Here is a 57,671-nt window from a genome sequence, read left to right on the forward strand (position 1 = left end):
CGACAAGAAAGACATCGGCTCTGCTGACGCTAAAGGCGACAAAAAAGATATCGGCTCAGCTGACTAAGCACTCGAATTATTACTCGAATTGAAAGGATAAAAAGAATTACAGAATACAATAACAACACACTCTACATAACAACACACGATCATGAAAAAATCAATCATAGCAGCAGCATTAGTTTTTGCAACCATCTTCTCTTCTTCAGCAGCAACTTTCGGCGATAAAAAAGACATTGGTTCAGCAGATTTCCGTGGTGATAAAAAAGATATCGGTTCAGCTGATGCAAAAGGCGACAAGAAAGACATCGGCTCTGCAGATGCTAAAGGCGACAAAAAAGATATCGGCTCAGCTGACTAAGGACTCGAATTGAAAGTATAAAAGAATTTATAATACCAACTCAATATAAAATCCGATCATGAAAAAGATCATTATTTGCGCGGCCATATTACTTACCTCCGGAATCACTGCCTGGTCGTTCAATAGAAAAGAAAACGGCGGCGTAAAAGCGCGTGAAGAAGCCATTGAAAAAACACACTTTTCTACCAGAAGCATAAATACTCCTATCTCTGATATTGCTACTGCCGACTAAACGGGCTTTTATAATATATATAACACTCTAACCTACACCTTACAGACATTCTATTTAAAACAACCATAGCCTCGCTTATTACAACATAGTTGCTTTATATTTGCCGCAAACACTTTTACCATGCAGCAAATAAAGAACTATATAGAGCAAAACAAGCAACGCATGCTTGATGAACTGCTCAACCTGCTGCGCTTTCCGTCAATAAGCGCCGACCCGAAATACAAAGACGATGTTATAAAAACAGCTGATTTTGTAGCTCAAAAACTGCGTGACGCCGGTGCCGACAATGTTGAAGTTTGCCCTACCGCCGGATATCCTATTGTTTACGGTGAAAAAATTATTAACCCGGCTAAGCCAACCGTTTTGGTTTACGGTCATTACGATGTACAGCCACCCGATCCGCTGGAACTTTGGCACACTCCTCCCTTTGAACCATCAATACGCGACAACAAGATATTTGCCCGTGGCGCCTGCGACGATAAGGGCCAGTTTTACATGCATGTAAAGGCTTTTGAGCTGATGATGCAAACCCACACTTTGCCCTGCAATATCAAATTTATGATAGAGGGTGAAGAAGAGGTTGGGTCAGACAACCTTGGCCACTTTGTACAAGCCAATAAGGAACGCCTGAAAGCCGACGTAGTACTGATTTCAGACACGGCCATGATCAGCATGGAGCATCCTTCACTGGAAACAGGGCTTCGCGGCCTCTCGTACCTGGAAGTTGAAGTGACCGGGCCTAACCGCGATTTGCATTCGGGCGTATATGGCGGAGCTGTAGCCAACCCGGCTACCATACTGGCTAAAATGATAGCTTCATTACACGATGAGAACAACCGCATTACCATTCCGGGTTTTTATGATGACGTACTAAACCTGACACAGGACGAACGTGACGCTATTAACAGCGCGCCTTATGATGAGGCCGAATACAAGGCCGACTTGGGTGTTGACGAGCTTTGGGGTGAAAAAGGTTATTCGACATTTGAGCGTACCGGCACCCGCCCTACTCTTGAGGTGAACGGCATTTGGGGCGGCTACATCGGCGAAGGCGCCAAAACCGTGTTGCCGTCAAAAGCTAACGCGAAAATTTCAATGCGCCTGGTACCCAACCAAAGCTCCGATAAAATAACCAAACTATTTGCCGATCACTTTACAAGCATTGCTCCGCCATACGTTAAAGTAAAGGTAAACGCACTACATGGCGGCGAACCGGTGGTTACACCTACCGACAGCATTGCTTACCAGGCAGCACAAAAGGCCATTGCCGAATCATTCGGCAAAGAACCTATACCAACCCGTGGTGGCGGCAGTATACCTATCGTTGCATTGTTTGAAGCTGAATTGGGTATAAAAACCGTACTAATGGGCTTTGGGCTCGACAGTGACAACCTGCACTCGCCAAATGAGAAATACGATATATATAATTACTATAAAGGCATTGAAACCATACCGCTGTTCTATAAATATTTTGATGAACTGAGTAAGTAGATTCAGAGAGTACACCTGATCTCTGATTTTCATCTTGAGGGACGAAGGATTTGCCGTCTATAGATGCTTCGTTCCTCAGCATGACAAATGATAAGGTTCACCAAACATTGCTGCCGCTTACGTGTGAGATACTGAAAGAACTTCAGCATGACAGTTCATTTAACTAACCACCCACTTTTCACACTTTTCTAAATATGTCTCGTCTGCATCGGCGCCAATGCCGGGTGTGTCGGGGATGTCGAGGTAATATCCATTATAAGTAACACCGCCTATGCATGGGTCGGCGAGGTGGCCAAGCATGCAGGTATCCATGTCATAAAAATTAATGTTAGGGCTGGCATACACAAAATGCAGCTTGGCGCTTAAGGCTATGCGACTTTCCAGCATACCACCCATCATGCAGGGTATGCTTCGCTCGGCAGCAGTATCGTGTATTTGCTTCGCTTCCAATATTCCGCCCGATTTTGAGAATTTTATGTTGATGTAATGGCACGAGCCGCTTTCTATCTGTATCCGGGCATCGTGGTGATTATATACGCTTTCATCGGCCATAATTTTTACCGGCGATAGTTGCATCAGTTCGGGCAGGCGGTCGTTATACCAGGTGCGCATGGGCTGTTCGCAGAACTCAATATTATATAGAGCCAGGTTTTGCAGAGCATACACTGCATCATCAAAACTCCAGCCCTGGTTGGCGTCAACGCGTATCTTCATATCAGCGCCTACCGCCTGCCTTATCTGCTTTATGCGTTCAACATCAGTAGCAGCATCTTTACCAAGCTTTACCTTTAATATGGTAGCACCTGAGCTTTTGAAACCGATAGCTTTTTGGGCCATTTCTTCGGGTGTGCTGATGCCGATGGTAATATCTGTTTCCACAACACGCCTTTTTCCACCTAAAAATTGATAAAGCGGCAGCCCTGCATTTTTTGCGGCAATATCATACAAAGCCATATCAAATGCACTTTTTATAGTGGTGTTTCCGGCGGTAAAGCTATGCAGCTGCTGCATACGGGCAGGAATATTAAGCGGATCTTCACCTATCCATAACCGGGCGAATTCGCGCGCCATTACCAGGCAGGTATCCTGCGTTTCACCAACAATCATAGGGAAGGCCGAGCATTCTCCCACACCATAAAAGCCGGCGTTGGTATGCACACGGATTAAAACATTTTGCGCATGATCCATAGTACCGGTAGCAATACTGAACGGTTCCATAGGTATGCTAAAGCGGTAGATGTCTAATTTGGTAATTTTTAATAGCATACTTATTTACAGGTTGATGGTGCTACTGCCAAGTTAATGTAATAACATTTGAACTCAAAGCAAAGTTATTTGCACATTAACACAATTGGCGTATATTTGCGTTACTACAACAAGAATTAACAAAAACTTGTCACTACAATCGCCTACACTGTTTAATGCAGACACAAGGTTAAATTAGAATTTTCATTACAAACATTACATGGCATTACAAAATCCGCCTGCTTCGTTTGATTATAACTCAACGAGAAATAAACTGATATTATCTGAATACGGCCGCAACGTACAAAACATGGTGAAGTACATTTGCAACCTGCCAAGCAAGGAAGAACGCAACCGCTACGCGCAGGTTGTGATTGACCTGATGGGCTTTTTGAACCCTCACCTGCGTGATGTGGCCGATTTTAAACATAAGCTTTGGGATCACTTGCACATCATTTCCGATTACAAAATTGATGTTGATTCACCGTACCCAAAACCATCGCCCGAGTCGATACACCTTAAACCCGAGCCGTTGAATTATCCTAATCAGCGTATCAGGTACAAGCACTATGGCAAAACCATTGAGCTGATGATTGAGAAGGCAAAAGCAATTGAAGAGCCAGAGCGTAAGCGCCACATGGTGCAAGCCATAGCCAACTTTATGAAGATGGCGTATGTACAGTGGAATAAGGATTCGGTGTCTGACGAAAGCATTATCTCTGATTTGTACGCTATGTCAAGAGGTGAGCTGAAGCTTGATGAGAACATCAACCTTAACAAGGTAGAGTACCGTGCCGCACCAACCAATAATCAAAATAACCGCGGTCGTAACAACAACAATAATCAAAATAACCGTGGCGGTGGCGGACGTCCATCCAATAATAACCAGCGTAACAACCAAAACAACCGTGGCCGCAACAATGGCGGGCAAAGGAAATTTTAGTATTTACTTTACCTTACTGAATTTTATTTAACATATTTTCGGGATGATAATTCATATGTTATTATCCCGTTTTTGTTATACAACCACTTAACTAATGAAAAACGCATTTGAGATACGCGGCGGCAAACCGCTAAAGGGAGAAATTATACCACAGGGTGCAAAAAATGAGTCGCTGCAAGTAATTTCGGCTGTATTGCTTACCGGCGAAAAGGTAACCATAAGCAACATTCCTGACATTGTTGATGTAAACAAACTGATTGAACTATTAGGCGATATGGGCGTTGAAATTGAACGCACAGCGCCTGATACTTATACTTTCCAGGCAAAAAATATCGACCTTAACTTCTTCCAGTCGGAAGCTTTTAAATCAAAAGGCGGTAGTTTACGAGGTTCTATCATGATAGTTGGTCCGCTGCTGGCGCGTTTCGGAAAGGCAGCCATCCCAAAACCGGGTGGCGATAAAATTGGCCGCCGCAGGCTGGATACGCACTTTATTGGTTTTGAAAAACTTGGCGCCAAATTCAACTATGACTCAACCGACGAATTTTTCAATGTAGACGCGTCGAACCTGCAGGGCACTTATATTTTGCTTGACGAGGCATCTGTAACCGGTACTGCTAACGTGGTAATGGCGGCTGTTTTGGCCAAAGGCACTACTACCATCTACAATGCGGCCTGTGAGCCATACCTGCAGCAGCTTTGCAAAATGTTGAACCGCATGGGTGCTAAGATAAGTGGTATTGGTTCGAACCTGCTTACCATTGAAGGCGTTACCGAACTGCACGGCACTGAACACCGCATGCTGCCTGATATGATTGAGATTGGCTCGTTCATTGGCTTAGCTGCCATGACGGGTTCTGAGATCACCATAAAAGATGTGCAATACAAAGAACTGGGTATGATTCCTGAGGTATTTAAACGCCTGGGCATTAAGCTGGAGCTTCGGGGCGACGATATCTTTATCCCGGCACAAGATCACTACGAAATTGACACCTTTATTGACGGGTCGATATTAACCATTGCCGATGCACCATGGCCGGGTTTTACCCCCGACCTGCTAAGCATTGTGCTGGTAGTAGCCATACAGGCAAAAGGATCGGTACTGATACATCAAAAGATGTTTGAAAGCCGCCTGTTCTTTGTAGATAAATTGCTTGAAATGGGCGCCAACATTATCCTGTGCGATCCGCATCGTGCTACCGTTATCGGTTTAGATAAACGCATACAGCTGCGCGGTATCAGCATGACTTCTCCTGATATTCGTGCCGGTGTATCATTGCTTATAGCTGCGCTATCAGCCAAAGGTAAATCTACTATCTATAATATCGAGCAGATTGAACGCGGTTATCAGCACATCGACGACAGGCTGCGCGCACTTGGTGCTGATATTGTAAGGATATGATAAGTTAGTTGATTGGATGAGTGGTTGATTAGATGACTAAGGTTAAAACAAAAGCTAATGTCATTTCGATCGTAGGGAGAAATCTTCTGAAGGCAGTTAATTGGCTTGCATGTAGCAGAAGATTTCTCCTCGTACCTTGTCGAAATGAGATACCGGGATAACAAAGACAAACCATTCATCCAATCAACCACACAAACATATAAACTAATTTACTACCTTTAGCCAAACCTGATTATCTGCATGCTTTACAGAAATAAACGCTCTGCATACAGCAACTTTATTTTGATTTTTGTGGCGGTAAAGGTGCTTATAAACCTTTTGGCCATATCTAACTTTGGCTTTCACCGCGACGAACTGCTGCACCTTACCCTGGGCGATCACCTCGACTGGGGCTATAAAGAAGTGCCGCCGCTTATCGGTTTTCTGGCAAAAATATCGCTATCCGCTTTCGGTGATTCTGTTTTCGCTTCGCGGATATTAACTACTATAGCAAGCGGCATTATCATCTGGCTTACCGGACAAATTACACTTGAGCTGGGCGGTAAAAAATTTGCTATTGCGCTGGCTTGTTTGGCAATGATATTCTCACCAGCGTTTGCCGCAAGCGGGTATCTGTTCCAGCCCGTAGTGTTCGATCAGCTTTGGTGGGTGCTCACTGTGTGGCTGATTATACGCTATGTTAATACAACATCGGTTGTTTACCTGTACGCTACAGGAGTGGTTGTAGGCCTGGGAATGCTTACTAAATATACCATGGCGTTTTTCACAATATCGCTGTTGGTAGGAATATTAATCAGCAAACAACGCAAGATACTTTTTAATAAGCATGTTATTGGTGCTGTTTTAGTGGCGTTTGTGCTTTTTCTGCCTAACCTGTTATGGCAGTGGCGCAATAACTTCCCGGTTATTCATCACATGAACGAACTTAAAGCTACCCAGCTTGATTACATTCATCCTGTTGAGTTTATTATGCAGCAGGTGTTGGTGCACGGCATAGCTGTGTTTGTATGGCTGGCCGGCTTTATTTTCCTGCTGTTTTCATTCAGCCTGAGAAAGTTCCAGTTTTTGGCAGTAGCTTATGTTCTTATCTTCATTTTCTTATTGCAGATGAATGGTAAAAATTACTATCTGTTTGGCGCCTACCCTATGCTGTTCGCTGCAGGCGGATACGCTTTCCAGCGGATGCTAAAAACTGCGGGTAATGGTTTACGTGTTGCTACGGTTACCCTTTTTACCCTGCCTAACCTGCTGATGTTACCGCTGGTTTTGCCGGTATTGCCCATTAACCAGACACTCGAAGCCTTTAAGTTTGCTAAAAAGAATTTAACATTTTTAAGCTTTGCCACCCGCTGGGAAGATCAGCAGCAGCATCCTACAACGCAAGATTATGGCGACATGTTCGGCTGGGATGAAATGGCATCGCTGGCTGCAAAAGCTTACCACGAACTTCCGGCGGAAGCCAAAAAACACACCCGTTTGTTTGCCGAAAATTACGGTCAGGCAGGGGCATTGCATCTGTTAGGCAAGCGGTATAACCTACCTGAGGTAGTTTCTTTGAGCAGTAGCTTTTCCTTATGGGCACCACAACAAATCTTTTCGCGCTACCTGATTTATGTAGCAGAAAGTGAAGATGACGTTAAGGAACTGCTGCCCTACATAAAGAGCTATAAACTTGTAGGCACTGTACAAAATCCGCTGGCACGTGAACGAGGTACAGGCGTTTACCTGCTGATGGACCCGCAACCGTCGCTTAATCAACGTTATCAAAAAGACCTGGCCCAAACACGCGCGCAATGAATACACGTGGACTGCAAACTATCATCTTTCTTGTCATCTCCAACACGTTCATGACTTTTGCATGGTACGGACATTTGAAGTTCAAAGAATTTTCCTGGGGGAAGAACCTCGGCCTATTCGCCATCATTCTTATCAGCTGGGGATTAGCGTTTTTTGAATACCTTTTCCAGGTACCGGCAAACCGTTTAGGCTTTAAAAATGAAGGCGGCCCTTTCAATCTTGTTCAGCTGAAAACAATCCAGGAAGCTATCACGCTTATCATCTTCATGCTGTTTACAACCATTTTCTTTAAAACTGAAAAACTTGCCTGGAACCATTTGGTTGGTTTTTGCCTGATAGTACTGGCAGTTTTTGTGATATTTAAAAAGTGGTAACATGTTTAAACCTATCACTTTATTTATTACGGTTCTGCTTATCGCTTTAGCCGGTAATAATAGTCTGGCTCAAACTAACAAGAACATTTTAGGCGATTGGAAAGAAGTAAAACGGATAACCAAATCCGGCGCTAAAGTGCCCGATGGCAGAATGGGTTTCTCTTTTTATACGAATAATACGTTTATCAATAAGCAAGGCTTTTTTCGCCATGATGCTAAAAGTAACGTCTTTTTAGGGAACACTGCCAAATATGTAATTACGGGTAATAGCCTGAAGGTATACAGTCCGGAAAAGAAAGCAGCTGATATTCTTAAAATTTATAAATTATCAAAAGACAGCCTGATTATCGGCATAGATGAAGAAAAGATCATTTTTGCACGATACAAGAGTTATGTTAATCAATCGCCGGAGTTTGACAGGATCGTACTATCAACAACTGGCTGCTATGGGGAATGTCCTTCAATGAAGATCAGCATTGATAAAACGGGCTTATTATTATTTCAAGGTGACTCGTACACCACGAAAATTGGTGTGTATCAATCATCGATATCTAAAGCGCTCTATAAAAAACTGCAGGACAGCTTCCGTGTAATCGACTTTAAAACGTTAAAGTCAAAATATTCCGCCAATTGGACAGACGACGAAACCATATCCGTATCATTTATTAAAAACGGACATATCTATAAAACTGTGAATGATTATGGAGGAGTGGCTCCGGCCGAATTTACATGGGCTTATCCAGCTTTACGATACTTGTACCAGAAAGTTAATCTAAAAAAAGTTCAATATCATACGCTTTTAGGAGGCTACATAAGCAGACGTATAAAAAAGGGGAATAAAATATTAGATATCAGCAAATCTGAAGTGTATCTGCTTAATGAATACCTGCGCAAAGGAAAAATTATACTGGGTAAAGTAACCGACGGCTACTTCATTGATATCTACAATGCCGACGGAAAAGTAGTCAAAAAAGTTATAACTGATGGCAGATATTACTCTTTTATCAGGAATGGTAAAGTCGTCACTATCGACATTGGTTTCGAATTTGTCAGGGACGTAGAAAAGTTTCACCAATGGCGAAAGGTAATCGAAAACGACCGACATCAATTGCTTGCCTCTCCTTTGTGATGCGATACCGCCTGAATTCAATTACCTAAACGCACGATACCTACGCCGATATTGCGTTTATGATATCATATTGCGTAATAATCTCAGGGTTGCCATTTTCATCTGTCACCAGCACGGCAATGTTCTCCTTGTTGATCATTGACGAAATTTTGTCAATCGATGTGTTTAAATCAACATACGGGAACGGCGCGGTGGTGATGTTTTGTACCGGTTGTGATTTCAGGGCGGGGTTTTCCAGTAACGCGTCAAGTATATCGCTTTCGGTTATTTTGCCTATAATGCTCCCTTGCTGGGTAACCGGTATCTGCGAGATATTCATGCTTTTGATGGTATTTATCGCTTCGATAACGGTTTTTTCACTATCGATGGTAATTATTTCAGCGCTTTCTTTTTTAGCGATAATATCACGTGCGGTAAGCTTATCGTCCTTAAGGAAACCGTGATCGCGCAACCAATCTTCATTGTACATTTTACCCATGTAACGTGAGCCATGGTCGGGGAAGATCACTACAACCACATCACCTTCTTTAAACCTGTCTTTCATTTGCAGCAAGCCGGCCACAGCTGCACCTGTAGAGTTTCCTGCGAAAATGCCTTCTTTACGGGCAATCTCGCGGGTCATTAAAGCAGCATCTTTATCAGTTACTTTTTCAAAGTAGTCTATTAGGTTAAAATCTACGTTCTGCGGAAGAAAGTCTTCGCCGATACCTTCGGTGATGTATGGATAGATCTCGTTCTTATCAAAAATACCGGTTTCTTTGTATTTCTTGAATACCGAGCCATACGTATCAATACCTAAAACCTGTATGTTCGGGTTCTTTTCTTTCAAATACCTTGCAGAGCCTGAAATAGTACCGCCGGTACCTACACCGCACACAAGATGCGTGATCTTCCCTTCGGTTTGCTCCCATATCTCCGGGCCGGTTTGCTCATAGTTTGCCTGTGAGTTCGACAGGTTATCATACTGATTTGGTTTCCATGAGTTGGGAACTTCTTTTTCCAAACGGGAAGAAACCGAGTAATATGAACGCGGATCCTCCGGATCAACGTTGGTTGGGCAAACAACTACCTCGGCGCCAAAAGCACGCAGGGCGTCAAACTTCTCTTTCGATTGCTTATCGGTACTGGCAAAAATACATTTATACCCTTTTATTACAGCGGCTATAGCCAAGCCCATACCGGTATTGCCCGAAGTGCCTTCAATAATGGTACCGCCCGGTTTAAGCTTACCGCTTTTCTCGGCATCCTCTATCATTTTAAGCGCCATACGGTCCTTAATTGAGTTACCCGGATTGGTCGTCTCAATTTTTGCCAGTACCGTTGCCGGTATATCTTTTGCCACTTTGTTAAGCTTAACAAGCGGCGTATTGCCTATAGTTTCGAGAATGTTGTTATACCACATACGTTCAGGGAATATTTTGTATAGCTACGCTATAGATTTAATCAAATTTGTTACCGGTAAAAATAGCTTTCTGCCTTAAATAAATCAGTATTTTAATTCAAAAAGCTAATGACATCCCCTGTTAAAATATCAGGTGCTTTACGGTAAGGCCTTTATTGATCAGTTGTTTTAACGATTCGATGCCTATTTTCAAATGCGTTTCTACATAACCCTCGGTGACTTTTGAGTCGCTTTCGGTAGTTTTTACGCCTTCGGGTATCATTGGTTGATCAGATACTAACAGCAGTGCCCCGGTTGGTATCTTGTTGGCAAAGCCGGTGGTAAAGATGGTAGCTGTTTCCATATCTATTGCCATGGCCCGCAGTTTTTTAAGGTATTGCTTAAACTCTTTGTCGTGCTCCCACACCCGGCGGTTGGTGGTATAGCAAGTGCCTGTACGGTAATCAAGCGAAAAATCACGTATGGTGGTTGATATTGCCTTTTGCAGCGCGAAAGCCGGCAGCGCGGGCACCTCTGGTGGCAGGTAATCGTTTGATGTACCCTCCCCCCTAATGGCCGCAATGGGCAATATCAGGTCGCCTACGTTTGTCGTTTTTTTCAATCCGCCGCATTTCCCCAAAAAAACCACGGCTTTTGGTTTAATGGCCGTAAGCAGGTCCATCACCGTAGCCGCAACGGGGCTACCCATACCAAAGTTTATAATAGTAATGTTATCGGCCGTTACGCTTTGCATAGGCTTATCTAAACCCATAACAGGTGCGTCATTATTCCATTGTGAAAACAGCTGTATGTATTTTGAAAAATTAGTCAGGATTATGTATTCGCCAAACTGGTTAAGCGGCCGGCCAGTATAACGCGGCAGCCAGTTATCAACTATGGCTTCTTTGGTTTTTAAGCCTTTTCTGATAGGGGTTTGTACCTCTTTAACCTTTTTTGCCTTCTCTACTATTTCTTCGTCTTTTTTAATGGTTATTTCCTCATTCATATCTTTCTCCTTTCTATTTATTGAGTTATGTTGATGGCAATCGGTTTGTTGAATTGTCATTTCGACGAGGTGCGAGGAGAAATCTTTTTCTACATGCATTCACGCATAACCCGCTTTTAAAAGATTTCTCCCTACCGTTGAAATGACATGGGTGTTTAACTACTTAACCAAATCAACTTAATCAACTACTTACTAATTTCACCACCCCTTTTATACAGCAAACCCCGGCATTTTGGGCCGGGGCGCTTTGTTATTTAATAAAGATAGCTTTATGCTATGTTGTTTTTGTTAAGCTACCTTTAATTTTTTAAGGTCCGATTTTTCAAACTTCTCGCGGGCGTACTCTAGCGTTACATTCAATTCTTTCACATCTTTTTTCGATGGGAACTCAAACATAGCGTCTATCATTATCGCTTCGCATATCGAGCGCAGGCCCCTGGCTCCTAACTTAAATTCCATTGCCTTGTCAACAATAAAATCAAGCACTTCATCATCAAACTCAAGCTTAACACCTTCGTAGTCAAACAGCTTTTTGTACTGTTTAAGCAGCGAGTTTTTAGGCTCGGTAAGTATGTTGTGAAGGGCATCCCTGTCAAGCGGGTTAAGGTATGTAAGCACCGGCAAACGGCCAATCAGCTCAGGTATCAAACCAAACGACTTCAAATCCTGCGGAGTAATGTACCTGTATAAGTTTTTCAGATCAACCTCTGCATCATCGCGTTTCATTTTATAGCCAACGGTTTGCGTACGCAGCCTGTTAGCTATTTTACGCTCGATACCGTCAAATGCTCCGCCACATATAAACAAGATGTTGCTGGTATTAACGGTGATCATCTTCTGATCAGGGTGCTTGCGGCCACCCTGAGGCGGTACATTCACCATGGTACCTTCTAAAATTTTAAGCAAGGCTTGCTGTACACCTTCGCCGCTAACATCGCGGGTGATGGATGCATTATCGCTTTTGCGGGCAATCTTGTCCACCTCGTCAATGTAAACTATTCCACGCTCGGCAGCAGCTACATCATAATCGGCAGCCTGCAACAGGCGGGTAAGTATGCTTTCCACGTCTTCACCCACATAACCGGCTTCAGTAAGTACGGTGGCATCGCAAATACAAAACGGCACGTTGAGTACCTTACCCAGCGTTTTAGCCAACAAAGTTTTACCTGTGCCGGTTTCGCCTACCATAATGATATTTGATTTCTCTATCTCTATCTCGTCTTTATCCACACGCTGGTTAAGGCGTTTGTAGTGGTTATATACGGCTACCGACAGGATTTTCTTAGCGTCGTCCTGACCGATGATATACTGATCGAGATGTGTTTTTATTTCATTAGGCTTTAATACCGATGGCGCCGATGGTGATGATTTCACCTTACGTACCTTCAGCTCTTCGGCGAGTATTTCGTTAGCCTGGTTAACGCACTTATCACAAATATGCGCGTCCAAACCCGCTATCAGCATCAGGCTATCCTGCTTTCCTGCCCCGCAAAACGAACACCTGATCTCCTTGCTGTTTTTCGTCATTGTTTCTGCTTAAATTAATTAACTAAAATAGTCAATAATTCCTTTATCTACAAACGGCATAGCCCGCTTGTTTACTTTATGTTATTATTTTTTTGGATTAGTACCGCGCAATACTTCGTCAATCATACCAAACTCTTTGGCTTCGTCGGCAATCATCCAGTGGTCACGGTCAGACGCTTCCCAAACTTTCTCGTATGAGGCTCCGCTATGATCAGCAATTATCTGGTACAATTCTTTTTTCAGTTTGGTAATCTCATGGTAAGTGATCTCGATATCCGATTGCTGACCTTGCGCACCACCTGATGGCTGGTGAATCATCACCCTTGAATGCGGCAACGCTGCCCTTTTACCTGCTGTACCTGCGCACAGTAACACGGCGCCCATTGATGCGGCCATACCTGTACAAATTGTAGCTACGTCGTTTGATATAAACTGCATAGTGTCATAAATACCCAAGCCCGCATATACTGAACCACCCGGAGAATTGATATAGATCTGGATGTCGCGTTTGGCGTCTGCCGATTGAAGGAACAGCAGCTGCGCCTGGATAATGTTGGCAATACTGTCATAAATAGCGTCGCCAAGGAAAATGATACGGTCCATCATCAAACGTGAGAACACGTCCATTTGCGCTACGTTAAGCTGACGCTCTTCTATGATGTAGGGTGTCATACCGGTAGGTACGTTCATACCCGGTACGCCTGCGATAAATTTATCTACATGAAGGCTGTTAATACGGTGGTGTTTAACAGCATATTTTCTGAATTCGTTTTTATCTGGAATACTGCTCATTTGTTGTTGTATGTTATAAATGTAAAACGGTTAAATATATACTTTTTTGTTGAATGCTTATTTGGAGATAAAGTTTAATAAAAGTCAAAATAGATAGGAAGTAATGTACTCACGATTGTCATGCTGAGGAACGAAGCATCTATCGGCAAACAGATCCTTCACTACGTTCAGGATGGCAATTTTTCAAACGGTCATGCTGAACTTGTTTCAGCATCCCACATGCTAAGCGATCGGACTGTTCTGAGAGATCCCGAAACAAGTTCGGGATGACGTTGATAACAGCATGTGTAAAGATTGCATCGTTTCTCGTAATGACGCTTTATTAATGGATCATTTGCTATAAAACACCAAAAGCAACCTTTTGAGTTGCTTTTGGTGAATAATATGTGGGTTAACCTTACAGCTTCGCGAACTCGCTGCGGGTAATTTCCTTGTTATCTAAGGTAACTACGCTTTTTATGTAGTCGAACACTTTTAACGCTTTTACCTCTTCAAAAATGCGGTTAGCATTCTCTTTGTTTTGCAGGTATTGTACGGTGTACTGGCCAAGCTGTTCCTCTGTCAAAGGTTGCGGGCTGTACATCCTGAACTGCGCGTCAAGGCGTTGTTTTGCTACCGAAAATACTTCGTCGTATTTTATTTCGATGTTGTTATCCTTAATGATCTTGTTTTCGATCAAAGTCCATTTAAGGTTTTTTGCAAAATCGCCGTAACCACCTTCAAGTTCTTCGTTGCTCAATTTTTCGTTGGTGGCTTTTAACCAGCGTTTCAAAAACTCGTCAGGAAGGGCGAAATCAACTTTGCTTAAAGCATAGTTGTATATTTCATCCTGAAGTTTGCGCTCGGCATCCTGTTGCAGCATGCTTTCCTGCTCTTCGGTAATTTTTGCTTTAAACTCCTCTTCGGTAGTTACGGTACCTTCACCAAATAATTTGTCAAAGAACTCCTGGTTCAGGTCGCTTTCCTCTAAACGGTTAACATTCTTAACTGTCAGGCGGAAGTTCGATTTAAGGTCGGCAGCAGTTTCCTCATCAATTTTTAACAGGCCTGCAACTTTAGCCGCGTCGTTTCCGAAAGCTTTCTGGATATCCAGTACTACTGTATCATCTTTTTTCAAACCGATAAGCGAAGCTTTGATCGCCTCGTCGCTTATCTGCTCTAAACGTACTGATGTAGTTTCGTTAATACCTTCATCAAAAACACTACCATCCGGCGAAAGCTGCTCTAATTGCGCGTAAAGCACGTCACCATCTGCCGATAAGTCAGGGTTTGTCATTTTGCCATAGGCACGACGGATATTTTTTACACGTTCAGCAAGGGTTTCTTCATCTACGCTGATCACGTATTGAGTAAGTTTATCCTGCGAGGTGAAGTCAAGATTAAACTGAGGCGCTAAACCTACTTCGTAGTTAAATTCGAAGTTGTCGTTAAAATCCCAGTTGTATTCTTTTTTATCATCAACTTTAGGCAACGGCTGACCTAAAACTTCCAGTTTTTGCTCGTCGATATAGTTGTTCAGGCTATCAGACAACAGGTTGTTTATTTCATCAACCAGGATGCTTTTGCCGTACATTTTTTTGATGTGGCCGGCGGGTACCATACCGGGGCGGAAACCCGGAAGCTTCGCTTTTTTTGCATGGTCTTTTATAGCTTTATCAACACGCGGCTGATAATCTTCAGGATTGATGTTTATAGTTAAAACGGCGTTCAGGTTGTCAACTTGTTCCTGTGTGATGTTCATCTTCTTTATAGCTGATATTTAGTTAAACACACAGGGCATGGCAGTTGCCATGCCCTGATTTTGAGGCGCAAAAGTACGAATATTTTTGGTTAATACTATGTTAATGTTTCACCTGCTGAAATTTTACCACAGGGTTGCTTATCGGTTTAATGGTGCGTAGGTAGGCATATACGGCTGCAAGGTCGCTTTCTTTCATGTTACCGTATTTCCACCACGGCATAATGGTTTGATATTCGTTGGGCTTAACAGATTGCGGCTGCATATTACCCTCGGCATACTGCCTGAAACGGTTTACAAACTGCTCCTTTGTCCATGAACCTATGCCGGTATCTTTATCAGGCGTAATGTTTGCCGATTTTAAAACACCGCCCGGTAATTGGAAGGTTCTGCCGCCGGCGAATTCAAGACCGGCAATGCGGGTTCCTTTATCTTCCTGGCTGTGGCAATCTATACATGATGCGGTTTGCACCAGGTACTGTCCGTATTTCAGCGTATCACTTTCGGGCGGACGTTTGCCTAAAGTGGCTTTTTGCGGCATGGTGTTCACTATCAGGTTAAGCGGAAAATCAAGCTTATGCGCAGGGTAAGTTTTTCCTTTAGGCTGAAGTGTGCGGATGTAAGCAATAATAGCATAAATATCCTCGCGATCCATTTTTGAATAAGCCTGCCATGGCATTATTGGGAATATGGCCGAACCATCTTTTTTAACGCCTGTGGTAATGGCCCTGAACAGTTCGCCATCGGTGTATTTTTTTATACCTGTAGGCGTAATGTTAGGCACATATATTTCACCGGGCAAACCTATGCGGCTGTCAAACACTTCGCCTCCTACGCCAAGCTGGTTACTGTCAATTGGACCGGCAAATTTGCTCCAGTCGCGGGTGCTATGGCAATCTATACAAACAGCTACGCTATGTGCCAGATACTTTCCGCGGGCTAAACGTTCGGGAGTTAATTCTACTTTGATGTTTTCAGGTTCGCCTACATCAGGCAGTGCGAAGCTTACATACGAGGCCGCCGAGATAGCGACCACTACTACGAGGATAACAATAATGGCTATCCATTTTAAAAACTTTTTCATTGTGCGGTTTGGTTAATGTAACTAACTACTTTAGTCGGTTACGTGCGTCAGGGTGTAAATGCTACACCCTGACGCAATTTATTGCAGGTTATTCAACCTTTTTTATTTCAGACGAACCTGATTCATGATTCGTTACATTTTTAGGATTGCCTTTGTATTCAATTGACGAGCCGCCGCTGGTGTTTACGTTAAGCGAGTTAAGCACATTTATCTTACAGTCTGACGCGCCGGAGGTTTCAATAGAGTAATCGCCTACTACAAAATTAAAAGCATCAATATTGCCGCTTCCGCTTAACTCGACACGATGCGAGCCTGCCTGTCCTTTTAACCTTAGTTCGGTAGCGCCGCTACCTTCGGTACGTACATTGGCGGCGTTCAGGTCAAGGTCGGCTTTGCTTGAACCGGAAAAATCAAGGTCAAGGTCTTTCACATTAAGCCTTCCGTCTGAATACAGTTCAATAGCGCCCGAAGCGTCGATACCTTCAAGGTTACGTACGCCTATAACCAGCTGTGCCTGCTGTGTTGAACAAAGACTCTTTTTTGTTTTTATTGAAAGCACACCTCCGCTTACCGAGGTTTTCACCAGGTTTTGCAGGTTATCGTCAATGGTAACGGCTACGGTTTGTGAGCTATCCTGCTTTAATATGATCTTATATCCTCCGCCTACATCAATCTTTGTAAAATCGTCTACCTTACGTGTATCGGTAACTACTTTACCCGAGCCTTCTTTACAGGCCATATTGCATGATGAAAAAATAGTTGCTGTTAAACCTGCGATAGCTAAAATAATGTAAGTGGTGGTTTTCATATCAGTGTATTTAGTTTGAAGTTTATGACGTTGATCAGTTAATTGAAGTTACACATTTTAAAAAGAAAAGCCATCATGTTTAAAACGACGGCTTTCCCAGGATATATGATAGACTTTTGCAAAAGTGAGTGAATTATAATACAGCCAGTTCGTTACTGCTTACTTTATAACCATCGTTGCTGCGTACTACGCGGGCAGTGTTAAAAGCTACCAGGTTGCCATAGTTAACGCTGGTTGAACGGCCGTAGTTAAGCGCATATTCGTTAACGTTACCGGTAAGGTCGGCTTTGGCGTTGTCAGCTACAGTTATGTTAGCGCTGTATGAGTTAATATCCAGTTTCGCGGCAGCTGTGTTGTGCAATTCAACGTCAAGCTGGATAGCTGAAAGCTTACCAAAGCTTTTAACGGTTGAGTTGTCATATGCTGCAATTGCACGAACGTCTTTTGCGGTTACCCATACTACCAGTTTTTTATTGGTGTATGATGCGATGCGCAGTACGCCGTTTTTGTTTTGTACCATTGCGTTTTCTGCATAGTAACGGTTGTAAACTTTAACCTGATCGGCGCTGCCGTCAGATACATACAGCTCAACGTTACCGCGAACCTCTATTTTAGTAATGTTGCTTACATCGGTTAACACGGTAGCGGCGCTGTCGTTGTTATCATCGGCTTTAACGGTATTTACTGTACCTAAACCTAATGTTAACATTGTTGCAAGGGTGATTATTGTAGTTTTCATGATTGTTATATTTTTGATTGTGATTGTGTTATTTAATATTTCTTTGTTTTTAATTACACCAATAAGACGGCGGTACAATAGCAAACGTTACAGCGGATTAGCTTCAATTAGGCATATTGGGTGTAATCCTCGGTGAACTACCGTTTTTTATCGGCGAAATACCATAGTGTAAAAACTACACTTTTCACATTTAAATCAAAAAAGCCACATTTTTGCACAGAAATGCACATTATTTATTATGCATACATAAGAGTTGCAACGTTTATTTTGGAGGAAAAAATTTTATCAAATAATTAGTTAGCCCTTTGAGTGGATGGCTTCATAAACGTAGTACTACATCATCCCAAACTTGTTTCGGGATCTCACTAAGTAAGGTTTTGAATTGCAGATGAGATGCCGAAACAAGTTCGGCATGACCGGTAATTAAGTCTCTTTCAGTGGAGAGGGATTTGGGGTGAGATTAATGATGAGATCTTTTACGCCCCGCTCACAATGACTAAATAGATTACTTCGTTTATCAGCAAACAATGGCTTTTTACAAATAATACCGCTCCCCATCCCCTTTTATCCTGCCCGAATCAAGCAACTGACGGATGGCGTTTATCTTTTGCTTGTCGTTGCCTTTTTGCAGAGACGATATCAGTTCATCCAGACTCATGGTATTGCCGCTTAGCGCCTGCATAATGTCGTTTGTAATAACATCCATAATGTCTTTCCTGTCTTCATTACGACGCTCTTCAAGGCATACATCACAGATACCGCATTTACGGGCATTATCTTCGTCAAAGTAAGCAAGCAGCATCTGGCTGCGGCATTTCTGGTGGGTGGCATACGCAAGCACCGCTTCTACCTTGGTGCGGTAAATAGTTCGACGCTCATCGATATATGCTTTATTGATATATAGTTCACTTGCCTGCAGACGTGGTTTCAGGTAGGTAACCTGCGGCTGATCGGTTTGCTGCAGGTAGCTGATAATCTTGTAATCCTGTAATTGTTTTAGGCCTTCAATCACCTGCTGCACGCTCATGCCTGTACGACGTGCCAGTTCAAATTCTTTTACACGGACATAATTATCAAATGCCCCGCCATACGATCGTAGCAGCGTTTTAATAAAGGCATCCCACCCGGGGTTAGCCACCTGGAAACCGTACAATTCTTCATTCAGCACCTCAAACCTGAAACGCGACGGCAGGAAAACACTCTCATTGAACGAGAGATATTCATCCTGTTCTAAAAATTTAAGCGCGTTTAGCGTTTTAAATATGTCGAGCTTAAAGCGGTCGGCAAAGCTGCTGATGTCAAAATCAAAACTTAAACCTGCCCCGGCGCCATAAGCCACCTGAAACTGGTTAGCCAGATGATGATACACCTGTTTTATCTCATCAACTGTTGGAAAACTGCTTGTAAGTTTACGCTCCTGCCGGGCACGGTCGGCCGGACTGTACAGCAACACGCCATACGCCTTTTGCCCGTCGCGCCCTGCCCTGCCCGCTTCCTGGTAATAAGCTTCCAGGCTTTCGGGTATATCTTTATGTATTACGAAACGCACATCAGGCTTATCTATGCCCATGCCAAAGGCGCTGGTTGCTACTATTACCTGCGTACGGCCCTGTTTCCACTCGTCCTGCCTTACCGTACGCTCGTCCATAGTTAAACCGGCGTGATAATTAGCCGCGCTGATACCATTCTGCTGATAAAACCGCGCAATTTCAACCGTCTCTTTACGGCTGCGTACATACACAATGCCGCTGCCTTTAACGCCGTTGGCAACGCTCAGCAGCTTGCGGAACTTATCTTCGGTATGCTGCACTACATAGCTTAGATTACGGCGCTCAAAACTTTGCTGGAATAGCTTTGACCCGGGTTTAAATTGCAGCTTTTGCTGGATATCGTCCTTTACATCGGCGGTAGCCGTAGCGGTAAGCGCCAGTACAGGTACTTTCGGGTGAATGGCCCTTATGTCGGCAACATGCAGATACGGTGGCCGGAAATCATATCCCCACTGCGAGATACAGTGCGCCTCGTCAACCGCTATCATATTCACTTTCATGTAAGCGATACGCTCACGCACCAGTTCGCTCAGCAGTCGCTCGGGCGACAGGTAGAGGAACTTCACCGGGCCGTAGATACAGTTATCCAGCGCGATATCGATTTCCCGCTTGCCCATACCCGACACAATAGCCACCGCCTCTATGCCCTTTTCCCTCAGGTTCTCTACCTGGTCTTTCATTAACGCGATAAGCGGCGAAATTACAATACAGATACCTTCCATGGCAATGGCAGGCACCTGGAAACATACTGACTTACCGCCACCGGTAGGCAGCAATGCCAGCGTATCATTACCGGCAAGTACCGAATTAATTATATCTTCCTGTAAAGGACGAAAGGTATCGTGTTTCCAGTAATGCTGTAGTATACGGTGGATTGTCATTTAAATGTGGCAATTGCAAAACTGCTAAAGTGCATCAATATAATTAAATTCGCCGCTGTAATCGTTTCAAGCATGAAAAAAGTTTACCTGTTCATTATATCTCTTCTTTCCACAGCCCCTGTATTCGCGCAAAAATGGAACATTGAAAACATTGTAGGTCAACCTAAAAAGGTAAGTATTACTACCGACGAAGGTACCTGGATGAATCTTGATGTTAGTCCCGACGGGAAAACCATTGTTTTCGACCTACTGGGCGATATTTACAGCCTGCCTGTTGAGGGCGGCCGCGCCACCATACTGGCCGGCGGACGTGCCTGGGAAGTGCAGCCACGTTTTAGCCCCGATGGGAAATACATCTCCTACACCAGTGATAAGGATGGCGGCGACAACATCTGGATAATGAACAGTAATGGTGATAATAAGCATGCTATCACTAAAGAAAATTTCAGGTTATTGAACAACGCCTCATGGTCGCCTGATGGGGAGTACCTTGTTGCCCGTAAGCATTTTACCGCCCGCCGTTCGCTTGGCGCGGGCGAAATGTGGCTTTACTATAAAACCGGCGGCGATGGTATTCAGCTTACCAAACGTAAAAACGACCAGCAGGATGCCGGTGAACCAATCTTTTCGCCCGATGGCAAGTATGTTTACTGGAGCGAGGATGTAACGCCCGGCCCTTACTTTGAATACAACAAAGACCCATACGCGGGCATTTACGCCATAAAACGGCTGAACCGCACAACCGGCGATATTGAAACCGTAACCGATGGCGGTGGTGGTGCATGCCGACCGCAGATATCACCTGACGGCAAGCTGCTGGCTTTCGTAAAACGTATCAGGCTGAAGAGCGTGCTATACCTGCATAACCTGGAAACAGGCGAAGAATGGCCTGTGTATGACGGCTTGTCGCACGATCAGCAGGAAACATGGGCCATCTTCGGCGTATACCCGAATTTCGGCTGGACTCCCGACAGCAAGAACATTATTTTTTATGCCAAAGGCGGAATATGGAAACTGGATATAAACAGCCTGAACGCAACAGAAATTCCTTTTGAAGTAAACTCGCAGCAATTGATTGCAGAATCATTGCACTTTAATCAGCGCGTGTTCCAGGATGAGTTTACTGCGAAAATGATCCGTCAGCTTACCACCTCGCCTGATGGCAAGCGAGTGGCCTTTAATGCAGCCGGATACATTTATATAAAAGACCTGCCCAACGGCAAACCCGAACGCATAACTACCACACCCGACTTTGAATACGAACCGAACTTCAGTCCGGACGGGCGTTACCTGGTATATGTTAACTGGACCGACGAACTTAAAGGATCAGTAAACAAAATAGACCTTGCAACCAAGCAGGTAACAAGGCTTACGGTTGATAAGGGTTTTTACTATTCGCCAAAGTTTTCAAACAAAGGCGACCAGATAGTTTATCGAAAAGGCGTTGGTAACCAAAACGCAGGCTTTGCTTTTGGCGTTAACCCTGGTATTTATACCATATCTGCAAATGGCGACACACCGAGGATGGTGATTGACAATGGTATCCGCCCGCAGTTTTCGACAGATGATAGTAAGATATTTTATCAAAGCAGCGAAGGCGATAAAAAAGCTCTTAAAGTTGTCGATTTGAGCGGCGCTAATCAGCATACGCTTTATACGTCTACCTATGCTACGCAATTTGCGCCAAGTCCTGATGGCAAGTGGATGGCCTTTACAGAACTGTATAACTGCTACATCACCCCGATGACCATGAGCGGCGGGGCGCAGGATCTGTCGGCAAGCAACAAGGCACTGCCCCTAAACAAACTTACCCGCGACGCGGGCACCTACCTGCATTGGAGCAAAGACAGCCAGAACCTGATGTGGACGCTTGGCCCCAAATACTATGTGCGCAACATTAAAGCCGCTTTTCCATACGCTGATGGCGTTCCGGATAAAACACCGGTTGTTGATACCAACGCTACTGCCGATATCGGTCTGCGCCTTAAAACTGATGCACCGCAAGGCAAAATAGCTTTTACCAACGCGCGTATTATTTCTATGAAGGGTGAGGAAGTGATTGAAAAAGGTACTGTCGTTGTTATCAACAACAAGATATATAACGTGGGCAAGTCGACTGATGTACAAGTTCCTGAGGATGCTAAGGTGTATGATCTGGCAGGAAAAACTATTATACCCGGATTAGTTGATGTGCATGCGCATTTAGGCGTTAGTCCGGATGGTATTTCACCGCAGCAGGACTGGAATTACTACGCCAACCTTGCTTATGGTGTAACCACCGCGCACGATCCGTCAAGCAATACCGAAATGGTATTCAGCCAAAGCGAAATGCTGAAGGCCGGCAATATGGTTGGTCCGAGGGTGTATTCAACCGGAACAATTTTGTATGGCGCCGATGGCGATTTTAAAGCGGTGATCAACAGTATTGACGATGCGCGTTCGAGCCTCCGCAGGTTGAAGGCGGTTGGTGCCTTCTCAGTAAAAAGCTACAACCAGCCACGCCGCGAACAACGTCAGCAGATAATTGAAGCCGCCCGCGAACTGGGTATGGAAGTAGTACCCGAAGGTGGATCAACCTATTTCACCAATATGAACATGCTGCTTGACGGACACACCGGAATTGAGCATAACATTCCCGTATGGCCCGTTTACAAGGATGTAAAAGCACTTTGGAACGCTACCAAAGTTGGCTATACCCCTACGCTGATTGTTTCATACGGTACACAATTTGGCGAGAACTACTGGTATGACCGCACTGAGGTGTGGAAGAACGACCGGCTGATGAGCTTAACGCCGCCTTCTATTATCGATTCCCGATCACGCAGGCGCACAACTTCTGAGTATGGCGATTATGGCCATATTGAGGTATCAAAAGCGGTAAAATACATAGCCGATGGCGGCACGCGCGTAAACATGGGTTCGCACGGGCAGATACAGGGCATTGGTGCGCACTGGGAAATGTGGATGCTTGCACAAGGCGGAATGTCTCCGCTGCAGGTACTTCGCTGCGCCACGCTTAACGGAGCGAATTACCTGGGTATGGATAAAGAGATAGGTTCGCTTGAACCAGGTAAACTGGCCGACCTTGTTGTATTAGACGATAACCCGCTGGAAGATATCCGCAATACCGCAAGTGTGCGTTATGTGATGGTAAATGGTCGTTTGTATGATGCCGAATCAATGAACGAAATAGGCAACCGTGAAAAGCCTCGTCTGCGTTTCTGGTGGCAAATGACACGCGGTGGCGATATGCTGAACCTGCCGGTAAACACTACTGAAACGTATCAGTACACTACACAGGATTGTGATTAGGTTGTTGAAGGTGTAAGGTTATCTACAGACAACTTTATTTGTCATGCTGAGGTACGAAGCATCTATCAGCGAACAGATCCTTCGCTACGCTCAGGATGACGAAAAAGAATTACCAACTCAGCCACTCATAAAATGCCGGGAACGACGTGCGCCACTGCTTTTCATTATGCCGCTCGCCTTTCAAAACAACAACCGGCGACTGTGCAGCCGTTTTGCTTTTTGGTTTGATGATATCATAGATCTTCTGCATGTCGGATGTCATGGTGCTGCCTTCCTGATCGCCGCAGGTAAAATAAAAGGCTGATGTTTTGTTAAGAGACGTTTGCTGCGCGTATTGAAATATTTCAGGATTTATCCAGAATGCAGGCGAGAACACACCTGCCTTGCCGAATATTTCAGGATGTTTTAGTATTGCGTAAAATGAAATCAGTCCGCCCATTGAGCTGCCCGCTATGGCGGTATGCCTGGCATCCTTTTTAGTGCGATAGTGTGCATCGATATAAGGCTTCAGGGTGTTTACTAAAAATTCAATGTACTTATCTCCCTGCGCTTCCTTTGCATATTTGGACGGATACGGACTATACTCGGCCAAGCGTTCATTGCCGCCATTATCAATACCCACTACAATACATTGCTTTTTAACAGGCAGTTTGTCCAGCGTTTCGTCAACACTCCATTCGCCAAAGTTACCGGTAGCCTCGTCAAAAAGATTTTGTCCGTCGTTCATGTAAAGCACAGGATATTTTTTTTCCGATGTTTCATAGTCAGCCGGCAGGTAAATCCATATCCGGCGCTGCCTGCCAAGTTGCGGCATATCAAACTTTTCGCTAATGATATGCACGTTGGCGCTGGCAGTGCGTTTAACTTCTTGTGCAGGTGCGTAATCCTGCCAGGCTGCTACGTTTAAAACAATGGTAGTGTCGTGCACGATGTTATATTCGCGGTTGACTATAGCCTTTCCTGTCGAATCGCACTCAACCTTGTCCCAATTTCCGCGCGTCACTTTGAAACTAATCTTCCCTGCAAGCATATTTTTAATCAATACCGGCCCACTGCTACTACCTTGCATCTTCCAGGCATTATCGGCAGGATTCCATCCGTTAAAGTCCCCGGCCAAATACATCGCAGGCTTATCTTTTACAGCGTGATAGCTATCTATCTTAAAAACCACTTTTACTTGGGCGATAGTGGCTATACAATAAAAAGCAAAAAGATATGTAAGTATTGTTCTTTTCATAAAATCGGTTTAAAACGAAAAAGCCGGGTGCAAAACACCCGGCTTAATTTATAAAAAAGAATTTGTTATCGTTTGTCCAAATCCACGTAACTGCGTGGTGTTTCGCCAGTGTATATCTGGCGCGGACGGCCGATAGGTTCTTTGTTTTCTTTCATTTCTTTCCACTGTGCAATCCATCCCGGTAAACGGCCTAATGCAAACAGTACTGTGAACATATCTGTCGGGAAACCCAGTGCGCGGTAGATAATGCCTGAATAGAAATCCACATTCGGATAAAGCTTGCGCTGAACGAAGTAAGGATCTTTCAAAGCAACTTCCTCAAGTTGTTTGGCTATTTCAAGTACCTCATCATTAATACCCAGTTTCTCTAAAATATCGTCGCAAGCTTTTTTTATGATCTTAGCACGCGGATCAAAGTTCTTGTACACGCGGTGACCAAAGCCCATTAATCGGAACGGATCGTTCTTGTCTTTAGCTTTGGCTATCCATTTGTCGGTATCGCCACCATCCTGCTGTATTTTTTCAAGCATCTCGATAACCGCCTGGTTAGCGCCACCATGCAGCGGGCCCCAAAGTGCAGCTATACCTGCCGAAACTGAGGCATACAGGTTTGAATCAGAAGAACCAACGATACGCACTGTTGATGTTGAGCAGTTTTGCTCGTGATCAGCATGCAGTATCAGCAACTTGTTCATGGCACTAACAATAACCGGGTCTATATCCACATCTTCGGTGCGTTGCCCGAAGGTCATGTGCAGGTAGTTGGTTACGTAATCAAACTTGTTTTTAGGATAGATATACGGGTGACCCAGCGAGCGTTTGTATATCCATGATACCAGCGTTGGCATTTTAGCCAGCGTTTTTATAATGCTGAGGTTGATCTCCTCAGGTGTTTGGTTTGTTTTAAGTGATTCAGGATAAAAAGCCGACAACGCGCAAACCGACGATGACAGCTGCCCCATAGGGTGCGAACGCTGCGGAAATCCGTCGAAAAACTTCTTCATATCCTCGTGCACCAGCGTGTGGTGGCTCAGTTCATACTGAAAGTCTTCAAGCTGTTGTGCTGTAGGCAATTCACCGTAAATAAGCAGGTAAGCTACTTCTATAAAGGTTGATTTTTCGGCAAGCTCTTCAATTGAATAGCCGCGGTACCGTAAAATACCTTGTTCGCCATCTAAAAAAGTAATAGCGCTTTTGGTGGCGCCGGTGTTTTTGTAGCCAATATCAAGGGTTACATGGCCGCTTTCATCGCGTAGTTTAGAAATATCAATAGCCTTCTCTCCTTCGGTGCCTGTAATCACCGGAAGATCATATGTTTTATCGCCTATAGTCAGTTTAGCTGTGTCGGACATATAAATAGTGTATTGCAGCAAATGTAAATAAATCTGCGTATTATTATCGCCTTAATGGCATTGTATTATAATTTTTATCTAAATTGTGATATTGTAATTATGATGAGTGCCGATACCTGTTATTAACTGACAACGACCCCTGAACTGCCTGGCATGCACATAAAGAACAGACTTACAGCACTGCTTTATAACGATGGCAGCGTTTACCGCCTGCTGCTTATCGCCATGTGCGCCGCCGGCCCGGTACTCCATTATCTTTGTGCCGATAATTTGTTTGATCCATTCTATCTGCGTGCCGCCAACAGCATATTATGCCTGATAACGCTGGCGCTGTCTTTCATACCAAATCGCCTTTATTATCGCGTTAGCTTATACCTAACCATGATTGCGATGATTGCTACCAACAACGGCATTCTTTTGAGCGAAAACAACTTTGCAAGGGTTTATATGTTCAGCTCGCTTATCATATTTATGGGGCTGGCATTATTGTGCAAAAGGCGAAGGGAGTTTGCAGGTCTTATCATACTCAACACAGCGGCTGTTTTTATAGCTTATTTTTACTCGCCTGATCCGCAAATTGGCATTGTAACATTTACTTTATTACAGCTTGCTTTTGCAACTATCTGCTGCGTTGCATACGTTATCCGCCGCAATTTGCATTATAAATTTAAAAAAGCGGTTAACCGCCTTACCCAGCTTAATCAAAGCCTTGTACAAAATCAGCAGAAACTTCGTGAAAGCCGTAACCAGTTACATGCGCTTATTAACTCGATAAACGATATTGTTTTTGAAGTAGACGAGCAAAAGAACATCCTCAACGTATGGTTTAATGAGCAATTACCCCTTCACTTTAACCCACGCGACCTGCTGATGCGACCTTTGGATGAGATTATCGGCTACGAAAAGGCGCTTCCCTTTGGCAATGCAGTCGACTATGTATTGCAGCACAAAAAAGGCACATCACTTGAGTTTCGTTCGGTGTTTGGGTACGACAAGTGGTTTATGGCTAAACTAATGCCTGTAATTGACAGGGAAGGTAATTACACGTCGCGTATTTCAGTAGCTATCACCGATATTTCCGGTCAGAAAAAATATGAACAAGCCTTAAAAGATAACGAGGCTCTGTTACTTGAAGCGCATGCCATAGCCAAATTGGGTAACTGGTGGTTTGATAATGAAACTAAGCAAAATTACTGGTCGGGCAACCTGTTCAAGCTGCTTGAAATGCATCATATGCCCGACAATGCCGACAAGTTTAGTGTTTATATAAACCTGGTACATCCTGATGATCTGGAAAGCGCTAAAGCCTTTTTTGCCGACATTGTTACCAGTAGCATAAAAACATTTGAGCATAAGATTATAACCCCAAAAGGCAATCTGAAATACATGAAAGTTGTGCGGGGCGATATTGTGTATGATGAGCGTGGCAATTTCAAAAGAATATCAGGCGTAATACAGGACATTACCGAGATTAGGCTTTCCGAAAAATCGGCCAAGGTAAACCGTGCTGAACTGATAGAGGCGCAAACCATTGCCAAAATAGGTAACTGGAGCATCAACGCTAATAGGGTGGCCACATGGTCAGACGAGGTGAATAATATTTACGAATCGCGCAGAGCAGTCAATGCTTCCCGTTACTATGCAAGAGCGATTTTAAAACACGTTCATCCTGATGACAAGTACATTGTTAAAAAACTTTTGAAAAGCCCGGCAAGCGCTACTGATACCTCTTATGAATACCGCATTATCACCCCATCGGGCAAGGTTAAACACCTTAGTATTATAGTAGGGAAGCTTTTACTGCGCGATGGTAACCTGCGCAAGATAATAGGCACTATACAGGATATAACCGAACGGAAAAATGCTGAGATAGAATTCAAACGCAGTGAAAATAAATACCGTTTGGTGCTTGAAACGGTAAAACTGGCTGCCGTTACTGTTGACAGCAGCGGCGCAGTTATTTTTTGCAACCGGTTTTTGGCCGACCTTTTAGGACATGAACAGCACGAAATAATTGGCCGTAACTGGATAGATAGTTTTATTCCTGATAATTTACGTGAACATCTGAAAAGCTGGATAGCTACAAGTAATGCGAAAGCGCACTTTATTAACCCGGTAATTTGCCGCGATGGCGAACAACGCATTATCAGTTGGCAAAACACAGTTACCTATAACGAATTAGGAGATATAAAAGAAATTACAGCCATTGGTGAAGATATCACAGATCAGCAAAAGGCAACACAGGAGCTTATATCTGCCAAAGAGGACGCCGAGCGTTCATCAAAATTCAAGTCGGAGTTCCTCTCAACTATGAGCCATGAGATCCGTACTCCAATGAACGCTGTTATCGGCGCCACCAACCTGCTTTTAACTGATAGCCCTAAACCGGAGCAGTTGGAATATCTCAATACGTTAAAATTTTCGGGCGAAAACCTGCTGGCCATTATCAACGACATACTTGACTATAATAAAATAGAAGCCGGCAAATTAGAGCTTAACCGCGCACCGGTAAACCTGCAACAATTAACGCAAAGGATCTGGCAGTCGTTTACGTTAAGAGCGAAGGAAAAAGGTATCGACCTGAAACTTATTGCTGATAGTACTTTACCCGAGTATATACTTGCCGACCAGGGCCGTTTAAGCCAGATACTGAACAATCTGATTAGCAATGCTGTAAAATTCACGCATATTGGCGGTGTGTTTATCAATATTGATAAAGCTGCAGAAACTGACACTCATGTTGATATAGCCTTTAGTGTTACAGATACCGGCATAGGTATAGCTCCTGAAAACTTAAATGTTATTTTCGACCCGTTCATCCAGGAAACACAAACCTCAGGCGATTACGGCGGTACCGGCCTCGGACTTGCTATAACCAAACGTTTGATCGAACTGCATCAAAGCACTATAAGGGTAAGCAGTGAGGTAAATAAAGGCACCCGCTTTACGTTTACTATCCAATTTGAGCTGCCGGGTAAACATGAAAAAACACCTGAATCTATACAAATAGCGAATAATATATCTCAGGACTTAAAGGGCATGCGTGTACTGGTAGTTGATGATAACCGCATGAACCTGCTGATTGCCTCAAAGTTTTTGAAAAAATGGCACGCCCAGGTTGACGAAGCCCTAAACGGAAAACTGGCGGTTGATATGGCCGAGAATACCAATTACGACCTCATTATTATGGACCTGCAAATGCCTGTAATGGATGGTTTTGAAGCTACCCGTATCATCAAAAAAATACATCCGAATATCCCGGTAATAGCTTTAACCGCCGACGCCATGCCCGAAACCTTTAACAAGGCGTTTGAGGCCGGTATTGCCGATTTTCTGACCAAACCGTTTTTACCCGAAACCTTGTTTGAGAAGGTGTCAAAACACCGGGAAAGAATGGGTCAGCAGCAATAAGAATTATTGGATAACTTCTTTAACCGTGCCGCACTCCAGCATGGCATCACCGTAGTAAGGGTTTTTGATCTCTTTTATTTCAGATAGCCAGTAGCCGCCTTTGCCGTCGTTAGCCATAGGACAATAGCTAACATAGGTGGTTTGCCCGGTTTTTATACCTTTTGCAAGTGGAATAATGTCTTTGCTAAGGGTTAAAAACGCTTTGCGCTGATCTTCAATACTGCCCGCCGAAGCTATTTCACGGGCCATGCTTGCCGCTTCAGCGCATCCCTTTACTTCTATCAGTTCATCTTCAAGGGCGGCAGCGGCTTTTTTACCGGCTTCAGCATCCGATTTTACAAGTTCGTTCTTTAGAGCGATGTATGAGGAAAGTACCTTGTTTACATTTTGGCTGTCGGGCACGGTGGCGTCGGCTTGTTGCGTGGTATCGCTAACTTTGCTATCCTGTTTTTTTGCCTCATTGTTACAGGCCGATGCCATAAACATTGCCATGCAGGCAGCGGTAATAAATATCTTTCTCATAATTGCACTTGTATTAGTTTGACCGTATGGCATCAACCGGGTTAAGCCTTGCTGCAAACCAAGCCGGTATTATACCCGAAATTACACCAATTAACGCTGATGAAACAACGCCAATCAGGATATTGTTTAAGCCGAGCACTATCTCAACATCGGCAATGCCTTTAATAGCCAGAGTGCACAAGTATACAAAAAACAATCCCAATATGCCTCCCAGCACGCAAAGTACAATGGCCTCTATCAAAAACTGTATCAGTATAAAATAATTTTTAGCGCCAAGCGATTTCTGAATGCCGATGATATTGGTACGTTCTTTCACAGACACGAACATGATGTTAGCGATACCAAACCCGCCTACCAGTATGGAAAATATACCAATAAAAAATCCGGCTGCGTTAATAACCGTAAACAGTTGATCGAGTTGATTAGTCACCAGGGTGGTTTTGTTAAGCGAGAAGTTATCCTCCTGGCCCGGGCGCAAACGTCGTATCGAACGCATTAGTCCGCGCAGTTCGCTTTCAACTTCTGCCTCGCTGATGCCCGGCTTACCTTTTACTACAATTTGCTGTTGGTAACGCTCGCCTTTTATATCCACAATATTGCGCACAAAGTTTAATGGCAGCAGTATCTGCTTGTCTGACGATATATCGAGCAAATCCTCGCCCTCTTTAGCAAACACTCCTACCACCATAACATTACGGCCCATTATTTTTATGCGCTTGCCAACGGCATCCCCCGCAGGGAATAAGTGATCAGCAATGTCATACCCAATAACAGCCACCGGCGCGCCCGTGCGCGATTCAACGTCGGTAAAATATCGTCCGTCGGCATACTCGTAATTCCAGGTTTGGGCATGCTCGTGCGAAACCGCGTATAACACAACACCATCAATAGTGTTGCTTTGGTATTTTACCTTACGCCTGTCAACAAACATTTCAAACGAAATAGCAGCAGCGGTTTGGCTGCGTTCCTGCAACAATTTCTGCTCACGTATTGCCGGTATAGGGCGCTGGTAATATTTCCACCACGGGTAGTCATCAGAGAAAAGCCATGGCCATTTTTGTATGTATATACTATTGTTACCCAGCTTATCAACACTTTTTTGCAGATTGCCCCTGAAGGTATCAACAGCCGAAAAAACAAGTATAATGGTGAATATACCAATGGTTACGCCAAGCAATGAAAGCAGTGTGCGCAGCTTGTTTTGTATAATGGCATCGTAAGCGAACAGGAAGCTTTCGCGAAGTAGTTTTAAAAAGATCATACGCTGTGATTACTTTTTTTAGACACCGGCATACTGTTTTGGTTACACATTATAAAAAATTAATATGACAAGGGCAAACACAAACCCGCTGTAAAAGTGTTAAATAATACTAATAATTTTTCATACATTTGCGCCCTAAAAATCCCATATAAAAAAATATGAAATTATCGCAGTTTAAATTCAATTTGCCCGAATCGTTAATCGCACACACTCCTTCTGAAACAAGGGATGAGTCGCGCTTAATGGTACTGCACCGCGATACCGGCAAAATTGAGCATAAAATATTCAAAAATATACTCGATTATTTCGACGATAAGGATGTAATGATCCTGAATAACACCAAAGTATTCCCGGCGCGTTTGTATGGCAATAAAGAAAAAACCGGCGCCACCATTGAGGTTTTCCTGTTAAGGGAACTCAATAAAGAACTTCGCCTGTGGGACGTTTTGGTTGACCCGGCACGTAAAATACGCGTTGGCAATAAACTATATTTTGGTGATGATGATCTGCTGATTGCCGAAGTGGTTGACAACACTACCTCACGTGGCCGTACCATTCGTTTCTTGTTCGACGGTACCGACGAGGAATTCCGCCGCAATGTTGAGATATTGGGTGAAACCCCGCTTCCAAAATACATTAAGCGCAAAGCTACCGCCGAAGATAAAGAACGCTACCAAACCATTTTTGCAAAACACGAGGGCGCAGTGGCTGCTCCTACCGCTGGTTTGCACTTTAGCCGCGAGCTGATGAAACGCCTTGAACTTAAAGGTGTAGAGTTTGCTGAGGTAACGCTGCACGTTGGTTTAGGTACTTTCCGCCCGGTTGAGGTTGAAGACCTTACCAAACATAAAATGGATTCGGAGCAATTCATCATCGAGCAAAAACAAGCTGACATTGTTAACCGTGGCATTGAGCGTAAAAGCCGCATTTGCGCGGTAGGCACAACAAGTATGCGTACTATCGAGTCGGCAGTATCAGCTAATAAAACACTGAAAGCCGCTAACGACTGGACCAGCAAGTTCATCTTCCCGCCGTATGATTTCAGCATCGCTAACTCAATGGTAACCAATTTCCACACCCCTGAGTCGACCCTGCTGATGATGATATGCGCATTTGGCGGTTACGAACATGTAATGAACGCCTATGAAGTAGCCGTAAAAGAAAAATACCGTTTCTATAGCTACGGCGACGCCATGCTGATCATCTAAGTTTTTTAGATTTAAGATATTTAATAAGAGATGTAAGATTACTTGCATCTCTTTTTTTGTTTAACAAATATTATCAAAAAGCCGTCATTGCTGTAAAGATTAGCTAATTCGGTAACAGAATTAGTTAACCTTTACAGCAATGACGCGACAGTTAATATGTATATTCTCCAACATATTTCTCATCTTTAACCTGTATTGCAACAGTAGTATATGTCTCAAATCTTAAATCTAACATCTCAAATCTCAGCTAAAGCCATAATAGTTGCCGGAGGCACGGGCACGCGTATGCAGTCGCCTTTGTTAAAGCAATTCATATTGCTTAACGGCCGGCCGCTATTGTTTTATACTATTGAAACTTTTTATGGTTCGGCATATTCACCGGAGATCATACTTGTATTACACCCAGATTTTCATGATTACTGGCGAAATCTGTGTAAAGAATATTCTTTCAAGATACCTCACAAACTTGTTGAAGGTGGCAACAGCCGCTTTCAATCGGTAAAAAACGGCCTTGACACCATTGCTGATACCGAAGCCATTATAGCCGTGCACGACGCTGTCAGACCTCTCACCGGTAAAAAAATAATTGATGAAGCTTATACTTATGCTGCAGAAAATGGCAATGCTGTTGTAGCTGTACAAAGCCGTGATTCGGTAAGGCAGTTAAAGGATGACATTTCAACCGCCTTGGTAAGAAGTGAGATTTACCTGGTGCAAACGCCGCAAACGTTTAAAGCTTCTCAACTGCATGAGGCGTACCGTCAGCCATTTAGCGACGACTTTACTGATGATGCCAGTGTAGTTGAAAGGGCCGGCTTTAACATTAATCTTATTGAAGGAAGTTACACCAATCTTAAAATTACTTATCCTGAAGATATTGCAATAGCCGAACTTCTATTAAACAAAAAGCCATCCGCATAGCAGATGGCTTTTGTGTTTCGTAAGTAAATTTACGCTCGTCTTATTACGCCTAACAGCAAAGCTATAATGGCAATTACTAATAAAACGTGAATCAGATTTCCTGCATGGTTAAAGAAAAATCCGAATATCCATCCTATAACAAGGATGACAGCGATGATGTACAATAAACCTCTCATGTTGCAAAGTTTTAGTTGTTGAATGTTTCTGATAATACAACTAAAATCATTCCAAAAGGTTCTGTCGTTTTGAAAAAGAAATATTACAATAAAGATTTACTGCAATATAAGTATGGCTTAATATTCGTCCTCGTTAAAAAAGAAATCGTCTTTTGTAGGGTAATCAGGCCATATTTCTTCAATATTTTCATACGGCTCGCCATCATCTTCCAATGCCTGCAGGTTTTCAATTACTTCAACGGGTGCTCCCGAACGTATTGCGTAATCAATTAACTCATCTTTAGTTGCCGGCCATGGTGCATCTTCAAGGTGCGATGCTAATTCGAGTGTCCAATACATATTTTAAACTGATTTAATCGTTGATTTTAAAGTTTCGCAAAAGTATAATATTTAAAAGCGGAATATCAATATTTTTTTTCACATTTTCACAAGCGTGGCAGCCACTCATTTTCTGGTATTTGCCCATCAGCAGCCAGCTTCCGCGCCAGCATAAACAGGTAATCGCTTAGGCGGTTTAAATAAATGATAACTTTTTCGTCAACCATACTTTCTTCGGCCAGATGAACAACTATCCGTTCGGCCCGGCGGCAAACGCAGCGTGCCACATGGCAATATGAAATAGCGGTACTTCCGCCGGGTAAAATAAAATGCTTCAGTTCGGGAAGGTAGCTGTTCATGGCATCCATTTCACTTTCCAATAACTCAATATCTGCCGTATGAAGGTCGGGAATCACCATTTTCGACTTTTCCGGATCAGCAGCAAGTGATGCCCCTATTGTGAACAGCCTGTCCTGTATATGTTTTAGTATGTCGCGATAGGCCGCGGCCTCAGGCTGATCGCGTATCAGGCCGATGTATGAGTTCAGTTCGTCAACAGTACCATAACTTTCAATACGCAAATGGTATTTAGGCACGCGCGTACCGCCTATTAACGAGGTATAACCCTTATCGCCTGTTTTTGTATATATCTTCATTTTACGATGCAATTAAACAAATAACAAACTGTTATTATATAACCTTTACGTAATTATTTACATTTAGCACAACTTAGCAATTGTTTATGAAACCGGCAATGCTCTCAATTAAGTTAACCATTACCGCCCTTACTGCTGTTATGCTGGCTGCTTTAAGCTGTGGCAATACACAAAAAGCCAATAACAATGTATCGGGTAAACCTGCCTTTGCTGCCCTAAAAAGCATATTAAGCGAAGCAAAATACAACGAGCTTTTTCCGCAACGCGATACTTTTTATAGTTATAGCGCTTTTATACAGGCTGCACAGGAGCTCGGCAGTATCAAAATCAAGATCACCAAACGTGCTTACCAGGCGCTGCAAATGGTGCGGATAGATAAAACAACCGGTAAGCAAACGGTTATCCGTCAGGATGAAGGTTTTAATGAAGACTGGGCGCGCTCAAAGCCCGACAGTATTTATCATATCGATTTCGGTAAGTTTTGTACCGAAAAGGATATTCAAACCAATAAAAAAGAACTGGCGGCATTTTTTGCACAGGTTGCCCATGAAACCCGTCTTGGTCAAAATGGTAAGTATAACGACGGGCTGATGCTTCGGCGGGAAAAAACTGAAGAAGCTTATGTTTACCCGAATGAGGAATACCCGGCAGTTGCAGGCAAAAAATATTACGGACGTGGTCCCTTACAGCTAAGCTGGAACGGCAATTATGGTTATGCATCGCATTGTATTTTCGGCAATAAAGATGTGCTGCTTAATAAACCCGAACTGATAGAGCAAAACGCGGTAATTGCCTTTAAAACGGCTATTTATTTCTGGATGACGCCGCAGTCGCCCAAACCATCGGCACATGATGCCATTACAGGCGACTGGCAGCCTACGGCTGATGATAAAGCAAAAGGCCGTGTACCCGGCTTTGGCAATACAATAAACATCATAAACGGCGCCCTTGAGTGCGGCAAAGGCGACGATAACCCCAACATGCTCGACCGCATTGGCTTTTACAGACACTTTTTAGCCATGCTTGGCGCCAAGGATGATAATTGCGCCTGCTCGTGCGGAAAGATGGTGGCATATGCTTATTGATAAGCAGCTATTAATTAAAATTATTCGAAGGATGCTGGGCTTTTACTTTTAGTACATTCCCCAAGCCACCAGCGCTGCAACAAGCGTATTCAAAAAGTTAATCAAATTGTTGCCGATATAATGCTTACGCTCAAACGCAGCACCGAAAACCGAATCGGCCAGATTGCCTGTAGTACCCGCGATAGTGATAAGGATAAACACACCGACATGCCATCCAAACCCAATGGCATAAATAGCGGCAGCAATGGCACTGCCCGCAGTGCCTATCAGCGTTCCTTCAAGGCTGATAACACCGTCAAGCCCGGGTTGATCACGTTTAATTGTGAGGATATTGAAGAACCGCCGCCCGTAAACCATTCCCAGTTCTGATGATAGCGTATCACCCATGGCGGCGGCCAGCGAAGCAGCTATCATCACACTTAACAGCGTTTCATATTTAGGATACAGAAACAAGCTGAGCAACCCGAAAATGGCTGGCACACCGCTGTTAGCCAGCACCTGAGCGGCGGTACGCCTTCCTTCATGCTTTTCATCAGCGTTAAGTTTGCGTTTGATATCTTTTTTGAAGGATGTAGCCGCCGAACCTATTACAAAGAATGCAGCCATAATAGAAATGCCCGCATAGCCTGCACCGATGTAAACCAGAAAACCTGTTACGCCGCCCGTGAGTGCGGCAGGTATAGTAAGCTTACTGGCCATAACAGCGCCAAGCATCCCTGCTATCAGTATTATGAAAATAAGGTAATGGGACATAGCAATGGCCTCAAAGATAATTGATTTGATACCTTTGCAGTTACATGAATGATATTTTAGGCCAGGCTATTTACAACTATCAGCATAATGAAAGAAAACACAAACTTTGGATACACAACCGGTATGGCGCCAAAGAAGAGATGCCTGTGAAAACCTATTTCAGGGATGAAGATAACATGCCCGACCTGGAATGGCTGGCGCTAAACGAATGTCGTGGTAAAGTGCTTGACATTGGCGCAGGCGCCGGAAGCCATGCGCTTATTTTGCAGGAAAGAGGCTTTGACGTTACCGCCCTTGAAATATCACCACTTGCTGCGAAAGTAATGCAAGAGCGTGGCGTAAGTAACATTATTGAAACTGATATTTTTAAATACAATTCGCAACAGTATGACACCTTGCTGCTGTTAATGAACGGTATTGGCCTCACCGGATCTTTACGAAACCTGCGCGCCTTTTTACGCCATGCAAAAACGTTGCTCAACAAAGGCGGCCAATTGCTGTTCGACTCGTCTGACGTGACATACCTGTATGAAGATGGTCTTCCCAAAGACAGGTATCATGGCGAAATATGGTATGAATACGAATATCAGCGCCAAAAAAGCGGCTGGTTTAGCTGGCTATATATTGATAAGCAAACGCTGCTAAAAATTGCCGGTGAAGAAGGCTGGACAACCGAAGTATTGCTTGAAGATGAGCTTGGGCAATATTTGGTGCGGCTGATGCAAGTTAATTCATTGTAGCTTCTTCACTTTCATTTTGTGCTGTATCAGTTTCAGGATTCTCATATCTATAATTAGTAAGTGGATAAGGTATAATAAAAGTTTCTTTCACCCTCACCGACCTCGTAAAATATAGCAGCCATATACTCCCTATTATAATGCTTTTAATTAAGGCGGTTAATGCGGTTGATGAAATTGCATCATTATGTAAACCGGAAATAAATATATAATCGGCAAGATTTATTACTACTACGACAATAAAGTACCCTTTAATATAGGATGGCAAAATATCCCGGCGGGTTAACAGCATAACCAGGCAAAATATGGAATAACTGAAAATAAGTACGTTTGCCAGTACCTCATAAACCAATGTTACTTTATACCTAGCATCGTACGCGGTAGCTGCATAATTATTCCAGGTACTTAGTTTAAAGTAATCTTCGTTTAGCAAGTGGTAAACAGTAATAACAGGTGTTAATATCAATCCTAAAGCAATTAAAATAAGCCAGCCGCCAATAGGTGTAAAGTGCATTCCCCATTCTAATATAATACCCGGAGTTTCACGGGTATATATTTTTAATGCTATAACTGCTAATATCAGCATAAAAAGCAATGCCCCTACTATCATCCATATATTGGCCTCGGCTGATACTGGAACTCCATCCGGTGTATAAACAAAAGAATAAGCAAGCAGCTTATCATTCAACTTTTTAATATCTTTCCTAAACTCATCCAATTTGTTTACAGGCACATGGTCTGAAAGATAAGCGAAGTAATAATTCAAATTAAGCGTATCGCCTGATGTTTCAGTACGTGAGGCAAATTCATAATCAGCCCTTTTTATTTCCTTTTTTTCTTCCTCAACACTCCAGCCTCCATTTAATATTATACGTATGTTGTAATCAATATTAAAGGGATAATTAACGCCAACCGGTGTGTTAGTTTTAGGACTTATTGAAGGCAACTGCTCATTTATATAATTTGCAAAAAAACTTGCCGAATACTTATGAGTGGAACTGTCTTCCTTTAAGAAATCTTCAATTCGATAATGCTCGTTTACTGTAATAATATTATTCTCAACATCATCTGTTACCGTTACAGAATCTGCCGACTCTATTTTAGGATACAGCTTTGAATAATAATCCAGATAATTCTTTTCAGTTTCGGCCATCCCTGTGGATGCCAGTTGCTCGCGTATATAATCGGCACGGTTTGATTTGTAAATACTGGTAACACTTAATTCAACAGGCCGGTTCTCTGCGGTAATAGTGTATGTTTCGATACATTTCAAAGTGCCTTTTTTTGAAGGCTGTATCACGGTTAATCCTATAGTTCCCGGTTTCAATACAAGTCCTTTTTTGTACTCGGGGAAATAAATATCGGTACCTTTGCCGCGTTGGTATGATATAGTGGGGTCAACCCATATTGTTTTACCATTAATGTTGGCTACTACAACCGCATGGTTAAATATGTTATGAGCAGGTAAAAAATTTTGTACCCTGTCTTTTTGCACCGTATTTATCAAAGCCATCGAAGCATCAATACCGCCGGCTTTTAATAGTGAAACCAATAACAGCGACTTATCTTTACAATCACCATAACGTTGAGCAAATACTTTTGAAGGATCATTAGCGCGATGCGAATACTCGCCTATTTCAATACCCATATACCGAACCTCGTCCTGTACTATTGTCACTGCATTTCTGAAATACTTTTCCTTGTCATTCCCTGCATCAGCCTTAAGCTTTGAAACCTCCTGCTGCAATTCTCCTTTAAATTTTGTACTTACCGGATTGATCTTCAGCGCCCATTCGGCTACTTCATTCCAACTGCTGTAATCAGTTGCCTGCACATAAGCGAAGTTGTTAAACCAGCCGGGCTGTGATTCTGCATCCTTCCCTCCCGGCACCATAAAGCTTTCCCAAGTGTAAACTTTTAAGCCATTTTTATCTGTTTGCACAGGCTTTGTTGTTGTATTAAAATACTTTAAACGTAATGGTCGTTTATCTGAATATATTAAAGAGATAAACTCATGAGCAATGGTTTGATATCCCTGTAAATAAATAAACCGTGAAAATTTGTTGTTAAAAATAGGGTTGGCTCCAGTGATAGTGTATGAATATTCGATACGGTCGCCTTTTCTGATGTCATCAAGCACATACAAAGCCGAGTAACTGCCTTTGTATATAAAACTTAATAATTCGTTTTCATTGGCCAATACTTTAAATGCTGAATGCTTAAGACGGTTCAAAGGCTTGCCGTTTCGCCAAACGGTTATTTCATGAAAATCAATACGCTCAAAAGAAGGTTCAAATTCAATGGAGATTTGTGAGCCGTTTTGTATACCTGCTTCAGAAATAATTTCCCGGATAACGTGATTATACGAAGCTTTATTCTCAACATGTATCTGCTCTTCAACAAGCGCAAAAAAGTAACCGTTTTGAATGGTTCTTAATGAAGGCTTTTTGTTATATGGATTACAGGGTAATACCCACGATGGCTTTGGCGATACGTGTATAGCTGGCTCAGCAAAAGCGGGGGCAAATACGAATATTGATATAAATAAAAGCCAATTTTTACAGCTCAATATCGGGTTTAGGTACTTTCTCATTTGTGTCGTTGAAATTAAATAAAGTTTCTAAACTTTAAATTGTTGCAACGAAGATTTATATAATGATCCATAAACCGGGCTGATAAGCAAGGTAACTGGATAACAATCTATTACATAGATATAGGCTGCGTTCAGGCGGATTGAGAATAAAGGCAAGGTTTTATTATAAATTTTTAATTATTAGTTGTATTAAATTTGTTAAAAAACACCTGTAAAATGTATATTTACGATATTGCATTATTTAAATGCTTTAAAGTTTTTCTGTTGCCACCATTGATTGTCTGACTTCCATTTTTTATTAACCGATGAAGGATAATATAGTCTCAGCTTATACTTACCTGCTGGGCGGGCGATCAACATTCAAGCTTGAGTCGCGCATATTTCATGCGGTATGCCTGGTTACGTTGCTGGCGCTTTTTTCCAATATTTTTCTTAATAAATTCATTGGTGTCAGCTTGTTATCCTGGCTTATGGCTGCCGGCCTGTTTTTTGTTGGCACTGCCTATTACTATTCCCGTTTTCGCGACAGGTTCGGCGTTAGTATTATTTTATACAATATCCTCAGCAACCTGCTGGTAGTGGTTAATTACTTTTACAATTCAGGTATTGATGGGCCAACACTGCTAATATTTATGCTTTCGTGCTTTATAAATATATCGGTAGTACCACAAAAGCAGTACTGGTATTGGATTAGCCTTAATATTTTACTGGTAATAGGGCTGCTTTTGTATCAGTATTTATATCCTGAGAGTGTACCATACACTTATCCCAGCAAAACCGGACGCTATGTTGATGTAATGTACACCTATATTGTTGTAGCGCTCATTATATCACTTGTTACTACTTACATAAGGCGAAGCTACCAGTCTGAAAAAAATCAGGTTGAACAAAAGGCCGCCGAACTTGAACAGGCAAACATAACCAAGAACAAACTCTTTTCAATACTGGCGCACGATCTGCGTTCCCCGTTAAGCTCTATTCAAAACTATTTGGAGATCCTCGACGAGTACCGCCTGGACGAAGAAGAAAGGCTTTCCATAAACAGAGACCTCCTTAAAACCACACAAAACACCCAGCAAATGTTGTCGAATTTGCTGATGTGGACCAAATCACAAATGGAAGGCGTAAATGTTAATCTGGCGGCGGTAAGATTATCAGAAGTACTGGATACTACCCTGCAGGTTCAAAAAAATGTGGCGCACGAGAAAGGCATTCAATTAACCAACGAACTAAAAAATACTTCGCCGGTAATTGCCGACCCCGATATGCTGCAGCTTATTGTGCGCAACCTGGTAAACAATGCTATAAAATTTACTAACCCAGGCGGACAAATCACCATAGCATCAGAATTATGTAATGATAATGAATGCCGAATTTCAATTAAAGACAATGGCATAGGTATTCCCGCAGAGCAACAGCGCCAAATGTTTTCGCTTAAGGCAAACTCCACTTTTGGTACAAAAAAAGAAAAAGGTGTAGGGCTGGGACTGATGCTTTGTAAAGAGTTTACAGAACTGCAAAATGGCCGTATCTGGTTCGAAAGCACAGCCGGCGAGGGTACATCTTTCTATCTTAGCCTGAAATTATACAAAGGCGATACCAAGCTGCTTGATGAGATGAAAAAAATCAGCATCAATTAGCAACAAAAACCTTAAAAAATCAGTAAAAAAGTTTTTCTATAGTATAAGCATTTTGCGTTTGGCTAAATGTTTACACTTTATGCTTTAAAAATACTGTAACATCAATTTCTATATATAATTTTATATGGATTTGCTACCCTGCTGAACCCTATTGATTAATTTTTATGGAAACCAACCCACTGCGTAATTCTCTTAACGAGGATATGCTAAAACATGTGTTTGTACACAATCTTAACCGGCTGTATTTCGGCAAATGTTATATCAACGCGCATATTAACAATCTTATTAACAAAGCATCTTTTAAAGCATTAAAACTCGGCTTGCAAGAGTTTAGCGACGATTTGAAAAAGCAGATAACAAGGATGCACGAAATATATAAGCTACTGGATGAAGCACCATCAGATGAGAATTGCAATCCGCTGAAATCAATAGTACGTGATAACTTTTGTCTTGATGACCAGCAGGACCTACCGATAATTACCGATACCGATATTACACTTTACATACAAATGCTTGAGCATATTAACATTACCGCCTGCAATATGCTTAAAAGACTGGCTATATTACTTAACTACGATAAAGTTGGACAACTATTAGTAGAATGCTGCGATGAGTCGGCGGATAACGCGCATCTTTTTCAACTCATTACTGCCGAGTATATCGGCTAAGCCAAAAAGTGATTTTCGCATATTATTTATCATCATTTAAATTATTAATTTGCCGCGTATTAACACTCCGCCTCATTATGTTTAAAAAATTATTGGCAGCAGCGCTATTAATAGCTGCTTTTATGCCTGCGCACGCGCAAAACCTGTATATGCCGCGTGATATTACCAACGCTTTTAAAAAAGGTACCCGCTCGGCAGACGGTAAACCAGGCAAAAACTACTGGCAAAATCATGCTAAGTATAATATTACCGTAACTGCACAGCCACCAAACCGCAACATTACCGGTACCGAAACAATTACTTATTTTAATAACAGCCCTGATACGCTTAAGGCGTTAAACATGAAATTGATTTTGAATATTCATAAGCCGGGTGCAGCGAGGTTTTATGCATCAGGCAAGGAGTATTTAACCGAGGGCTTGCAGATAGACAAGTTTATAGCAGGCGGACAACCCGTTAAATGGAATAACGAAGCTCCCGGCACCAACCGCATGGTTAGGTTAAGCAAGCCGTTGCTGCCAAAAGATTCGGTAAAACTGGATATAGACTGGCATTATCAAATCTCGCTTGAAAGCAACCGCGAAGGTATGCTTGATTCAACCACTTATTTTTTAGCATATTTTTACCCGCGTGTATCTGTTTATGACGATTACAATGGCTGGGATATGCTGGAGTTTAACGACGCGCAAGAGTTTTATAACGACTTTAACGACTACACTTTAAACGTACGAGCGCCTAAAAATTATGTAGTTTGGGCTACCGGCACACTGCAAAATACCAAAGAAGTATTGCAGCCCGAGTATGCCAAACGTTTGGAAAAATCATACAAAAGCGACTCGACCATACACATTGCCACCGCGCAAGACATGGCCGCCAAAAAGGTTACCGCACAAAAAGACCTGAACACCTGGACATGGACATCAACCAACATCAGCGATGTGGCCGTTGCGCTTAGCGACCATTATGTTTGGGATGGCGCCAGCGTTATTGTTGACCCGAAAACCAAACGCCGCGCCAGCATGCAGGCGGCCTTTGCTGATTCGGCCAAAGATTTTCACCGTGCAGTACAGTTTGGCCGTAACAGCCTTGGCTGGCTATCGCACAATTGGCCCGGCGTACCCTATCCGTTCCCTAAAATGACAACAGTTATGGGTTTTGCTGATATGGAATACCCTATGATGTGTAATGACAGCCATAACGACGACCCGCAATTCACGCAGTTTGTGCAAGACCATGAGATAGCACATACCTGGTTCCCTTTTTATATGGGCATTAACGAAACCCGATACGCCTTTATGGACGAAGGATGGGCAACTACATTCGAGTTACTGATTGGCACCGCCACATTTGGTAAGGAAAAAGCAGAAGGCTTGTATAAAAACTTCCGCGTGAAAGGTTGGATAAACAATCCTGCCACACACCTCGACCAGCAATTGATAACGCCAACAAGCGAACTGCGCAGCGGTTATGGCATTAACGCTTATGGCAAGCCATCATTAAGCTACCTGGCGTTAAAAGACCTCCTTGGCGACGAACTGTTTAAGAAAGCGCTGCATGGTTACATGGACCGTTGGAATGGCAAGCACCCCATACCATGGGATTACTTCAACAGCATGAGCAGCGTAAGCGGTCAGGATCTTACCTGGTTCTTTAACAACTGGTTCTATACTAATTCGTATATCGACCTGGCGCTAAAAAGTGTGAGCAAAATTGGTGAAGGCTATAAAATGGAAATAGATAACGTGGGCGGTTTCGCCGTTCCGTTTGATATAAAGATTACTTATACCGATGGGTCAACAGGTACTATACACCATACACCGGCCATTTGGCAAGGTAATACCAGGCAGGCTACTTTCAGCATTAAAAATGCTAAAGCTATACAAAGCGTTACTCTTGATGGCGGCATTTTTATGGATGCTAATGAAAACGACAATACTTTTAAGCTTTAAAACAAGGTGCATCGAGCGCGGCGAAAGTATTTTCAGTAAGCTTTTATAAACAAAAACCCGGACTTGCATCCGGGTTTTTTATTAATGTGTGTTATTAATTATGCGTTTTGTACAGCACCGTTCCAGTTGTTAGCGGTGTCTTTCGCTGCTGATTTAGCCTGATCAACTGCGTCACTTGCTTTTGATTTAGCTGTATCAACCAGCGTATCAGTATAATCTGAAGCATTTTCAGCTGCATTTTGGAATTTTGACTTAGCCTTGTCAACCAGGCCGCTGCCGTAATCCTTAACGTTTGATGCTACTGAGCTTGCTTTCTCTTTAGTAGTTTCAAGCAGGTCGCTGAAATAATCAGCAATTTCATCTCTTGTTGCCTTACCGCTGTCAGGGGCAAATAATAAAGCCGCCGCGGCGCCCGCTGCCGCACCTATTAAAAGTGCGGCAACTATTTTCGATTGATCTTTCATGTCTTTCCTTTTGTTTAATAGATGTTTCAGTTAGAGTAACAAAACTCTATATCACTGGTTTAGATTATTTTCAAATAAATTAATACGCCTAATTATGCATTGGCTACAAACGGAGCTTGCTTTAAATAAACGTTGCCTTCAAATTCTTTTTTTATAAAATTACCAAGGTCAGCTGCGCTGATAGACATACCCGGGCAATCGTACAGGTGTACGGCAATTTCTCCTTGTTCATCCGTCTCGCGGATAACAGGCACACGCAATAACGTCCAGTTAAGGTTACTTGCGGCAAGTAACTCATACTCCTTCTGCTTACTTTCAAATATGGCGGGATAATTAGCCTTAACCCATTGCGATAGCTGCCTGTTATATTCGCTTTTATTATCGCCGGGCACATCGATACTTAATCCTGTAACCGCGATGTATCTATTGATATGTAGTTCGTCCATAACAGCAATAATGTTTTCAGCGGCTTTAGCAAAAACAGGGTCAGTTTCGTTTTTAGGCTGCCCTAACATACTTACAACAGCATTGCAACCCGTAAATAATTGCCGCAAAGTTTCCGGGTTTCTTACATCGCCTTTAATTATTTGCACTAACGCATGGTTTGCATATTTCGAAGCAGATTGGTGTACAAGTAATTTTAAATGGTATCTTTTAGTTAAAAGTTGTTTTACAACATATTTCCCGGCTTTGCCGGTGCCGCCAATAACGGCAATAGTTTTATAACTTTGCATTTGATGTCTTTATAAAAAAAAAATAAGGATTATGAGCGCAAGGTGCGCACAAAGAGCAACCACAGTTTTTACTATGGAAGCGTTGAAGGGAATATTTACAAAGACAGTAAGATGTTGTAAAGGTAAAACGGATTCAGGAAACATGCAAATCAATGTTTCATTGTGCCTTATATCAATTACATTTGTTAAAACACTCTTTACAACTTATGGCAAGTAAAATTACAGGTTTCGGCGGTTTCTTTTTCAGATCAAAAGACAGCAAGGCATTAGCTAAATGGTATGAAGATCATTTTGGCATCAACTCTATGCAAAGCGGAACAGTATGGCGGCAGCAGGAAGGAACCACCGTATTTGCGCCTTTTAAACATGACACAACATATTTTGGTCGCCCGGAACAACAGTTTATGCTGAACTTCAGGGTTACAGATCTTGATGCACTGCTTGAAGAGTTAAAAGCGGCAGGCGTAAAAATTGACGAAAGCCGCCATAACGACGAGATTGGTAAGTTTGCCTGGGTATACGATCCGGAAGATAACAAAATTGAACTTTGGGAACCAACTGAGGAGACGAAGTAGTATTAGCCTCGCCTTTCCATGTCATATCGAACGCAGTGAGATATCTTTATTATATAGTATGCATCATGCATAGCGCAGAAGATTTCTCCTCGTTCCTCGTAGAAATGAGTCTTTCAATCCCACACAATATACCACCTGCCCTCATCATTACGGGCATAGCTGAGCCCGTCGGTCATTTCATAAACATCACGCCCTTGTTTTTGATGATAATAATTACGCTTTTCGTACACACGTATGCCATTATTTTCGCGCGTTAAATAAACCATCAGCGCGTTCAGCGTTGGCGATACATCTTCCAGTCGCTGATACTCTCCTTCTTTTACAAATGCCGAACTCATAACTAAATAACTTGTGTAATTGCGAATTTGTTCACATTGTACGCATAAAAGTTGTAACAATACGTTATAACTGGCGTCAGAGCGGGTGAATTAGTGCGATTACGTTAATTAACATTACAGACACTTTTAAATTTTTACTTTTGCTGCCGATGCAAAAAAGACATTTCTACCCTCTCCTGTTACTATTATCACTGTTTATTTCATCAGCTTTTGCGCAAAACCGATACACGGTAAGCGGCACCATACGTGACGCCGCCAGCGGTGAAACGCTTATAGGCGCTACCGTTCGCATACAAGGTGCAGGTGGACAATCGGCCGGGGCGGCCAACGCTTACGGTTTTTATTCGCTTACAAATACCGCCGGCGATTATACGGTGACTGTTAGCTTCACAGGCTATCAAACATACACCAAAAACATTACCCTAAACGGTGATATTAAACTGAACATTGAACTGCAAGGCGGCAGCGAGTTGCAGGAAGTGGTGATTACCGCTACCGACCGTAAAGACGAAAATGTGCGCAGTCCGCAAATGGGTTTGGATAAGCTGAACATGAAGGATCTGGACAACATACCCGTAATCTTTGGTGAGAAAGATGTTCTGAAGACCATCCAACTTTTACCGGGGGTAAAATCAGGCGGCGAAGGCACCACAGGTTTCTTTGTTCGCGGAGGCGCTGCCGATCAAAACCTGATACTGCTTGACGAGGCTGTGGTATATAATTCATCGCACCTGCTTGGCTTCTTCAGTACATTCAATGCTGATGCTATTAAGGATGTCGGCTTATATAAAGGCGGTATGCCCGCGCAATATGGCGGACGTTTATCGTCGGTTTTAGATGTAAAAATGCAGGATGGCAACAACAAAGAATTTGGTGTTGAAGGCGGTATCGGCCTTATCGCGTCACGGATAAAGGTTGAAGGCCCGATAGTGAAAAACCGCGGATCGTTTATGCTAAGCGCAAGGCGTACTTATATCGACCTTCTGCTGCAAGCCTCGCCAGACAGCGCTATTAAAGGCAACACGCTTAATTTTTATGATATCAATGCCAAGGCAAATTATAAGTTTGACGATAAAAATACCATTTACCTGTCGGGATATTTTGGCCGGGACAACATCGGCATCAAAAATCTTTTTGCTAACGACTGGGGTAATACCACACTTACCGTGCGCCTGAATCATGTGTTTAATAACCGCTTGTTCTCGAACACGTCATTCATATTCAATAAATACAATTATAGCATTAGCCTGCTTGACGAGGACAACAATGTAACCGCCACTTCGCTGATACGTGATTTTAACCTAAAGGAAGACCTGCAATACTTCAGCGACAAGCATACTGTACGTTTTGGCGCGCAGGCTACGCATCACCGCATAGCACCGTCAGACATTACTACTGACGGTAAATCGAGCTTTAACCCATTAAGCATTGATAACCGCTACGGGCTTGAAATTGCGGCTTATATATCTGACGAATGGAAGGTAACCGACAGGTTGAGCTTTTTATACGGCCTGCGGATGAGCGGCTTCTCACTTTTAGGACCTGGAACATTCAATACTTATGATGCCGACGGCGAGGTTACTTCATCAAAAAACTACAGAAGCGGGCAGTTTGTAAAAAGTTATTTCTACCCCGAGCCACGTTTTTCGGCAAGCTATAATCTAAATGACGAGAACTCAATTAAGGCATCGTATAACCGCAATACCCAAAACATACACATCCTCACAAACGCCAATACCAGCTCACCTACCGACCAGTATGTGATGAGCAGCAACAATATAAAGCCTGAAATTGCCGACCAGGTAGCCGCTGGCTACTTCAAAAATGCCGACAACAACACATTTGAGTTTTCGGCAGAGCTGTATTACAAATGGATGCAGAACCAGATAGACTATAAAAACGGGGCGCAGCTTATCGCCAATGCCAATGTTGAATCGGAACTGTTGTATGGCAAAGGCCGTGCTTATGGCTTGGAACTTTATGCCAAGAAAACCAAAGGCAGGCTTACCGGCTGGATTAGCTATACGCTGTCAAAAACCGAGCGTCAGTTTGACGGCATTAACAATGGCAGTTATTACCCTGCCCGGCAAGACCGTACGCACGACCTTGCGCTGGTAGGAATATTTAACCTGAACAAACGCTGGTCGTTATCCGCAAATTATATTTACAATACCGGTAACGCGGTTACTTATCCCGCAGGTAAATATAATGTGGGCGGGCTAACCACCTACTATTATACCGACCGTAACGCCAACCGGATGCCGCATACCGAAAGGCTGGATATTAGCGCTACCATAAAGGCAAAGGAGACCAAGAAGTTTAAGTCGAGCTGGTCTATAAGCATATATAACGCGCTTAACCGCAAAAATCCGTACGCCATACAGTTCAGGGATAAAGAGAACGACCCAACCCGTACTGAGGCTGTACAGATAGCCTTATTCGGCATAATACCTTCAGTTACCTGGAATTTTAGTTTTTAATGCAATGTTGAAGAGAATTACATATTTAAGTTTAGCCGCTGCAGGATCATTTTTCTTTTCATCCTGCGAGAAAGTGATTGATGTGGATATTAAAGAATCTCCAAGCCAGCTGGTTATTGAAGGTAATATCAGGGATGGGGACACAGACGGTATGATCAAAGTTACCCGCTCGGTATCCTATACCGACCCGAACTCGTACCCTGCCGTTACCGATGCTGAAATTATCGTTACTGATAAGGCAGGCTTTACCTGGCATCCGCAGCAGCGTGATGTACCGGGCGAATATTATTTCAGGATAGAGGGGCATCCGGGAGAAACCTACACCATGAATGTTAAAGTTGATGGTAAGGAATATATCGCCAAATCAACCATGCCGCAGCCTGTGCAACTCGATTCGATTGGTATAACTTTGCTCACTTTCGGCAATGAAGAGCGCAAGGTGGTAGCTGCCTATTTTAAAGATCCCAAAGGCGTACAAAACCAATACCGTTACCAGCTGTATGTAAATGGCAAGCTTACTAAACGGGTGTATGCCAATGACGACCGCCTGACGGATGGTAACGACATAAAAGAACAGCTTTTTTACCAGGATGATGAGGATAACGAGGAAATAAATGAAGGTGACGTTGTACAGGTGCAGATGCAGTGTATCGACAGGCCTGTATTTAAATATTGGCTAACCCTTGCCGATCAAAGCCAGAACGGTCCCGGTGGCGGCGTTACGCCCGGAAATCCACCATCAAACATAAGTGGCGGCGCATTAGGCTATTTTAGCGCACACACGCTCAGAATGGAAAGCCTTACAGTAAAATAGTCTTTTATTGAACACATAAAATAAAAAAGTCCCGGCAAATTGCCGGGACTTTGTACGTTTAATGGTATATTATATTATAATACTTTAACCTTTACCGCGTTAGGGCCTTTTCTGCCGCTTTCCACTTCAAACTCTACTGAGTCGTTTTCGCGGATCTCGTCGATCAAGCCTGTTGAATGTACAAACACGTCCTGGCCACCGTTTGATGGAGTGATAAAACCAAAACCTTTTGTTACATTGAAAAATTTAACTGTTCCTTGTTGCATGTTATTATTTATTAAAGGCGGCAAGGTAGGTATAATAATCCGCAAACAGGCAAATTTATTTTTTACCTGTTCGGTATCCGGTTAAATTTACCCGGTAATTACTCAGAATATACGCTTTGTACATCATCGCGCAGGTTGTAGCTTGATGCCATTACCTCGCCGTAAGCACCTGCGGTACGCACAGCTATCAGGTCGCCGCGAAACGATTGCGGCAGCTCTACATCCTTACGGAAGCAGTCGGTACTCTCGCATATAGGGCCTACAACGTCGTATTTGGTGATTTGAGATTTGAGATCTGAGATTTGAGAACCCACATCCAAACTTTCGGACTTTCCGACTTCCGGACTTTCCGACTGTCTGCTTAAATTCTCTATCTGGTGATACGCCTGGTACAGCATTGGGCGGATAAGCTCTGTCATGCCGGCATCCAATATCAGGAAATTCTTTTTCAGTCCGTTTTTTACATACAGCACCCTTGAAATAAGCGATGCCGATTGCGCTACCAGCACACGCCCCAATTCAAAGTGCACCTCCTGACCGGGTTTAACCTGCAAAAAGTCTTTAAACACCTTAAAGTAACTGTCAAAGTCGGCTATGTTGTTGGTATCAGGATTGTAATAGTCTACGCCAAAGCCCCCGCCTGCGTTGATCACTTTTACTTTAAAACCACGCTCTTCAAACCAAAGCTGCATTTCATTTATGCGTATGCAAAGGCTTTTAAAAACTTCCATATCGGTTATTTGCGAACCCACATGAAAGTGTATGCCAACAAATTGCAGATTGGCACTTTTGCGCAACGTTTCGGCAACATCATTCAGCTGCCAGGTATTTATACCGAACTTATTTTCGTCTAAACCGGTAGTGATGTAATGATGGGTATGCGCATCAACATTCGGGTTGATACGGATGGCTACACGGGCTGTTTTGTTTTTTGCAGCCGCCAGTTCATTGATCACCTCCAGTTCCTGCACCGATTCCACATTGAAACAGAAAATATCAGCGTCGAGCGCAGCGTTTATTTCCTTGTCCGACTTTCCTACACCGGCGAAAACTACCTTACCTTTATCGAAACCATATTTTACGGCGGCCAGTACCTCGTTACCACTTACACAATCGGCGCCAAAGCCGTAGCTCTGTATACCCTGCAACACCTTTGGATTAAAGTTCGCCTTCATGGCATAATGCACGTGAAAGCCATATTTTGACGATGCTTCACGACATGCCTCAAGCGTTTGACGCAGCAAGTCGAGGTTATAGTAATAGAATGGTGTTTCTAACTGCTGAAATTTTGATATGGTATTGTTATTGAACATTGTGGCAATAGATATTTATTAATTACGTCATTGCGAGGAACGAAGCAATCTCTAAACTTTTTATGCAGATTTGCATATTTAGAGATTGCTTCGTTCCTCGCAATGACGTGGTAGTGTGTCCCTAACGGAAAATTATATCACCCTCAAAACAACCTGCTGTGCAAACTTCTCAGCGCTTCAGTTTTGTACTCAGTTTTCACCAGCAGCGACAAGTTGTTGTTGCTTCCGCCATATGATATCATCCTCACCGGAATATGTTTTACCGCTTCGAGTACACGGGCGGCATAACCATGCTGATCGGCGCTGAAATCACCTACCACACACACAATAGTATGGTTGCTTTCAATTTCAACTGAACCAAAGGTATTCAGTTCATTTTTAATATCATCAATATAAGTTGTATCGTCGATTGTTAATGATACCGCTACTTCCGAAGTAGTAATCATATCAATAGAGGTTTTAAAACGCTCGAAAACCTCAAATACCCTGCGCAGGAAACCATAAGCCAGCAGCATACGGCTCGACTGTATCTTTATAGCTGTGATATCGTCTTTAGCGGCGATAGATTTTATCTTGTTCTTCTCGCTGTCATTAGTGATAAGCGTGCCCTTTGCCTGCGGGTCCATTGTATTTAACAATCGTACCGGTATCTTATATTTTTGTGCGGGGAACACGCTTTGCGGGTGCAATATTTTGGCGCCAAAGTAAGCCAGCTCGGCAGCTTCGTCAAACGATAATTGCGCTATAGGCTGCGTACCTTTTACAATACGTGGGTCATTATTGTGCATGCCATCGATATCAGTCCATATCTGCACCTCTTCGCTACGGATGCCCGCACCTATTAATGAAGCGGTATAGTCGCTTCCTCCACGGCGCAGGTTGTCTATCTCGCCAAAGCTGTTACGACATATGTAGCCTTGTGTGATGAACAGGTTGTTGTCAGGATGTTTTTCCAATAGCGGCGTAAGATGCGAGGTAATGTGATCAACCACCGGCTCGTTATCCTCATCTATTTTCATAAAGTCTAAAGCAGGCAGCAGTACCGATGGTACGCCAATCTCCTTCAAATAAACATGATATAGTGTGGTTGATAACAACTCTCCTTGTGCAAGAATGATCTTTTCTTCAACGTTGGTGAACAAATCGTTAGCCAGGCCGCTAAGCAGGTTAAAATGATAGTCGATCACTTCTTTACCTTGTGATAAAAATTCGGGCTTGGCAAACAGTTCCTTTATGAACACCTCGTACTTATCCTTAAGCGCGGTAACTAAACCTGTGGCCTTGGCCTTATCGCCTGCAAGGTAAGCCTGAGATATCTCTACTAAACTGTTGGTAGTGCCCGATACTGCAGACAGCACTACAATTTGCCTTTGCGACGCATCAATGATATCAAGCAGCTTTTTCATACGCTCGGGGCTGCCTACTGATGTTCCGCCGAATTTTAAAACTTTCATTTATCCTCTGTTTAACTACAATATTGATATACTTTCTCAATATTTTTTGCGGCGCTAAAAATAGGATTTTTAGCCAGTTATAGCTACGTATGGTCAAATTTTATTTTATATGTTAAGCATGACTATTATTATAATTTGTTATCGTCCAAACCGAACCACTATCAAATTTTTTCATATTTTTAAGCACTAATTAAACTGAACTTTTCACATGAAAAAAATTCTACTCCTGGCATGCACCGTCATCGTTTTATGTCTACAGGCTTGTATTAGCGCAAACATTCAATCCAATAAGCAAGCTACGTACACACGTCAGCCCAAAAAAGTTTACTTTATAGTAAACGCCGGTAGCGAGTCAAAAAAATTTACCGCAAATTTTATCAACAGCCTTCAAAAAGCTTTAATGGCAAAAGGAATCGAAAACAACGGACATCAGTATGATCCGCTTTCGCTTGATAGTAATGAAGATATTGAGAAAAGAATTAATGGTTATGATCCCGAAGCGCTTTTAATTATAAAACAAACACGTGTTACAATGATGAACGGTGGCGCAGGAGCCGGTGTATTTGAGGTTGGACTGGTTGATAAGGAGACAAAAAAACAAGTTTGGAAAGGCGTTTTAGATGTTACAGGCCCCTTTACAATGCCTGAAACTGCGTCAAAGGCAGTTAAAACACTTATGCAAAAAATGCAACAAGACAAACTAGTTATATAAGTTTACAAATTTCATCAAATAACTGATATGATTAAAAACCTATACCTTCTTATCTTAGGATTCATGCTGATTTTTCAGGCATGCGGAACAGTTAAAATATCATCAAACAAACAGGCAGATTACACAAAAAAACCGAGAAAAATTTTCATAATGTCTGATTGCGCCAAAGAAGGAAGCAGTTTTTGCAACTTTTTATCGGGGGGATTGCAAAGAGAGTTTATAAACAAAGGGATACAAGCAGATTTTTATATGCGTGATCCACTTTCGCTTGATACAGAGACTGATATCAACAAAAAAATTAGCAGTTATGAGCCTGATGCGGTTTTACTGATAAGGCAAACGGTTGCCGGTTATAGCGTAGGCACCTATGAGCTGACACTAATTGATGGCCAAACCAAAAAAAATGTCTGGAAAAGTGAAGTATCTACAGAATCAGGTAGCTATGGCACTGACTTAGATGTGTTTAAAAAGGCATTAAAAATTGTACTTAATAAGTTGACTACAGATGAAATAATCTAAATAATAGCAAAATTAGTAAACAAGAAATGCCGTTAAATGACGGCATTTCTTGTTTATAGGCAAAATTTTGTTATTGAAAAACAAGCAATTACATTTTATCCAACGAAAATATTATGTATATACATAAATACATGTATATATTTGAGATAACCAATTAAAACAAACCCGTTTAATAAACTATTTTCTGTTTCCCGGCATAATAGCGCACTTGTGTTATTAAACCAATCATTGCTTGTACAGACGTTTATAGCTTAAGCGTATTGCTGCGCCCAAATATGGATATATCAATAAATCAATAAACCAATAAATTAAACTAACCAACAAACCAATTTTATGAAAAAAGCACATTTTTTACCATTGTGCATGATGGCAGTTATCGGGCTGGCCTCATGTCAAAAAACTGAAAAGCTAACCAAACAAAATGATGGCACCGCCAACAGGCCGAAAGGTGTAATGACAGCTTCATCTGACGGTACATGGACAGGCTACTTTCGCAGGACCAGCGGATGGACAGCCGGTGACGCTACAATTTCAATACCTGTAACCAAAGATGGTACTACCTCTTATACACATAGCATCTGGCTATTTGGCGACAGTCATCTTGATGGTATAAATACCGCTAATGAGCCTGACACAAGAAACTGCATGTTTGATGTTTTTAATGGCATGATGCTTCAAAGCGGCAGTATTAACAGTTTTACAACATCTACCGGTGGTGGTTCGGGTAACGCACGTACACGTTTCAAATTTCCTGAGAACGGACAGCCCTTACTTTATATTCCGGGAGACACGTTAAGATTATGGCCTGGCCACGGCTTTGAGAATAATAATACTGTTTATGCTTTTGTAAATGGCTACGATAACCAAATGGCTTTTGCTACCGGTTATAATTATGTAGCCTCATTTGCTTATAACGTTGCATCAGGAGGTGCAATTACAGTTACTAAACTTAATAACAGCAGTGGCAGTACAGGAGTGGTTTGGGGAATGTGGTGTATAGTATCAGGCAATGATGTTTATATTTATGGAACTAAAGGTGGTGGTTATTTAGGTTCAAGTTCTCTTTATGTAGCCAAAGCCAGTAAAACAAATATTACCGGCACCTGGACATATTGGAACGGCTCATCCTTTGTATCCGGTGTAACCAATGCAACCGCCATAGCAAGCGGTTTATCAAACCATGTAAGTATTGTTAAGTTTAAAAACTCTGCTAATGCCGACAGGTATGCACTTATCAATCAAGAGATAACTCTTGGCTGCGGAACCGGACGTAATATAAATCTTTATGGTTGTGCGGCGGCTTTAACCGGTCCGTTCAACTTTAATAAAACGCTTTACACCATAACCGATAAATTGCCAGGCGCAACCGGCCCGAGCGATCCGTATATGAAAACTTATGACACCCAGGCACACCCTCAATTTTCAAGCGGCGGGCTTTTAGTTTCATACAACGTAAATGGCAATTGCACGGGCACCTGCTGGCCTTTGAATTTGCAGGTACCTGCCGATGGCTACCGGCCTAAATTTATACGTATACCGTTAACCGACTTTGAGTCAAACATTACCAGTGTAAGCCAAACCTGGTAATAACTAATTCACTATTGATATATCACAAAGGGCAGGATGAACATCCTGCCCTTTTGATTATTCTTTTTATTTATTAACACAAGAAACCAATCGGGCTGTTTAAGCGTACTTGCTATAACGACATTTATAATATTGCCATTATATTGACGTTAATTTAAAATTCTATCAAATTTACATGCTATCGATAGACATATTTTACCAAAATGAAAAAGCCATATTTAAAATGCCACAGGTGCGGAACTCCGTATCACTTTGAAAGACCCGGCGGATTGCTGAAAAACGTTTTGTTTTTTTTACCAATACGCAGATTCTTTTGCGCGCATTGTTTGAAAGATACCTATGTGCTCATCTCAAAAGAAAAGTATAAGCAATACGAAGCAATATAAACAATTATAAGTTCGCTGTATCTCTGCTCACAGTGTGAATATCCGTATTTAGATAATCCTTTTCAATCAAGCCGTCACGCATACGCACAATGCGATGGGCATGCTGGGCAATATCCTCTTCGTGGGTTACCAGTATAATGGTGTTGCCCCTGGCGTGAATATCTTCTATGAGCCCCATTATTTCGATAGAGGTTTTAGTGTCCAGGTTACCGGTAGGTTCGTCTGCCAGAATAATGGATGGGTTATTGATAAGCGCCCTGGCCACGGCCACACGCTGGCGCTGCCCGCCCGAAAGCTCATTTGGTTTATGACTGATCCTGTTGCCTAAACCTACGTTCTCTAACGCCTTTTTTGCCCTGGCGCTGCGTTCATCTTTACTTATACCGGCATACACTAACGGCAGTGCAACATTATCAAGCGAGGTGTTGCGTGGCAGCAGGTTAAATGTTTGAAAAACAAAGCCAATTTCTTTATTCCTTACTTCGGCGAGTTCGTCGTCGCTCATGCGGCTAACATCAATACCGTTAAGTATATATTGACCTTTTGAAGGCGTATCCAAACACCCCAAAATATTCATCAGTGTTGATTTACCTGACCCCGACGGACCCATCAGCGCCACAAATTCACCTTTGTTTATAGTAAGTGATACCGATTTTATAGCGTGAATTACTTCGGCGCCTATCACATATTTACGGCCTATATCTTTAACGGTAATTAGTGGCTGAACTGCGTTATATTTTTCGGTAATAAGTGGCTCCATGTAATTTTAAGGCTTTGACTGTAATAATGGATAAAATGTTACAAGTCTATTTTACTTTCGGAAGTTGGATTGTTGAATTATTGATACGTTGTCATTTCGACCGCAGGGAGAAATCTTTTGAAAGCGCCTGAACAAATATGTATATCTCAAAAGATTTCTCCTCATTCTTCATCGAAATGACATTATTTAGTAAACTTTCATTTCGAAATCGAAAATCGAAATCCGAACTCAAGGAATCACCTTGGCTACCAAAATATGGCTGCCGTCATGTTTAGGAGCGTTCAGCAGCGCTTCTTCAGTAGTAATATCGTGCTTAACAACATCCTCGCGTAATACGTTATCCTCGGTTGTCATGTACACAAGCGGCTCAACACCGGTGGTATCCACCTCGTTCAGCTTGTCCATAAAGTCGAGTATCCGGCTCATGTCCTTTATCATTTCCTGCTTTTCGTCTTCAGCAAGTTCAAGCCGGGCCAGATGTGCTATCTTGTCAACGGTTTCTTTATCAATGGTCATGCTTGTTGTAGTTTTTGGTTGATGATATTATACACCTGCTCGCGCAAGGCTTCGGCATCATCAAGTGTTAAATGTGCTGTTTCAACAGGCTTATGTACAAATATATTACAAACACCCGGTTTGCTGCCAAGTTTCTTGCCATCGTCCCACAAAATTTGCCAGGTATTCAATGATGTAACGGGAATTACAGGTATTTTATGTTCAATAGCCATGCGAAATGGCCCGTTTTTAAAGGCAATCAGTTCGGGCGGATAAATATCAGGAATGGTACCTTCGGGGAAGATCACCATCGTCATGCCCTGCTGCAACCTCTCTGAAGCAGCCTTGAACGCCCTGAACGAAGACATTTTGCTTTCACGGTTCACCGGAATGTCTACCGTTTGAAAGAACAGGCGTGTTACTACACCGTCAAGCAGTTCGTCCTTACCCATAAAGCAGATATTATTCTTAATGGCAAGACTCATGGCGGTTATA

General features: G+C 42.8%; 51 protein-coding genes (1 of these 51 running past the window's edge). 23 read left to right on the plus strand and 28 right to left on the minus strand.

All coding sequences use genetic code 11. The features are described 5' to 3' along the window. Positions 1–151: 151 nt before the first annotated feature. The 3 genes from EOD41_RS18145 (at position 152) to EOD41_RS18150 (ending at position 2,084) form a co-directional block, all read left to right on the plus strand. The gene (locus tag EOD41_RS18145) at positions 152–361 is read left to right on the plus strand and encodes a hypothetical protein (RefSeq protein WP_127707602.1); all 210 of its coding nucleotides are present in this window, start codon (positions 152–154) and stop codon (positions 359–361) included. Between the two features lie 58 nt (positions 362–419). After that, the gene (locus EOD41_RS20795) at positions 420–593 is read left to right on the plus strand and encodes a hypothetical protein (RefSeq protein WP_164849980.1); all 174 of its coding nucleotides are present in this window, start codon (positions 420–422) and stop codon (positions 591–593) included. Positions 594–713: 120 nt separating this feature from the next. Further along, positions 714–2,084: a dipeptidase gene (locus EOD41_RS18150; RefSeq protein WP_127707604.1), complete on the plus strand. Its 1,371-nt coding sequence runs from the start codon at positions 714–716 to the stop codon at positions 2,082–2,084. 159 nt (positions 2,085–2,243) lie between these two features. Here EOD41_RS18150 and EOD41_RS18155 read toward each other — a convergent pair whose 3' ends face one another. Then, positions 2,244–3,350 carry a mandelate racemase/muconate lactonizing enzyme family protein gene (locus EOD41_RS18155; RefSeq protein WP_127707606.1) on the minus strand — a complete coding sequence of 369 codons (1,107 nt, stop codon included), beginning with the start codon at positions 3,348–3,350 and terminating at the stop codon, positions 2,244–2,246. Between the two features lie 199 nt (positions 3,351–3,549). On the opposite strand from EOD41_RS18155, the gene EOD41_RS18160 reads away from it, so the two are divergent. The 5 genes from EOD41_RS18160 (at position 3,550) to EOD41_RS18180 (ending at position 8,974) form a co-directional block, all read left to right on the plus strand. Next, positions 3,550–4,272, plus strand: a complete 723-nt coding sequence (locus tag EOD41_RS18160) for a DUF4290 domain-containing protein (RefSeq protein WP_127707608.1) — start codon at positions 3,550–3,552, stop codon at positions 4,270–4,272. A 94-nt stretch (positions 4,273–4,366) separates the two neighbouring features. After that, complete coding sequence (gene murA / locus EOD41_RS18165; RefSeq protein ID WP_127707610.1) at positions 4,367–5,674, plus strand: UDP-N-acetylglucosamine 1-carboxyvinyltransferase; 1,308 nt, start codon at positions 4,367–4,369, stop codon at positions 5,672–5,674. Positions 5,675–5,914: 240 nt separating this feature from the next. After that, positions 5,915–7,471, plus strand: a complete 1,557-nt coding sequence (locus EOD41_RS18170; protein ID WP_127707613.1) for a glycosyltransferase family 39 protein — start codon at positions 5,915–5,917, stop codon at positions 7,469–7,471. After that, on the plus strand, positions 7,468–7,845 hold the full coding sequence (locus EOD41_RS18175; RefSeq protein WP_127707615.1) for a DMT family protein: 378 nt from the start codon (positions 7,468–7,470) through the stop codon (positions 7,843–7,845). The genes EOD41_RS18170 and EOD41_RS18175 overlap by 4 nt, the downstream gene beginning before the upstream one ends. Before the next feature lies 1 nt (position 7,846). Next, positions 7,847–8,974, plus strand: coding sequence for a DUF6438 domain-containing protein (locus tag EOD41_RS18180; protein ID WP_127707617.1), 1,128 nt, complete (start codon positions 7,847–7,849; stop codon positions 8,972–8,974). Between the two features lie 40 nt (positions 8,975–9,014). Here the strand turns inward: EOD41_RS18180 and EOD41_RS18185 are convergent, their stop codons facing one another. From EOD41_RS18185 to EOD41_RS18225, 9 genes are all read right to left on the minus strand, one after another. Beyond that, positions 9,015–10,376 (minus strand): pyridoxal-phosphate dependent enzyme, encoded by a 1,362-nt coding sequence (locus EOD41_RS18185; protein ID WP_127707619.1) that lies wholly within the window; start codon positions 10,374–10,376, stop codon positions 9,015–9,017. Positions 10,377–10,497: 121 nt separating this feature from the next. After that, on the minus strand, positions 10,498–11,361 hold the full coding sequence (locus EOD41_RS18190; protein ID WP_127707794.1) for an AMP nucleosidase: 864 nt from the start codon (positions 11,359–11,361) through the stop codon (positions 10,498–10,500). Between the two features lie 288 nt (positions 11,362–11,649). Continuing rightward, positions 11,650–12,888, minus strand: coding sequence for an ATP-dependent Clp protease ATP-binding subunit ClpX (gene clpX, locus EOD41_RS18195; RefSeq protein WP_127707621.1), 1,239 nt, complete (start codon positions 12,886–12,888; stop codon positions 11,650–11,652). An 84-nt stretch (positions 12,889–12,972) separates the two neighbouring features. Continuing rightward, complete coding sequence (gene clpP / locus EOD41_RS18200) at positions 12,973–13,680, minus strand: ATP-dependent Clp endopeptidase proteolytic subunit ClpP (RefSeq protein WP_127707623.1); 708 nt, start codon at positions 13,678–13,680, stop codon at positions 12,973–12,975. 397 nt (positions 13,681–14,077) lie between these two features. Further along, positions 14,078–15,421 carry a trigger factor gene (gene tig / locus EOD41_RS18205; protein WP_127707625.1) on the minus strand — a complete coding sequence of 448 codons (1,344 nt, stop codon included), beginning with the start codon at positions 15,419–15,421 and terminating at the stop codon, positions 14,078–14,080. 100 nt (positions 15,422–15,521) lie between these two features. Then, positions 15,522–16,502 (minus strand): c-type cytochrome, encoded by a 981-nt coding sequence (locus EOD41_RS18210; protein WP_127707627.1) that lies wholly within the window; start codon positions 16,500–16,502, stop codon positions 15,522–15,524. An 88-nt stretch (positions 16,503–16,590) separates the two neighbouring features. Further along, positions 16,591–17,310 carry a head GIN domain-containing protein gene (locus EOD41_RS18215; RefSeq protein ID WP_127707629.1) on the minus strand — a complete coding sequence of 240 codons (720 nt, stop codon included), beginning with the start codon at positions 17,308–17,310 and terminating at the stop codon, positions 16,591–16,593. A 133-nt stretch (positions 17,311–17,443) separates the two neighbouring features. Next, positions 17,444–18,049, minus strand: a complete 606-nt coding sequence (locus EOD41_RS18220) for a GIN domain-containing protein (RefSeq protein WP_127707631.1) — start codon at positions 18,047–18,049, stop codon at positions 17,444–17,446. Positions 18,050–18,584: 535 nt separating this feature from the next. Next, positions 18,585–20,480 (minus strand): RecQ family ATP-dependent DNA helicase, encoded by a 1,896-nt coding sequence (locus EOD41_RS18225; protein ID WP_127707633.1) that lies wholly within the window; start codon positions 20,478–20,480, stop codon positions 18,585–18,587. A 72-nt stretch (positions 20,481–20,552) separates the two neighbouring features. Here EOD41_RS18225 and EOD41_RS18230 point away from each other — a divergent pair, with 72 nt between their 5' ends. Further along, positions 20,553–23,792: an amidohydrolase family protein gene (locus EOD41_RS18230; protein WP_127707635.1), complete on the plus strand. Its 3,240-nt coding sequence runs from the start codon at positions 20,553–20,555 to the stop codon at positions 23,790–23,792. A gap of 109 nt (positions 23,793–23,901) precedes the next feature. On the opposite strand, the gene EOD41_RS18235 is transcribed toward EOD41_RS18230, so the two are convergent. Then, positions 23,902–25,029 carry an alpha/beta hydrolase gene (locus EOD41_RS18235; RefSeq protein ID WP_127707637.1) on the minus strand — a complete coding sequence of 376 codons (1,128 nt, stop codon included), beginning with the start codon at positions 25,027–25,029 and terminating at the stop codon, positions 23,902–23,904. A 65-nt stretch (positions 25,030–25,094) separates the two neighbouring features. After that, positions 25,095–26,381, minus strand: coding sequence for a citrate synthase (locus tag EOD41_RS18240; RefSeq protein ID WP_127707639.1), 1,287 nt, complete (start codon positions 26,379–26,381; stop codon positions 25,095–25,097). Positions 26,382–26,534: 153 nt separating this feature from the next. On the opposite strand from EOD41_RS18240, the gene EOD41_RS18245 reads away from it, so the two are divergent. Beyond that, positions 26,535–29,792, plus strand: coding sequence for a PAS domain S-box protein (locus tag EOD41_RS18245; protein WP_127707641.1), 3,258 nt, complete (start codon positions 26,535–26,537; stop codon positions 29,790–29,792). 3 nt (positions 29,793–29,795) lie between these two features. Here EOD41_RS18245 and EOD41_RS18250 read toward each other — a convergent pair whose 3' ends face one another. Then, a complete protein-coding gene (locus EOD41_RS18250) occupies positions 29,796–30,314 on the minus strand; it encodes a DUF3347 domain-containing protein (RefSeq protein ID WP_164849981.1) in 519 nt (172 codons plus the stop codon). Between the two features lie 13 nt (positions 30,315–30,327). Then, the gene (locus EOD41_RS18255) at positions 30,328–31,575 is read right to left on the minus strand and encodes an ABC transporter permease (protein ID WP_127707645.1); all 1,248 of its coding nucleotides are present in this window, start codon (positions 31,573–31,575) and stop codon (positions 30,328–30,330) included. Positions 31,576–31,733: 158 nt separating this feature from the next. Here EOD41_RS18255 and queA point away from each other — a divergent pair, with 158 nt between their 5' ends. Both queA and EOD41_RS18265 read left to right on the plus strand, forming a co-directional pair. Next, positions 31,734–32,783: a tRNA preQ1(34) S-adenosylmethionine ribosyltransferase-isomerase QueA gene (queA, locus tag EOD41_RS18260; protein WP_127707647.1), complete on the plus strand. Its 1,050-nt coding sequence runs from the start codon at positions 31,734–31,736 to the stop codon at positions 32,781–32,783. 210 nt (positions 32,784–32,993) lie between these two features. Next, positions 32,994–33,704 carry a 2-C-methyl-D-erythritol 4-phosphate cytidylyltransferase gene (locus tag EOD41_RS18265; RefSeq protein WP_127707649.1) on the plus strand — a complete coding sequence of 237 codons (711 nt, stop codon included), beginning with the start codon at positions 32,994–32,996 and terminating at the stop codon, positions 33,702–33,704. A gap of 29 nt (positions 33,705–33,733) precedes the next feature. Here EOD41_RS18265 and EOD41_RS18270 read toward each other — a convergent pair whose 3' ends face one another. From EOD41_RS18270 to EOD41_RS18280, 3 genes are all read right to left on the minus strand, one after another. Beyond that, the gene (locus tag EOD41_RS18270; protein WP_127707651.1) at positions 33,734–33,880 is read right to left on the minus strand and encodes a lmo0937 family membrane protein; all 147 of its coding nucleotides are present in this window, start codon (positions 33,878–33,880) and stop codon (positions 33,734–33,736) included. Positions 33,881–33,997: 117 nt separating this feature from the next. Then, positions 33,998–34,219: a DUF2795 domain-containing protein gene (locus EOD41_RS18275; RefSeq protein WP_002996718.1), complete on the minus strand. Its 222-nt coding sequence runs from the start codon at positions 34,217–34,219 to the stop codon at positions 33,998–34,000. 86 nt (positions 34,220–34,305) lie between these two features. After that, positions 34,306–34,854, minus strand: a complete 549-nt coding sequence (locus EOD41_RS18280) for a cob(I)yrinic acid a,c-diamide adenosyltransferase (protein WP_127707653.1) — start codon at positions 34,852–34,854, stop codon at positions 34,306–34,308. A gap of 86 nt (positions 34,855–34,940) precedes the next feature. On the opposite strand from EOD41_RS18280, the gene EOD41_RS18285 reads away from it, so the two are divergent. Then, positions 34,941–35,939 carry a chitinase gene (locus tag EOD41_RS18285; protein WP_127707655.1) on the plus strand — a complete coding sequence of 333 codons (999 nt, stop codon included), beginning with the start codon at positions 34,941–34,943 and terminating at the stop codon, positions 35,937–35,939. A gap of 48 nt (positions 35,940–35,987) precedes the next feature. On the opposite strand, the gene EOD41_RS18290 is transcribed toward EOD41_RS18285, so the two are convergent. Continuing rightward, positions 35,988–36,692, minus strand: a complete 705-nt coding sequence (locus tag EOD41_RS18290) for a DUF92 domain-containing protein (RefSeq protein WP_127707657.1) — start codon at positions 36,690–36,692, stop codon at positions 35,988–35,990. 44 nt (positions 36,693–36,736) lie between these two features. Between EOD41_RS18290 and EOD41_RS18295 the strand changes: the two genes are divergently transcribed. Beyond that, entirely contained in the window at positions 36,737–37,432 is a 696-nt protein-coding gene (locus tag EOD41_RS18295) for a class I SAM-dependent methyltransferase (protein WP_127707659.1), read from the plus strand. Here the strand turns inward: EOD41_RS18295 and EOD41_RS18300 are convergent. Continuing rightward, positions 37,419–40,022 (minus strand): DUF3857 domain-containing protein, encoded by a 2,604-nt coding sequence (locus EOD41_RS18300; RefSeq protein WP_127707661.1) that lies wholly within the window; start codon positions 40,020–40,022, stop codon positions 37,419–37,421. The genes EOD41_RS18295 and EOD41_RS18300 overlap by 14 nt on opposite strands. Before the next feature lie 305 nt (positions 40,023–40,327). Between EOD41_RS18300 and EOD41_RS18305 the strand changes: the two genes are divergently transcribed. The 3 genes from EOD41_RS18305 (at position 40,328) to EOD41_RS18315 (ending at position 44,279) form a co-directional block, all read left to right on the plus strand. After that, complete coding sequence (locus EOD41_RS18305) at positions 40,328–41,662, plus strand: sensor histidine kinase (protein ID WP_127707663.1); 1,335 nt, start codon at positions 40,328–40,330, stop codon at positions 41,660–41,662. A 164-nt stretch (positions 41,663–41,826) separates the two neighbouring features. Then, positions 41,827–42,330 carry a DUF892 family protein gene (locus tag EOD41_RS18310; RefSeq protein WP_127707665.1) on the plus strand — a complete coding sequence of 168 codons (504 nt, stop codon included), beginning with the start codon at positions 41,827–41,829 and terminating at the stop codon, positions 42,328–42,330. Positions 42,331–42,407: 77 nt separating this feature from the next. Beyond that, positions 42,408–44,279, plus strand: a complete 1,872-nt coding sequence (locus tag EOD41_RS18315; protein WP_127707667.1) for a M1 family metallopeptidase — start codon at positions 42,408–42,410, stop codon at positions 44,277–44,279. A gap of 98 nt (positions 44,280–44,377) precedes the next feature. On the opposite strand, the gene EOD41_RS18320 is transcribed toward EOD41_RS18315, so the two are convergent. Together EOD41_RS18320 and EOD41_RS18325 are read right to left on the minus strand one after the other, a co-directional pair. Continuing rightward, positions 44,378–44,743 (minus strand): YtxH domain-containing protein, encoded by a 366-nt coding sequence (locus EOD41_RS18320; protein ID WP_127707669.1) that lies wholly within the window; start codon positions 44,741–44,743, stop codon positions 44,378–44,380. Between the two features lie 92 nt (positions 44,744–44,835). Further along, positions 44,836–45,477 (minus strand): NAD(P)-dependent oxidoreductase, encoded by a 642-nt coding sequence (locus tag EOD41_RS18325; protein ID WP_127707671.1) that lies wholly within the window; start codon positions 45,475–45,477, stop codon positions 44,836–44,838. Between the two features lie 206 nt (positions 45,478–45,683). On the opposite strand from EOD41_RS18325, the gene EOD41_RS18330 reads away from it, so the two are divergent. Next, entirely contained in the window at positions 45,684–46,052 is a 369-nt protein-coding gene (locus EOD41_RS18330; protein ID WP_127707673.1) for a VOC family protein, read from the plus strand. A 113-nt stretch (positions 46,053–46,165) separates the two neighbouring features. Here the strand turns inward: EOD41_RS18330 and EOD41_RS18335 are convergent, their stop codons facing one another. After that, the gene (locus EOD41_RS18335; RefSeq protein WP_127707675.1) at positions 46,166–46,390 is read right to left on the minus strand and encodes a hypothetical protein; all 225 of its coding nucleotides are present in this window, start codon (positions 46,388–46,390) and stop codon (positions 46,166–46,168) included. A gap of 149 nt (positions 46,391–46,539) precedes the next feature. Between EOD41_RS18335 and EOD41_RS18340 the strand changes: the two genes are divergently transcribed. Then, positions 46,540–48,870 (plus strand): TonB-dependent receptor, encoded by a 2,331-nt coding sequence (locus EOD41_RS18340; protein WP_127707677.1) that lies wholly within the window; start codon positions 46,540–46,542, stop codon positions 48,868–48,870. Positions 48,871–48,874: 4 nt separating this feature from the next. After that, positions 48,875–49,684 carry a DUF4249 domain-containing protein gene (locus tag EOD41_RS18345; RefSeq protein ID WP_127707679.1) on the plus strand — a complete coding sequence of 270 codons (810 nt, stop codon included), beginning with the start codon at positions 48,875–48,877 and terminating at the stop codon, positions 49,682–49,684. Positions 49,685–49,758: 74 nt separating this feature from the next. Here EOD41_RS18345 and EOD41_RS18350 read toward each other — a convergent pair whose 3' ends face one another. The 3 genes from EOD41_RS18350 to EOD41_RS18360 form a co-directional block, all read right to left on the minus strand. Next, complete coding sequence (locus tag EOD41_RS18350) at positions 49,759–49,950, minus strand: cold-shock protein (RefSeq protein ID WP_127707681.1); 192 nt, start codon at positions 49,948–49,950, stop codon at positions 49,759–49,761. Between the two features lie 98 nt (positions 49,951–50,048). Next, positions 50,049–51,263, minus strand: a complete 1,215-nt coding sequence (gene lysA, locus EOD41_RS18355) for a diaminopimelate decarboxylase (protein WP_127707683.1) — start codon at positions 51,261–51,263, stop codon at positions 50,049–50,051. Between the two features lie 143 nt (positions 51,264–51,406). Next, positions 51,407–52,717, minus strand: a complete 1,311-nt coding sequence (locus tag EOD41_RS18360; RefSeq protein ID WP_127707685.1) for an aspartate kinase — start codon at positions 52,715–52,717, stop codon at positions 51,407–51,409. A gap of 208 nt (positions 52,718–52,925) precedes the next feature. Between EOD41_RS18360 and EOD41_RS18365 the strand changes: the two genes are divergently transcribed. The 3 genes from EOD41_RS18365 (at position 52,926) to EOD41_RS18375 (ending at position 55,535) form a co-directional block, all read left to right on the plus strand. Continuing rightward, positions 52,926–53,429 carry a hypothetical protein gene (locus EOD41_RS18365; RefSeq protein WP_127707687.1) on the plus strand — a complete coding sequence of 168 codons (504 nt, stop codon included), beginning with the start codon at positions 52,926–52,928 and terminating at the stop codon, positions 53,427–53,429. A gap of 27 nt (positions 53,430–53,456) precedes the next feature. Then, entirely contained in the window at positions 53,457–53,948 is a 492-nt protein-coding gene (locus EOD41_RS18370; protein ID WP_127707689.1) for a hypothetical protein, read from the plus strand. Positions 53,949–54,281: 333 nt separating this feature from the next. Beyond that, positions 54,282–55,535, plus strand: coding sequence for a hypothetical protein (locus tag EOD41_RS18375; RefSeq protein ID WP_127707691.1), 1,254 nt, complete (start codon positions 54,282–54,284; stop codon positions 55,533–55,535). A gap of 390 nt (positions 55,536–55,925) precedes the next feature. On the opposite strand, the gene EOD41_RS18380 is transcribed toward EOD41_RS18375, so the two are convergent. From EOD41_RS18380 to EOD41_RS18390, 3 genes are all read right to left on the minus strand, one after another. After that, the gene (locus tag EOD41_RS18380) at positions 55,926–56,681 is read right to left on the minus strand and encodes an ABC transporter ATP-binding protein (RefSeq protein ID WP_127707693.1); all 756 of its coding nucleotides are present in this window, start codon (positions 56,679–56,681) and stop codon (positions 55,926–55,928) included. Positions 56,682–56,909: 228 nt separating this feature from the next. After that, positions 56,910–57,197, minus strand: coding sequence for an Asp-tRNA(Asn)/Glu-tRNA(Gln) amidotransferase subunit GatC (gene gatC, locus EOD41_RS18385; protein ID WP_127707696.1), 288 nt, complete (start codon positions 57,195–57,197; stop codon positions 56,910–56,912). Next, positions 57,194–57,671, minus strand: the 3' portion of a protein-coding gene (locus tag EOD41_RS18390) for a lysophospholipid acyltransferase family protein (RefSeq protein ID WP_127707698.1). 254 nt of this gene lie beyond the right edge of the window; only the last 478 of its 732 coding nucleotides appear in the window; the start codon falls outside the window, past its right edge — the gene reads right to left on this strand; it ends in the stop codon at positions 57,194–57,196. The genes gatC and EOD41_RS18390 overlap by 4 nt, the downstream gene beginning before the upstream one ends.

Origin of the sequence: Mucilaginibacter limnophilus, from assembly GCF_004005815.1 — a bacterium.
Lineage (GTDB): Bacteria > Bacteroidota > Bacteroidia > Sphingobacteriales > Sphingobacteriaceae > Mucilaginibacter > Mucilaginibacter limnophilus.

Coding starts and splice junctions, on each gene's coding strand:
- EOD41_RS18365 (WP_127707687.1), top strand. CDS start 52,926: ATGAAAAAAATTCTACTCCTGGCATGCACCGTCATCGTTTTATGTCTA.
- EOD41_RS18295 (WP_127707659.1), top strand. CDS start 36,737: ATGAATGATATTTTAGGCCAGGCTATTTACAACTATCAGCATAATGAA.
- EOD41_RS18325 (WP_127707671.1), bottom strand. CDS start 45,477: ATGCAAAGTTATAAAACTATTGCCGTTATTGGCGGCACCGGCAAAGCC.
- EOD41_RS18340 (WP_127707677.1), top strand. CDS start 46,540: ATGCAAAAAAGACATTTCTACCCTCTCCTGTTACTATTATCACTGTTT.
- EOD41_RS18175 (WP_127707615.1), top strand. CDS start 7,468: ATGAATACACGTGGACTGCAAACTATCATCTTTCTTGTCATCTCCAAC.
- EOD41_RS18190 (WP_127707794.1), bottom strand. CDS start 11,361: ATGAATGAGGAAATAACCATTAAAAAAGACGAAGAAATAGTAGAGAAG.
- EOD41_RS18250 (WP_164849981.1), bottom strand. CDS start 30,314: ATGAGAAAGATATTTATTACCGCTGCCTGCATGGCAATGTTTATGGCA.
- gatC (WP_127707696.1), bottom strand. CDS start 57,197: ATGACCATTGATAAAGAAACCGTTGACAAGATAGCACATCTGGCCCGG.
- EOD41_RS18220 (WP_127707631.1), bottom strand. CDS start 18,049: ATGAAAACTACAATAATCACCCTTGCAACAATGTTAACATTAGGTTTA.
- EOD41_RS18380 (WP_127707693.1), bottom strand. CDS start 56,681: ATGGAGCCACTTATTACCGAAAAATATAACGCAGTTCAGCCACTAATT.
- lysA (WP_127707683.1), bottom strand. CDS start 51,263: ATGTTCAATAACAATACCATATCAAAATTTCAGCAGTTAGAAACACCA.
- EOD41_RS18300 (WP_127707661.1), bottom strand. CDS start 40,022: ATGAGAAAGTACCTAAACCCGATATTGAGCTGTAAAAATTGGCTTTTA.
- EOD41_RS20795 (WP_164849980.1), top strand. CDS start 420: ATGAAAAAGATCATTATTTGCGCGGCCATATTACTTACCTCCGGAATC.
- murA (WP_127707610.1), top strand. CDS start 4,367: ATGAAAAACGCATTTGAGATACGCGGCGGCAAACCGCTAAAGGGAGAA.
- EOD41_RS18375 (WP_127707691.1), top strand. CDS start 54,282: ATGAAAAAAGCACATTTTTTACCATTGTGCATGATGGCAGTTATCGGG.
- EOD41_RS18255 (WP_127707645.1), bottom strand. CDS start 31,575: ATGATCTTTTTAAAACTACTTCGCGAAAGCTTCCTGTTCGCTTACGAT.
- EOD41_RS18320 (WP_127707669.1), bottom strand. CDS start 44,743: ATGAAAGATCAATCGAAAATAGTTGCCGCACTTTTAATAGGTGCGGCA.
- EOD41_RS18350 (WP_127707681.1), bottom strand. CDS start 49,950: ATGCAACAAGGAACAGTTAAATTTTTCAATGTAACAAAAGGTTTTGGT.
- EOD41_RS18180 (WP_127707617.1), top strand. CDS start 7,847: ATGTTTAAACCTATCACTTTATTTATTACGGTTCTGCTTATCGCTTTA.
- EOD41_RS18360 (WP_127707685.1), bottom strand. CDS start 52,717: ATGAAAGTTTTAAAATTCGGCGGAACATCAGTAGGCAGCCCCGAGCGT.
- EOD41_RS18235 (WP_127707637.1), bottom strand. CDS start 25,029: ATGAAAAGAACAATACTTACATATCTTTTTGCTTTTTATTGTATAGCC.
- queA (WP_127707647.1), top strand. CDS start 31,734: ATGAAATTATCGCAGTTTAAATTCAATTTGCCCGAATCGTTAATCGCA.
- EOD41_RS18275 (WP_002996718.1), bottom strand. CDS start 34,219: ATGTATTGGACACTCGAATTAGCATCGCACCTTGAAGATGCACCATGG.
- EOD41_RS18185 (WP_127707619.1), bottom strand. CDS start 10,376: ATGTGGTATAACAACATTCTCGAAACTATAGGCAATACGCCGCTTGTT.
- EOD41_RS18345 (WP_127707679.1), top strand. CDS start 48,875: ATGTTGAAGAGAATTACATATTTAAGTTTAGCCGCTGCAGGATCATTT.
- EOD41_RS18370 (WP_127707689.1), top strand. CDS start 53,457: ATGATTAAAAACCTATACCTTCTTATCTTAGGATTCATGCTGATTTTT.
- EOD41_RS18210 (WP_127707627.1), bottom strand. CDS start 16,502: ATGAAAAAGTTTTTAAAATGGATAGCCATTATTGTTATCCTCGTAGTA.
- EOD41_RS18330 (WP_127707673.1), top strand. CDS start 45,684: ATGGCAAGTAAAATTACAGGTTTCGGCGGTTTCTTTTTCAGATCAAAA.
- EOD41_RS18240 (WP_127707639.1), bottom strand. CDS start 26,381: ATGTCCGACACAGCTAAACTGACTATAGGCGATAAAACATATGATCTT.
- EOD41_RS18225 (WP_127707633.1), bottom strand. CDS start 20,480: ATGACAATCCACCGTATACTACAGCATTACTGGAAACACGATACCTTT.
- EOD41_RS18160 (WP_127707608.1), top strand. CDS start 3,550: ATGGCATTACAAAATCCGCCTGCTTCGTTTGATTATAACTCAACGAGA.
- EOD41_RS18315 (WP_127707667.1), top strand. CDS start 42,408: ATGTTTAAAAAATTATTGGCAGCAGCGCTATTAATAGCTGCTTTTATG.
- EOD41_RS18285 (WP_127707655.1), top strand. CDS start 34,941: ATGAAACCGGCAATGCTCTCAATTAAGTTAACCATTACCGCCCTTACT.
- EOD41_RS18280 (WP_127707653.1), bottom strand. CDS start 34,854: ATGAAGATATATACAAAAACAGGCGATAAGGGTTATACCTCGTTAATA.
- EOD41_RS18245 (WP_127707641.1), top strand. CDS start 26,535: ATGCACATAAAGAACAGACTTACAGCACTGCTTTATAACGATGGCAGC.
- clpP (WP_127707623.1), bottom strand. CDS start 13,680: ATGAGCAGTATTCCAGATAAAAACGAATTCAGAAAATATGCTGTTAAA.
- EOD41_RS18215 (WP_127707629.1), bottom strand. CDS start 17,310: ATGAAAACCACCACTTACATTATTTTAGCTATCGCAGGTTTAACAGCA.
- EOD41_RS18305 (WP_127707663.1), top strand. CDS start 40,328: ATGAAGGATAATATAGTCTCAGCTTATACTTACCTGCTGGGCGGGCGA.
- EOD41_RS18310 (WP_127707665.1), top strand. CDS start 41,827: ATGGAAACCAACCCACTGCGTAATTCTCTTAACGAGGATATGCTAAAA.
- tig (WP_127707625.1), bottom strand. CDS start 15,421: ATGAACATCACACAGGAACAAGTTGACAACCTGAACGCCGTTTTAACT.
- EOD41_RS18270 (WP_127707651.1), bottom strand. CDS start 33,880: ATGAGAGGTTTATTGTACATCATCGCTGTCATCCTTGTTATAGGATGG.
- EOD41_RS18230 (WP_127707635.1), top strand. CDS start 20,553: ATGAAAAAAGTTTACCTGTTCATTATATCTCTTCTTTCCACAGCCCCT.
- EOD41_RS18150 (WP_127707604.1), top strand. CDS start 714: ATGCAGCAAATAAAGAACTATATAGAGCAAAACAAGCAACGCATGCTT.
- clpX (WP_127707621.1), bottom strand. CDS start 12,888: ATGACGAAAAACAGCAAGGAGATCAGGTGTTCGTTTTGCGGGGCAGGA.
- EOD41_RS18155 (WP_127707606.1), bottom strand. CDS start 3,350: ATGCTATTAAAAATTACCAAATTAGACATCTACCGCTTTAGCATACCT.
- EOD41_RS18170 (WP_127707613.1), top strand. CDS start 5,915: ATGCTTTACAGAAATAAACGCTCTGCATACAGCAACTTTATTTTGATT.
- EOD41_RS18290 (WP_127707657.1), bottom strand. CDS start 36,692: ATGTCCCATTACCTTATTTTCATAATACTGATAGCAGGGATGCTTGGC.
- EOD41_RS18265 (WP_127707649.1), top strand. CDS start 32,994: ATGTCTCAAATCTTAAATCTAACATCTCAAATCTCAGCTAAAGCCATA.
- EOD41_RS18145 (WP_127707602.1), top strand. CDS start 152: ATGAAAAAATCAATCATAGCAGCAGCATTAGTTTTTGCAACCATCTTC.
- EOD41_RS18335 (WP_127707675.1), bottom strand. CDS start 46,390: ATGAGTTCGGCATTTGTAAAAGAAGGAGAGTATCAGCGACTGGAAGAT.